This window comes from Kitasatospora saccharophila (assembly GCF_039529925.1).
Lineage (GTDB): Bacteria > Actinomycetota > Actinomycetes > Streptomycetales > Streptomycetaceae > Kitasatospora > Kitasatospora saccharophila.
Genome location: NZ_BAAANS010000066.1, coordinates 1 through 40,648, shown reverse-complemented (window position 1 = coordinate 40,648; position 40,648 = coordinate 1). Strand labels below are relative to the sequence as shown.

Annotated in this window: 29 protein-coding genes; 14 read left to right on the top strand and 15 right to left on the bottom strand. The window is 73.0% G+C overall.

The annotated features are described in order from the left end of the window. Positions 1 to 814: 814 nt before the first annotated feature. On the bottom strand, positions 815 to 3,088 hold the full coding sequence (locus tag ABD345_RS33470; protein WP_344557734.1) for a helix-hairpin-helix domain-containing protein: 2,274 nt from the start codon (positions 3,086 to 3,088) through the stop codon (positions 815 to 817). A gap of 31 nt (positions 3,089 to 3,119) precedes the next feature. Beyond that, positions 3,120 to 4,097 carry an aldo/keto reductase gene (locus ABD345_RS33465; protein WP_344557732.1) on the bottom strand — a complete coding sequence of 326 codons (978 nt, stop codon included), beginning with the start codon at positions 4,095 to 4,097 and terminating at the stop codon, positions 3,120 to 3,122. Positions 4,098 to 4,370: 273 nt separating this feature from the next. On the opposite strand from ABD345_RS33465, the gene ABD345_RS33460 reads away from it, so the two are divergent. Further along, the gene (locus ABD345_RS33460; RefSeq protein WP_344557730.1) at positions 4,371 to 5,417 is read left to right on the top strand and encodes an LLM class F420-dependent oxidoreductase; all 1,047 of its coding nucleotides are present in this window, start codon (positions 4,371 to 4,373) and stop codon (positions 5,415 to 5,417) included. 30 nt (positions 5,418 to 5,447) lie between these two features. On the opposite strand, the gene ABD345_RS33455 is transcribed toward ABD345_RS33460, so the two are convergent. From ABD345_RS33455 to ABD345_RS33410, 10 genes are all read right to left on the bottom strand, one after another. Next, positions 5,448 to 6,728, bottom strand: a complete 1,281-nt coding sequence (locus ABD345_RS33455; protein WP_344557728.1) for a cation:proton antiporter — start codon at positions 6,726 to 6,728, stop codon at positions 5,448 to 5,450. A 159-nt stretch (positions 6,729 to 6,887) separates the two neighbouring features. Then, on the bottom strand, positions 6,888 to 7,427 hold the full coding sequence (locus ABD345_RS33450; RefSeq protein ID WP_344557726.1) for an RBBP9/YdeN family alpha/beta hydrolase: 540 nt from the start codon (positions 7,425 to 7,427) through the stop codon (positions 6,888 to 6,890). A gap of 2 nt (positions 7,428 to 7,429) precedes the next feature. Continuing rightward, positions 7,430 to 9,157: a chloramphenicol-biosynthetic FADH2-dependent halogenase CmlS gene (cmlS, locus tag ABD345_RS33445; protein ID WP_380275606.1), complete on the bottom strand. Its 1,728-nt coding sequence runs from the start codon at positions 9,155 to 9,157 to the stop codon at positions 7,430 to 7,432. Positions 9,158 to 9,220: 63 nt separating this feature from the next. Beyond that, on the bottom strand, positions 9,221 to 9,844 hold the full coding sequence (locus ABD345_RS33440; RefSeq protein ID WP_344557724.1) for a DapH/DapD/GlmU-related protein: 624 nt from the start codon (positions 9,842 to 9,844) through the stop codon (positions 9,221 to 9,223). Beyond that, positions 9,841 to 11,262 (bottom strand): long-chain fatty acid--CoA ligase, encoded by a 1,422-nt coding sequence (locus ABD345_RS33435; protein WP_344557722.1) that lies wholly within the window; start codon positions 11,260 to 11,262, stop codon positions 9,841 to 9,843. The genes ABD345_RS33440 and ABD345_RS33435 overlap by 4 nt, the downstream gene beginning before the upstream one ends. A gap of 1 nt (position 11,263) precedes the next feature. Then, positions 11,264 to 11,962 (bottom strand): SDR family NAD(P)-dependent oxidoreductase, encoded by a 699-nt coding sequence (locus tag ABD345_RS33430; RefSeq protein ID WP_344557720.1) that lies wholly within the window; start codon positions 11,960 to 11,962, stop codon positions 11,264 to 11,266. 31 nt (positions 11,963 to 11,993) lie between these two features. Further along, positions 11,994 to 12,320 (bottom strand): hypothetical protein, encoded by a 327-nt coding sequence (locus tag ABD345_RS33425; protein ID WP_344557718.1) that lies wholly within the window; start codon positions 12,318 to 12,320, stop codon positions 11,994 to 11,996. A gap of 62 nt (positions 12,321 to 12,382) precedes the next feature. After that, positions 12,383 to 13,684: an MFS transporter gene (locus ABD345_RS33420; protein WP_344557716.1), complete on the bottom strand. Its 1,302-nt coding sequence runs from the start codon at positions 13,682 to 13,684 to the stop codon at positions 12,383 to 12,385. Next, positions 13,681 to 16,164, bottom strand: coding sequence for an ATP-grasp domain-containing protein (locus ABD345_RS33415; protein WP_344557714.1), 2,484 nt, complete (start codon positions 16,162 to 16,164; stop codon positions 13,681 to 13,683). Before ABD345_RS33415 ends, ABD345_RS33420 begins: the two co-directional genes overlap by 4 nt. A 183-nt stretch (positions 16,165 to 16,347) precedes the next feature. Beyond that, positions 16,348 to 17,637 carry a condensation domain-containing protein gene (locus ABD345_RS33410; protein WP_344557712.1) on the bottom strand — a complete coding sequence of 430 codons (1,290 nt, stop codon included), beginning with the start codon at positions 17,635 to 17,637 and terminating at the stop codon, positions 16,348 to 16,350. Between the two features lie 1,014 nt (positions 17,638 to 18,651). Between ABD345_RS33410 and ABD345_RS33405 the strand changes: the two genes are divergently transcribed. Next, on the top strand, positions 18,652 to 19,830 hold the full coding sequence (locus tag ABD345_RS33405; protein WP_344557708.1) for an ALF repeat-containing protein: 1,179 nt from the start codon (positions 18,652 to 18,654) through the stop codon (positions 19,828 to 19,830). 324 nt (positions 19,831 to 20,154) lie between these two features. Further along, positions 20,155 to 21,456 carry an ALF repeat-containing protein gene (locus ABD345_RS33400; RefSeq protein WP_344557705.1) on the top strand — a complete coding sequence of 434 codons (1,302 nt, stop codon included), beginning with the start codon at positions 20,155 to 20,157 and terminating at the stop codon, positions 21,454 to 21,456. 90 nt (positions 21,457 to 21,546) lie between these two features. Here the strand turns inward: ABD345_RS33400 and corA are convergent, their stop codons facing one another. Beyond that, positions 21,547 to 22,536 (bottom strand): magnesium/cobalt transporter CorA, encoded by a 990-nt coding sequence (gene corA, locus ABD345_RS33395; RefSeq protein ID WP_344557703.1) that lies wholly within the window; start codon positions 22,534 to 22,536, stop codon positions 21,547 to 21,549. Positions 22,537 to 22,600: 64 nt separating this feature from the next. On the opposite strand from corA, the gene ABD345_RS33390 reads away from it, so the two are divergent. From ABD345_RS33390 to mshC, 4 genes are all read left to right on the top strand, one after another. Next, positions 22,601 to 23,302, top strand: a complete 702-nt coding sequence (locus ABD345_RS33390; RefSeq protein ID WP_344557701.1) for a histidine phosphatase family protein — start codon at positions 22,601 to 22,603, stop codon at positions 23,300 to 23,302. Positions 23,303 to 23,426: 124 nt separating this feature from the next. After that, positions 23,427 to 23,990, top strand: a complete 564-nt coding sequence (locus tag ABD345_RS33385; protein WP_344557699.1) for a DUF3090 domain-containing protein — start codon at positions 23,427 to 23,429, stop codon at positions 23,988 to 23,990. A 29-nt stretch (positions 23,991 to 24,019) separates the two neighbouring features. Next, positions 24,020 to 24,856 carry an SCO1664 family protein gene (locus tag ABD345_RS33380; protein WP_380275611.1) on the top strand — a complete coding sequence of 279 codons (837 nt, stop codon included), beginning with the start codon at positions 24,020 to 24,022 and terminating at the stop codon, positions 24,854 to 24,856. Positions 24,857 to 24,945: 89 nt separating this feature from the next. Next, positions 24,946 to 26,175, top strand: coding sequence for a cysteine--1-D-myo-inosityl 2-amino-2-deoxy-alpha-D-glucopyranoside ligase (mshC, locus tag ABD345_RS33375; RefSeq protein ID WP_344557697.1), 1,230 nt, complete (start codon positions 24,946 to 24,948; stop codon positions 26,173 to 26,175). A gap of 167 nt (positions 26,176 to 26,342) precedes the next feature. Here mshC and ABD345_RS33370 read toward each other — a convergent pair whose 3' ends face one another. After that, positions 26,343 to 27,257: a PAC2 family protein gene (locus ABD345_RS33370; RefSeq protein ID WP_344557695.1), complete on the bottom strand. Its 915-nt coding sequence runs from the start codon at positions 27,255 to 27,257 to the stop codon at positions 26,343 to 26,345. A gap of 256 nt (positions 27,258 to 27,513) precedes the next feature. Here ABD345_RS33370 and adhP point away from each other — a divergent pair, with 256 nt between their 5' ends. The 3 genes from adhP (at position 27,514) to ABD345_RS33355 (ending at position 34,180) form a co-directional block, all read left to right on the top strand. Beyond that, the gene (gene adhP / locus ABD345_RS33365; RefSeq protein WP_344557693.1) at positions 27,514 to 28,527 is read left to right on the top strand and encodes an alcohol dehydrogenase AdhP; all 1,014 of its coding nucleotides are present in this window, start codon (positions 27,514 to 27,516) and stop codon (positions 28,525 to 28,527) included. 124 nt (positions 28,528 to 28,651) lie between these two features. Beyond that, positions 28,652 to 29,665 carry a LacI family DNA-binding transcriptional regulator gene (locus ABD345_RS33360; RefSeq protein WP_344557691.1) on the top strand — a complete coding sequence of 338 codons (1,014 nt, stop codon included), beginning with the start codon at positions 28,652 to 28,654 and terminating at the stop codon, positions 29,663 to 29,665. Positions 29,666 to 29,878: 213 nt separating this feature from the next. Beyond that, a complete protein-coding gene (locus tag ABD345_RS33355) occupies positions 29,879 to 34,180 on the top strand; it encodes a discoidin domain-containing protein (protein ID WP_344557689.1) in 4,302 nt (1,433 codons plus the stop codon). Positions 34,181 to 34,244: 64 nt separating this feature from the next. Here ABD345_RS33355 and ABD345_RS33350 read toward each other — a convergent pair whose 3' ends face one another. Continuing rightward, entirely contained in the window at positions 34,245 to 35,258 is a 1,014-nt protein-coding gene (locus tag ABD345_RS33350) for a LacI family DNA-binding transcriptional regulator (protein WP_344557687.1), read from the bottom strand. A gap of 237 nt (positions 35,259 to 35,495) precedes the next feature. On the opposite strand from ABD345_RS33350, the gene ABD345_RS33345 reads away from it, so the two are divergent. From ABD345_RS33345 to ABD345_RS33330, 4 genes are all read left to right on the top strand, one after another. Next, complete coding sequence (locus ABD345_RS33345) at positions 35,496 to 36,923, top strand: ABC transporter substrate-binding protein (protein ID WP_344557685.1); 1,428 nt, start codon at positions 35,496 to 35,498, stop codon at positions 36,921 to 36,923. 75 nt (positions 36,924 to 36,998) lie between these two features. Next, a complete protein-coding gene (locus tag ABD345_RS33340; RefSeq protein ID WP_344557683.1) occupies positions 36,999 to 37,946 on the top strand; it encodes a carbohydrate ABC transporter permease in 948 nt (315 codons plus the stop codon). 2 nt (positions 37,947 to 37,948) lie between these two features. Beyond that, a complete protein-coding gene (locus ABD345_RS33335) occupies positions 37,949 to 38,839 on the top strand; it encodes a carbohydrate ABC transporter permease (protein WP_344557681.1) in 891 nt (296 codons plus the stop codon). Between the two features lie 51 nt (positions 38,840 to 38,890). Beyond that, positions 38,891 to 40,459 carry a glycoside hydrolase family 13 protein gene (locus tag ABD345_RS33330; RefSeq protein WP_344557679.1) on the top strand — a complete coding sequence of 523 codons (1,569 nt, stop codon included), beginning with the start codon at positions 38,891 to 38,893 and terminating at the stop codon, positions 40,457 to 40,459. The last annotated feature ends 189 nt before the right edge of the window (positions 40,460 to 40,648 follow it).

The following is a 40,648-nucleotide window of genomic DNA, read 5'->3' as shown; positions in this document are numbered from 1 at the left end:
GACGACGAGATCGACGAGCTCTGGCCCGCCCCGCCGCCGCCCGCCCCGGCCGGGGGCCCGCGTCCGGCCCCGCCGCGCCCCGCACCCGCCCCGAGCCGCCCGCGGCCGCCCAGCACCGCCCGGATCCGCTGGGGACCGCCGGGGGCCCGCCCGTACGGCCGTCCCGCCCCGAGACCCCGCCGCGCCTCGCGCCCGCCCCGGCGCGCGCCGGGCGCGCCCGGCGGGAGCCCGACGGGTCCACGGGGTCTTCTGAGAGGGCGGAAGATCCCCGGGAATGCGGGGCCGAGGTGATTCGGATCCGCCCGTCCGGAACCTCCCCCCACCGTTTTCCGGCGCTTTCCGCCGCGCTTCCGCGGCCTTCCGCGCTCCTGCCGCTGCCGCGGCCCTCCCGGCCCACCGCCCGTTTTCCCTGCTTGTCACTCGGCGGTCAAATTACGGCGTGAGCTGGATCACTTCGAACAATTCCCGCCCGAACAAGTCCGCATTCGACTACCGTTCGGACAGCAACGGAGTCGCATTCAGGTGCTCCGGCTCGGGGGAGCGGAGCGCCGCAATGCGGTCGCCGATGTGGCCGTACGTCGCACGGGGGACTGCTGCCGGTCCACGGCGGGCGAGGGACGAAAAGCGCTTCGACGCTGAGGCGCCAGGGGGATTGCGGCGGCTCTCCTCCACCCGAGCCCGCCGAACGGCTGGCCCGGCAGCAGCGTGTACGTGTGCCGCGGGTGCGGCGGAGGGCGAGTCCCGCCACCGCACCCGCGGCCCAACCAGCCACAGCCACCCACCGCCGGCCGGACGGCAACGGCCGCCCCGCGGGCTACTGCGCGGTGAGCACCGACCGCAGCCGGGTGGTGCGGTCCTGCGCGGGCCGCTCCGCGACCGCCTGGTGCAGCGCCGGACCGACCGCGTGCACCACCGACAGGTGCCGTTCGGCGCGGCCGAACGCCGAGTACACCCACTGCCTGGTCAGCTGGCCGGACGCCTCCGGCGGCAGCACCACGACCACCGCGGGCCAGCGCCGCCCGACCGCCTGGTGGGCCGTCACCGCCCAGCCGTGGCGCAGCTTCCCGGCCTGCGCCGGGGTCAGCGTGAGCCGGCCGCCGTCGGCCAGTTCCACGTGCAGGCCGCTCGCGTCGCCGTCCAGCACCCGGCCGGGCAGGTTGACGCCCAGCGCGGGGGAGTGCACCACCCGGTCGCCCGGGTCGAAGCCGCCGAACCGGCCGGGGCCGGGGTTCAGCCGGGCCTTGGCGGCCGCGTTCAGCACCCGGGTGCCGGCCGGGCCGCCGTGGCCCGGGGTCAGCAGCACCGTCTGCTCGGACGGGACGGACAGCGCGCGCGGGATCGAGTCGGTGAGCAGTTGGACGGCCCGGTGCACGGCCTCGCCGCCGTCCCGCACGGTGAGGATCACCACCTCCTTGTCCGGGGCGTCCACCGGCTGGAGCTCGCCGACGCCGACCCCGGAGACCAGCTCGCCGATCGGCCCGAAGTCCGGGGTCAGCGACGACACCACCGGGCACGGCTTGGCGGCCAGCAGGTCGGCGAAGAAGCGGCCCGGGCCGGCCGACCACAGGCCGCCCGGATCCCCGGAGAGCACCAGCCGGGCGCCGTCGGCGAGCGCCTCCAGCAGCGTCGCCGCGGTCTCCACGTCCAGCAGCGGGGCGTCCAGCACCACCAGGACGTCCAGTTCGAGGGTGCCGTCCACCGCGCGCGGCACGTCCGCGCCGTACAGCAGGTCGTTCAGGGTGCCGATCCGCCCGGCGGTGGGGGAGCCGGCCGGCAGCAGCGCCGCCAGCGCGTCCCGGCCCTGGCCGGTCCAGGTGGCGGCCCAGGTCCGCAGGCCGAGGGCGGCGGTGGCGTGCAGCAGCGCGGCCGGTTCGGCCCGGGCCGCCTCGCCGCCGGTGTGCAGCACCAGGCCGGAGTCGGCCACGGCCCGGAGCAGCGCCTGCGCGGAGCGCGAGGGCGCCGCCGCGGCAGCCTCCTCCCAGGCGGCCGGACCGGGCCGGACGGGCTCCCCGGCCACGCCCTCCGCGGCCACGCCCCCGTCCGGCGTCCCCGCCGCCTCCGTCTCGGTCTCCGCCTCTCCCCCGGTCTCCCCGTCCGCCTCCCGCGCGGCGGCGTCCCCGCCGGGCGCGAAGGTGGACAGCAGCCGGACCAGGCCCTCGCCGAGGCTCTCCTCGGCCAGCGCCAGGCGCTCCAGGGCCAGCATGGTGCGGACGGGCGGCTCCTCGTCCTCGTCGTGGCTGCCGGGCGGCAGCGGCAGCTCCTCCTGGAACGGCATCACCCGCCCGTCCTCCAGCACCGCGCCCAGCGCGCCCTCCGGGTCCGGCACCCGCTGGGCGCGCAGCGCCTCGGCGACCTCGCCGAGCTCCTGCGCCGAGTGCCCGCGCAGCGCGGCCTGCTCCAGCAGCCAGGTCACCAGGGCCTGGGCGCGGCGCGGGTCGTCCGGCCGGGCGGCGGGGCCGAGCAGGCCCTTCGCGAAGCCGTCGGCGTGCTCGGGGCGGACCCCGGGCAGCGCGAGCACCGCCCACGGGTCCGCCCGCAACTGCTCGGCCGCGCCCTCGCCGAGCGCGGCCAGCGCGGTGGGCGCGAGGTCGGCGGGCGCGCCGCCCGCCGCCAGCGCCTCGGTGACGGCGGCCAGCGCGGCCGCCCGCTGCGCGTCGTCGAGCGGCGCCTCGGACCGCGCGGCGGCCGGACGGCGGACCGGGCGTTCGGCGGGAGCGGGCCCGGGTGCGGACGCGGACGCGGACGTGGGAGCGGACTGTTCGGCCGGCTCGCCGTCCGCGCTTCCGGCCGGCTCCGGCTCCTCGGCCGACTCCGGCTCGGCCTCCGGCTCCTCGGAAGGCGCGTCCGCCACCTCGCGCGGCGGCGGGGGCGGGGCGACGATGTCGTTCGCGTTGATCGCGCCGATCGCCTTGGCGAGCTCGGCCACCTTGGCGGCCCGCTGTTCGGCGGTGAGCGACGCGCCGGCCGGCCGCTCAGCGGTGCCGCTCTCCTGGCCGGCCGGGGCAGCCGGGGCGCCCTCCCCGCCGGTCGTCGGGGCAGCCGTCGGCTCGGCCTGGCTCTCGGCCGGGCGCTCCTCGGGGGTGGTCATCGCGGGAAGGCTCCTTCGACGGGCGGGACGGCTACAGCTCCGTCCAGCCCTGGTCCGGGTAGCGGTGCACCGGGGCCGACACGTCGTCCAGCGCAGCGCGGATCTCACCCGGAAGCGTAAGGGCCTCGACCGACAGTGAGGACTGCAGTTGGGCGGCGGTGCGGGCGCCCAGCAGGGTGGCGGACACGCCGGGGCGGTCGCGGACCCAGGCGAGCGCCACCTTGAGCGGGGTGGAGGCGAGCCCGTCGGCGGCGGTGGCCAGCGCGTCCACGATCCGCCGGGAGGTCTCGCCCAGGTAGGGCTGCACCGATCCGGTGGGGTGCGGGGAGGCGCCGCGCGACTCGGGCGGCACGCCGTGCCGGTACTTGCCGGTCAGCACGCCCCGGCCGAGCGGCGAGCAGGCCAGCAGGCCGACCCCGGCGTCCAGCGCGGCGGGCAGCGCCTCGCGCTCGATGCCGCGCTGGAGCAGCGAGTACTCCAGCTGGACGGAGGCCAGCGGGGTGCCGCCGGGCGCCGCGTGCTGCCGGGCCGCGGACTTGGCCAGCTGCCAGCCGCTGTACTGGCAGACCCCGACGTACCGGGCCCGGCCGGAAGCGACCGCCAGGTCGAGCGCGTGCAGGGTCTCCTCGGTGGGGGTGGCCGGGTCGTGCGCGTGCACCTGCCACAGGTCGACGTGGTCGGTGTTCAGGCGGCGCAGCGAGGCGTCCAGGGCGGTCAGCAGGTGGCCGCGGGAGGTGTCGTGGCGGTGCGATCCGGGCAGCGCGCCGGCCTTGGTGGCGATCACCAGCTCGGAGCGCGGCACCAGGCCGTCGGTCAGCCGGGACAGCAGGTACTCGGCGCCGCCGTCGGCGTACACGTCGGCGGTGTCGACCAGGGTGCCGCCCGCGTCGACGAACGCCTTCAACTGCTCGGCGGCCTCGTGCTCGTCGGTGTCCCGGCCCCAGGTGAGGGTGCCCAGGCCGAGCCGGGAGACCCGCAGGCCGGTGCGGCCGAGCCGTCGCTGTTCCATCGCGCCCTCCGTCAAGCCGGCTGCGCCAAGTGGCGATGGTGCGGCAAGTAGTGATGGTGCAGGTCGGGGGCGGTGCCCCCGGGGTGCCGCGGGGGTGGCTGCCCCCACGTGCTGTGAGGGTAGCGGCGAAACCCCCCGGGGCCGGGGATCACCCGCGCGCCGCGCCGCCGCGCGCGCCGGGGCTGTGACCCGCACCACCCTTACCGGTCAGTAGCATGACGTCCGGCAGGCGACTACGCTCACCCGCACCACCCGACTGGAAGGCTTGGGCACATGCGACTCGGGATCAACCTCGGTTACTGGGGACTCGGCCTGGACGCCGACAACATCGCGGTCGCCCAGGAGGCCGACCGCCTGGGCTACTCGGTCTGCTGGGCCGCCGAGGCGTACGGCTCGGACGCCGCCACCGTGCTCTCCTACGTGGCGGCGAAGACCGAGCGGATCGACGTCGGCTCGGCGATCTTCCAGATCCCGGCCCGCACCCCCGCGATGACCGCGATGACCGCCGCCACCCTGGACACCCTCTCCGGCGGCCGCTTCCGGCTCGGCCTCGGCGTCTCCGGCCCGCAGGTCTCCGAGGGCTGGTACGGCGTCAAGTTCGACAAGCCGCTGGCCCGCACCCGCGAGTACGTGGAGATCATCCGCAAGGCGATGTCCCGCGAGCGCCTGGTGCACGACGGCCCGAACTGGACGCTCCCGCTGCCCGGCGGCCCCGGCAAGCCGCTCAAGCTCACCGTCCACCCGGTCCGCGAGCGCGTCCCGCTGTACATCGCCTCGATGGGCCCGAAGAACCTCGAACTCACCGGCGAGATCGCCGACGGCTGGCTCGGCCTGTTCTTCGCCCCCGAGCACGCCGCCCTCTCCGTCGACGCCCTCGCCGCGGGCCGGGCCCGGGCGGGGCTCACCCTCGACGGCTTCGACCTCTGCCCCACCGTCAACATCGCCGTCGGCGACGACGTCCGGGCCGCCGCCGACACCCTGCGCGACTACACCGCCCTCTACCTCGGCGGCATGGGCAGCAAGGAGAAGAACTTCTACAGCCAACTCGCCCGCCGGATGGGCTTCGAGCAGGCCGCCGACGAGGTGCAGACCCACTACCTCGCCCGCGACAAGGCCGCCGCCGCGGCCGCCGTCCCGCACGAGTTCATCGACGCCACCGCCCTGCTCGGCGACACCGCCCGGATCGCCGACCGCATGCAGGCGTACGCCGCCGCGGGCGTCAGCACCCTCACCCTCGCCCCGGCCGGGTGGACCCTGGACGAGCGGATCGCCGCCCTGCGCACCGGCGTGGAGGCCCTGGAGCGGGCCGGGCTCGCCTGACCCGGCGGCCCGGCCCGGCCGGTGGCCGGCTCAGCCGGCCGCGGCCTCCAGGAGTTCGGGTTCGGCCTCGGCCGGCTGGGCGGGCTTGCGGGTGACGGCCCTGATGACGGGGGCGGCGAGGGCGGTGGTGACCAGGGCCATCAGCACCATCGAGGAGTAGAGCGGGACGGTGAGCAGCCCGAGGTTCAGGCCGATGCTGAGCAGGACGAGTTCGGTCACGCCCCGGGTGTTCATCAGCGCGCCGATCACGGTGGCGTCGCGCCAGTTCGTGCCGGTGGCCCGGGCGGACAGCGTGACGGCGCCGAGCTTGCCGACGCAGGCCACCAGGATGATCAGGCCGGCCTGGGCGAAGCCGCCGAGGGAGAGGGTGGTGAGGTCGACGGAGAGGCCGGTGACCACGAAGAAGACCGGCATCAGCAGGCGGCTGACCGACTCGAACGGGGCGTGCACGGCGCGCTGGAGCAGGCTCTGCTCGGGCCGGGGCATCGCGGTGCCGAAGATGAACGCGCCGAAGATCGCGTCGATGCCGATGTGCGCGGTGGTGTAGGCGGAGAGGAAGACGCCGGCGGCGACCAGCGGCGCGGCGTACGGCAGGTGCCGGGAGCGCATCCGGGCCGCGGCGGCGGCCAGCAGCGGGCGGACCAGGCCGAACAGGACGGCGAGGTAGAGCGCGGACCAGCCCATCACGCCGAGGAAGCCGCCGGCGCCGCCGGTGTTGGTGAGGGCGACCACGACGGCGAGCATGCACCAGGCGAGCAGGTCGTCGGCGGCGGCCAGGCCGAGCGAGAGGTTGCCGACGCGGGTGCCGCGCAGGCCCTGGTCCGCGACGATGCGGGCCAGCACGGGCAGGGCGGTGATGGACATCGCGAGGCCGAAGAAGAGCGCGAACCCGGTGTCGGAGACCGGGCGGCCGCTGGTGCTGAGGAGCGGGTGCTCCAGGGTGCCGGCGAGCAGGAAGCCGAGCAGCAGGGGGACGGTCAGCGAGGTCGCCCAGATCGTCCCGGCGGAGCCGAGCCGGCTCCGGACGAAGCGGGTGTCGAACTCCCAGCCGATGCCGAACATGAAGAGCAGCAGGCCGACCTGGGCGACCATGCTCAGGTAGGGGCGGGCTTCGGGCGGGAAGAGGTGGGCGGGCAGGTTCCCGGGGAGCAGCCCGAGCAGGCTGGGGCCGAGGCAGATGCCCGCGGCCATCTCGCCGACCACGGCGGGCTGGCCGAAGCGGCGGCAGAGCATGGTGACGCCCACGCCGACGGCGAGGGCGAGGGCGAGACCGCTGAGCGCGGTGACGGAGATCGACTGGGCGGCGGACACGGGGTTCTCCAACCTGCCGTGGGCGTGGGGAGCGGCACGCGGGGAGCGGCGCGCGGGAGCGGGTAACGCGGAGCTGGTAACGCGGAGCTGGGCATGCTGCGGCGGGCCCCGGCGGTGGGCCGGGGGCCGCCGTTCTCACGGGTGCGGCGGGCGGGCGGGTCAGCCGCCGAGCAGCTGGTCGAGCAGGGCCCGGCCCTCGGGCCAGTCGCCGAGGCCCGACTCGGCGTTGATGTGGCCCCGGTGGCCGACGTCGACCAGTTCGGCGCCGAAGAGCTCGGCGTCGGCGGCCGCGTGCTCCGGGGAGCCGTACGGGTCGTCCTGGCTGCTGACCACGAGCGAGCGGAACGGCAGCCGGCCGTGCCGGGCCGAGTCGAAGCCGGTGGCCTGGGTGGGGAACTCGGGGCCGTCGACGTCGGGGACGGCGACCAGCAGCGCGGCGGTGACGTCCTCGTCCCGGTGCTCGGCGGCCCATTCGGCCACCAGCGTGCAGCCGAGGCTGTGCGCGACCAGGACCTTGGGGCCCGGGACGGCGCGCAGGGCGGCGTCGAGTTCCGCGACCCAGGTGTCCCGCTCGGGCTCGTCCCAGGAGGTGTGCTCGACCCAGACGGCGCCGTCGGTCCGGTCGCGCCAGAGCGACTGCCAGTGCTCGGGGCCGGAGTTGCCGATCCCGGCGATGAAGACGTGGGTGGGAGTGCTCATGGTCAGACCTCGTACTCGACGCCGACGCCGTCGAAGCGCAGGCGGTCCTGGACGACGACCCGCTCGTCGTTCTTGTCGTAGCCGGTCAGCAGGCCGGCCTCCATCAGCCGGATCACGATCTGCGAGCTGATCTCCTGCTTGCCGGTGTCGTTGAGCTGCTTGATCAGGCTCTTGTACCCGACGGTCTCCTTGGTGACCAGCTGGAAGATCTCCCGGTGCACCTCCTCCAGCGGGAACTTGATCATGTCCAGGCCGTCCTCGTTGGCGAGGACCTCCTTGCGCTCCAGCCGGAAGGAGTGCGGCTCGACCTTGTAGTAGGGCTTGAGCAGCACCTCCTCGCCGGTCCAGGCGAGCCGGGTGATCCGGTTGAGCTGCTTGGTGAGCGCGCCGATCCACTGCACCCGGGCCGGGTTGAGCTCGTCGTCGGAGAACTCCGAGCTGAGCTCGTTGCGCTGGTGCCGGCCGATGGCGATCATCGTGGCGGCGCGGTCGCGGAAGTCGGCCACCGACCCGGTGGAGTTGGCGGCGCCGCCCTCGACCAGGCGCTCGAACCACTTCTTGCGGCTGAGCCGCTCGTCGTCGGACTCGGTGATCCGGCGCTTGAGCCAGAACTCGGACTCCGGCTCGGTGTAGGAGGCGAAGGTGTAGAACGAGGCCAGGAACTCGTGGTACTGCTCGTAGGTCTCGCGGTAGCTGCGGTTGTACCAGGCGTGGACGGCCTCGGCCTCCTCCGGGTCGCCGGTGATCCGGTCGATCGCGGAGGCGGCGCTGACCGCGGACTGGGTGGCCAGGTGCACGCCCTGGGAGAACAGCGGGTCGGTGAAGCAGGCGGCGTCGCCGACCAGGAAGTAGCGGCCGGCCGAGACGTGCTCGGAGTCGTACGACCAGTCGTGGACGATCCGGGTCTCGTCGATCGTCTCGGCGTCGCCCAGCAGGGCGACCGCGCGGGTGGCCTTGGCCAGCGTCTGGCGGTAGAACGCGTCCGGGCCGAGTTCCTTGACCTCGGCGGCCTTGGAGCGGTCGACCACGATGCCGACGCTCAGCACGTCGTCCTTGAGCGGGATGACCCAGACCCAGCCGTCCTCGAAGGTGATCGAGTAGGTGGTGCCCTTGAGGCCGCCCTCGAACGGGTCCTTGCGCTTGAAGTAGTTCCAGACCGCGAAGTTCTTGTAGAACTCGTCGTAGCGGCGCACGCCGAGCTGGCGGGCCAGCGGGCTGCCCGCGCCGCCCGCGTCGATCACGAAGTCGTACTCCGCGGTGCGGGTGCCCCCGCCCTCGCCCTCGCCGTCGCGGATCGTCAGGGTGACCCGGTCGGCGGCGGAGACGTCCACCTTGGCGACGGCGGTGCCCTCGTGGACGGAGACGCCGCGCTCGCGGACCTCGTCCAGCAGCAGCTGGTCGAACTCCTCGCGCTTGACCTGGATGGCGTGGTCGAAGATCCACGGGGCGGTGCGGGCGGTGGCGAAGGAGAAGGTCCAGGGGGCCTGGTCCTGGCCCCACAGGAAGGTCGCGGAGGGCTTCTTCACGAAGTTCCGCTCGTCGATCTTCTCCTGGAGGCCGAGCCGGTTGAGGATCGACAGGGTGCCCGGCAGGAAGGACTCGCCGACCCGGTAGCGCGGGAAGCGGCCCTTCTCGAACACCTCGACGTCGTGGCCCAGCTTCTGGAGGCTCAGCGCCGCCACGCAGCCGCCGGGGCCTGCTCCGATGACGGCGACCTTGGCTCGGTTCATGGTGGGGTGGTGCCTTTCTGTGGGGTGGTTCGGGAGGGGTTCCTGACCTGGGGCGGTGGCCGCTCAGGGCAGCGGGAGCGCCTTGACGCGGCTCGCCGTGAGGTGGCTGTGCCGGCTCGGTGCGTCCTCGAACAGCACCAGGCCGGCCTGGAACCGGCTCGCGCTGCCGACGGTCACCCCGGGGGCGACCGTGCAGCTCAGGCCGAAGAAGTTGTCGTCGCCGACGGTGACGCTGTTGCCGCAGTGGAAGTTGGGCGCGAGGAAGTTGTTGGCGCCGACGGTCGAGTGGTTGCCGATGCTGCAGTGGTTGTGGACGACCGTGTGCGCGCCGAGGACGACGCCCGCGCCGACGTGGCAGAACGGGCCCACCACCGTGCCGGGCCCGGTCAGCGCGGCCGGGTCGACCACCGAGGTCGGGTGCACGACGCTCTCGGCGACCAGCGCGTGCGCGTCCACGAAGCCGTCGATCAGCTCGCGCCGCCGCACCGGGTCGGCGGTGGCCAGCAGCACCCGGGTGCCCGGCTCCGGCCGGTACCCGTCGAACGGGACGCGCAGCCCGGCGGGGGCGTGCGCCTCCTCGTCCGGCAGGACGAGGTACCGCTCGACCGGCCCGAGGCCCGCCTCCCGCGCGTACCGGGCCAGCTCGACGGCGAACTTCCCGGCGCCGATCGCCAGCAGGCCGCTCACGGCAGGATCCGCTTCTTCTTGAACCGCTCGGAGACGGTGACGGCCTCGACCAGGTTGACCTTGGTCGGGATCTTGAACGGGTCGACCCGGCCGGTGAGGAACGCGACCACGTGCTTGCGCAGTTCGGCCCGGGTGGGCGTGCCCACCGGGATGACGTCCACGCAGACCGACTGGCCGGTGATCGCGTTGGGGCGGCCGTACACCGTGCAGTCGGCGACCATCGGGCTGGCCAGCAGCAGCGACTCCAACTCCAGCGGGAGGACCTTCTCGCCGCCGACGTTGATCACCTCCTTGGCCCGGCCCTTGATCTTCAGGTAGCCGTCCGCGTTCTCCTCCACCAGGTCGCCGGTGCGGAACCAGCCGTCCTCGGTGATCGAGTCGCTCGGGTAGTTGAGGTACCCCAGGAACTGCGTGCTGCTGCGGAGTTGGAGCTCCCCGTCGACGATCCGGTGCTCGACGCTCGGGTCCTCGATCCGGAAGAAGGTGCTGCGGGAGGACTCGCTGGTGGTGGTGGAGATGCCGGTCTCGCTGGTGCCGAAGGTCTGCAGCAGCCGGGCCGCCGGGAAGGCCGCGCCGACCCGGGCCAGCAGCTCCTCCGGCATCGGCTCGGTGCCGTAGCTGATCATGCGCAGGCTGCTCAGGTCGTACTTCTCGTGGAAGCCGGCGATCAGGATCAGGTTGAGGAAGGTCGGGCTGGTCGGCAGCAGCCGGATGCGGTGCTCCTGGATCAGCGCGCAGATCTCCTCCGGCGTGCGCTGCCGGGGCAGGATCGCGGTGCCGCCCAGGCGCAGCACGCCGAGCAGCGAGTTGATGCCGCCGATGTGGTCGAACAGCAGGAACATCAGGATCGGGGCGGGCCGCCCGGCCGTCCGGGGCCGCTTGCCGAGCTTCTCCAGCACCAGCGCGTCCAGGTCGTGCAGGATCGCCTTCGGCGCCCCGGTGCTGCCGCTGCTGAGCAGCACCAGGCCGGACGCGCCGCGCTCCACCAGGCCGGCGTAGCCCGCCGCCGGGGCGTCGGACACGCCGGCCACCGGCTCGATCGTGACCCCGTCCGCGCCGACCCGCAGCAGGTGGCGGGGGGAACAGGACTCGGTGACGGTGGCCAGGGTCGCCTCGGTGAGGGTGACCACCGGGACGGCCACGGCGCGGTGCAGGTGCAGCGCGAGCAGCGCGGCGATCGAGCGGAACGAGAAGTCGCCGTTCAGGATCACGGCCTGGTGCGGCCGCACCCCGGCGGCGTCCAGCTCCTTGAGCCGCAGCCGCACCTCGTCGGCGAGCTCGGCGTAGCCGTACCGCTCGTCGCCGTGCACGACGGCGGTGCGGTCGCCCAACTCGTCGAGCCGGTCGAGGAGTTCGGACCGGCCCGGGAGCCCGGGGAGGTCGTGCGGGTCGTGGGGTTCGGCTGTTTCGTACGTCACGTCAGTGCACTCCGCCAAGGAATAGTGTCTCGCCGGTGACGAACCGGGACTGCGGTGAGAGGAGGAACTCGACGGGCCCGACGACGTCGTCGGTGTCGCACATCCGCTTGATGGCCTGGCGCTGGACCAGGGCGTCGATCTTCTCGGCCGGCACCGTCCGGGTCAGGACGGTGCGCACCGGCGGCAGCCCGAGTCCGTTGACCCGGATGCCGAACTCGGCCAGCTCCTTGCTCATCACCCGGGTCAGCTGCTCGACGGCCGCCTTGCTGGCGGAGTAGAGCAGCTGGCCCTCCAGCGCCCACGGCACGGCGACCGTGGAGACGTTGAGGATCGCGGGGGACGGCTCGGTGCTCCGGCGGAGGAGTTTGACGGCCTCCCGGGAGCAGCTGAGGACGGCGAAGAAGTTGACGTCGAACAGGTGCCGGGCGGTCTCGTCGGGGGTGAGCATGAAGTGGTTCATGGTCGCCACCCCCGCGTTGTTGACCACCGCGTCGAGCGAGCCGTGGCTGGCCCGCAGCGAGCGGAACATCGCCTTGACCTGCTTGGGGTCGGTGAGGTCCGCCTCGTGGTGGGTGTACTCCGGGTGCTCGATGGTCGACGGCCGTCGGCTGCACCCCACGACCCGGTGACCGAGGTCGAGGAAGTGCCGGGCGAGGGCCTTGCCGATGCCGGTGCGGGTGCCCGTGATCAGGATGATCATGTCTGTGCTGTCGGCCGCGGGGCCGTCCGCCCTAGGCGCCCTGCCCGGCGAGCTCGCCCTCGCCGCGGGCCAGCGCCAGCTCCTCCTCGATGAAGTCGATCAGGCGGCGGCCGCTGCTGAACGGGCTGACCCGGCGGGAGACGGCCTTCGCCGAGGTGAGCGAGATCTCGACGTCGAACTCGTCCTCCAGCGCCTCCTCGACCAGCACCAGGAAGTTCACCAGGTGCATCGAGTCGAAGACTCCGGCGTCGCCGTACAGGCAGACCTCCCGCAGGTCCTCGGTCGGGATCTTCTCCTCGCGGCGTTCGTTCAACTCGTCGACGACGCCGACGAGCAGTTCGAGGAGCTGGTCCTCCATGGCGGTTCCTCTCAGATCGGTCAGGGCCTGCGCCCGGCGGGCGGCAGGGACGGGGGAGTGGCTCAGTGCTGGGCGGCGGGCTCGGCCGCCGGTCCGTCCGCGGGCTCGGCCGCGGACGCGTCCCGCTGCGGGAGTTCGGCCCGGGCCAGCCGGCCGCCGAGCACGCTCACCGCGGCGGCGGTGCCCAGGAACAGCACGGCGAGGGCCAGCAGCCCGGCGGTCTCCCGGGCGAGCAGCAGGCCGAGCAGGGCGGGGCCGACGATGCCCGCGGCCGAGGTGCCCAGGTTGAACACCGACAGGTACTCGGTGCGCCGCTCCTCGGGCGCGTGCCGGTACGACAGCTCCCAGCCGCCGGCGCCCTGGAGCAGCTCGCCGCAGGTGAGGACGGCGGTCGCGGCCACCAGCAGGCCGATGGTCAGCCAGCGGTCGGTGTGCATGGTGGCGATCAGCAGCAGGCTGAAGGCGGCCAGCGCGAGGCCGGCGTTGCGCAGCGCGCGGGTGCCGTCCCGGGTGCTCTTGACGTTCTTGGCGAACGGCACCTGGAGGACGATCGCCAGACCGGTGTTGACCGCGAACAGCGCGCTCAGGATGCCGACCGGGGCGTTGGTGGACTGCACGATCCACAGCGGCAGGCCGATGCCCAGCAGCACGGTGTGCAGGAACACCACCCCGTTGGCGGCCGTCAGGCCCAGGTAGCGGCGGTCGCGGCCGACCACCAGCAGCCCGGCGTGCCAGCGGGCCGGGGCCTTCTCGACCGGGGCGGCGGCGGGTTCGCCCCGGAGCAGGCCGAACACGCCCGCCGCGGACAGGCACAGCACGGCGCCGATCAGCAGCACGGCGCGCAGCATCCCGGTGCCGCCGACGGCGAGGAACGGCGTGGCGGCCAGCGCGCCCACCGACATGCCGACGTTGATGACGGAGCTGATCACGCCCAGGGTGCGGGTCCGGTCGGCCTCCCCGGCGACACCGTTCACCAGCAGCTGCACCATCGGGAAGACCGGGCCCTGCGAGATCGCGAACAGCGAGGCGAACAGCGTGAAGGTGTACACGTCGTGGGTGAAGGCCAGCGCCGCGAACCAGGTCGCCCGCCACACCTGGAGGAGGCGCAGCAGCCGCAGCGGCCCCCAGCGGTTGGCCAGCAGGCTGACCGGCACGGTGGTGAGGAAGCCCACCAGCCCGGCGATGGTCAGCCCGGTGCCGATCTGGGCGGTGCTCAGGCCGGCGCCCTTGAGGAAGTAGACGGTGCCGCCGGCCAGGTAGAGGCCGCTGCTGCTGGCGTACACGACCACGCCGGAGGCGATGATCCGGCCGCCCCGGCTGGGCAGCGTGTAGGTGCTCAGCAGCCTGCGCAGGACGCCGCTCACCGGCCCTCCTCGCGGCCGTCCGGGGCGGCGGGCAGCGGCTCGACCTCGGCGCGGACCAGGGTCTCGGCGCGGTCCAGGACCTCCCGGCACTCCTCGGGGGTCCCGCCGGTGGCGATCACGGCGGCCAGCCGCGGCACGATGCCGCGCGGCGGCAGCAGCAGCCGCGTCCCGGGCCCGGCCAGCGGCACGATCCGCTCGACGCCGGGCACGGCCGCGGCGGCGGCGGTGTCCAGGGCGCGGACGGTGCCGTCGTGCGCGGGGTAGAGGAAGCGCACCTCGGCGCAGCGGTCGTACGGCTGGGTGAGGTCGGGTTCCGCGCCGAGGGCGAGGTCCAGGGCGGCGGCGGTCAGGTCGACGCCGTTGGCGAGCCGGCCCAGCAGCGGGATGAAGTCGCCGCCGAGGCGGCCGTTCAGCTCGACCAGCCGCGGGCCGGCCGCGGTCAGCCGCACCTCGGCGTGGGTGACGCCGGTGGTGACGCCCAGCGCGCGGTGGGCGGCGGTGACCAGCTCGACCAGCTCCTCGGCCCACGGCTCGTGCCGCCAGGGCGCGGCGAGGTGGCCGACCTCCTCGAAGAACGGGACGTAGCCGAGGCGCTTGCGCACCACGTTCACCGGGCGGACCTCGCCGTCCCGGACCACCGAGTCCACGCTGACCTCGGGGCCGTCGAGGTACTCCTCCAGCACCAGGCCGTCCAGCGCGTCCAGGCCGGGGTAGGCGGCGTCGGAGGCGTGGTGGTAGAGCGCCCGCAGCCCGTCGGCGTCGGGGGCGACCACCACGCCGACGCTGCCGGCCAGCGAGCGCGGCTTCACCACGACGGGGTAGCCGATCGCCGCGGCGGCGGCCAGCGCCTCCTGCGGGCCGTGCACGTGGGCGTGGCCGACCCCGGCGACGCCCTCCTCCGCCAGCAGCCGGCGGGTGGCGAGCTTGTCGCGGCAGTTGCGGGCCGCCCCGGGCGACATGTGCGGCAGGCCCAGGCGGTGGGCGGCCTCGGCGGTGGCCTCCAGCAGCACCTCGTCCCAGGTGAACACGCCGACCCGGCCGGTCCGCCCGGCGGCGGCCGCGCCGATCGCCCGGACCAGCTCCTCGGGGGTGGTGGCGTCCACCTGCTGGTGGCCGGTCAGGTAGCGCTGCTGCCAGTCGGCGCCGGTGGCGGTGACCAGGGCCAGCTCGGCGCGGGCGGCGGCGGCCTCGAAGGCGTACTCGCGGTAGGCCCGGCCGCCGCTGCCGACCAGCACCACCAGGTCGGGCTCGGACGGGTCGACCGGCGCGCACCGGAAGTCGAAGGCGGCGACGGTGTGCTCCACCGCGGCCCGCACCTCGGCGCTGCTCGCGCCGCGGAAGCGGAACCGGGCGCCGGAGTGCTCGTAACCGGGCAGGTCGGCGAGCAACTGGCCGACCACGGGCACGCGTTCGGTGTACGGCCCGGCCTCCGTCCCGACCCGGCTCCCGGCGGCGGTCACCCGGCAGGGGCGGACGGCCGGGGTGGGCACCAGCAGCCAGCCGCCGCGCTCCCCGGCCGACGGGCCGCCGCCGGTGCGGGCCGCCTCCGGCAGCGGCGCGTCCAGCTGGACGGCGAAGGCGGCCGCCATCAGGTCGACGCCGTGCACCTCCCGCCACAGGAACGGGATCTCCGCGCCGCCCGGGCGGGCGCCGACCTCCAGCACCTGCAGCTCGGGGGCCTCCGGCGACCCGGAGAGGAACAGCTCCAGGTGGAACACCCAGGCGTTGTCCGACAGGGCGCGCGTCACCCGGTCGGTGAACTCGCCGATCACGGCCAGCAGTTCGGGGTCGTCCAGCTCGACCGAGCCGAGCGCCGTCCCCTCGGTGAACTCCAGGCAGGTGTTCAGGTAGCTCGATGCCCGCCAGGCTCCCAGCCCCGTCCCGGTGGCCACGCCGTCCACGTGCAGCACCTCGTGCGGCAGGTACGGCTGGACCAGCACCGGCACGTCCGGCGGGAAGGCGTAGGCGGCCAGTTCGGCCTCGCCGTCGAGCCGGGTGACGCCCGCGCTCGCCGTCCCGCGCACCGGCTTCACCAGCACCGGCCAGCCGTGCACGGCGGCGAAGGCGCGCACCGCGGCGTGGTCCGGCGCGGGCTCGGTCGCCGGGACGGGCACCCCGGCGGCGGCCAGCCGACGGGCCATCACCAGCTTGTCGCGGAACGGCGCCAGCCCCTCCGAGCGCTCGCCCGGGACGCCCAGCTCCTCGCGCAGTTCGGCCGCCATGTCCAGGTCGACCTCGTGCAGCGCCACCACCCGGGCGGGCGGGCCGAACTCCTCGACCAGCGCGGCCACGGCCTCCCGCACCGCCTTGCCGTCCTCGGTGCTGTCGACGATCCGCACCGCGGCCGCCCCGGCGGGCAGCGCCGGCGCGCCCCGGCGGGTCGTCACGTAGCTGACCCGGTGGGTGCGGTGGTCCAGGTAGGAACCGTAGTCCGCGTAACTGTCACTCCAGCGGTGGAGGACGACGAGGTGATCTGACACTTCCCCTCCCGGGGGAACGGCGGAGCTGGGACAGGGAAAAGGCGGTGGCGCGGAAAAGGAGCCGGGGACGGGACGGCCGGAAGCGGGATCCCCGGAATTCCGGTGCCGGAGGGCGCGCGCCGGAAAAGGGGGGCGCGGTGGAGCGGGAATCCGGTGGAAAAGGGACGCGGCGGGGCGGAAGTGCTATTCGGCTGAATCGACCGGTTCGGCGGGTTCGGCCGGGTTCGCGGCGGCCGAGACCAGGACGTCCTCCAGCGCGAGCAGGATCTCCGTCACCACCTTGAAGTCCGCCGAGGAGGAATTCTCCCGCAGGGTGCTGGTGAGGGCGTCGCCGTCCTGTACCTGCAGGTAGAGCGGGGCCCCGATGTTGCGCCCGCCGGTACCGGTCTCCATCGCGGAGTTCACCGGGGTCTGGTCCCGCTGGTAATCGCCGAGGTAATTGAAGAAGTAGCGGAAGAAACCGCTGACCGACCCGGCGAAGGAGCCGTTGACGGTGCCCTCGTAGCCGTTCTCCGCGCCCGCCAGCAGCGCGTCGTCGACGTTGTAGGCCGCGTGCTTGTACGAGCGGATCAGCTCCCAGTGGACGCGGGTGGCGAAGGCGCCGAACTCCTCGTCGGGGGTGGTCTGCACCAGCAGCGGGATGATCTGGTTCTGGGCGGCCACCAGGCCCTCCCAGCGCGGGTCGCTGCGGTTGTTCGCGTAGACCGCGACCAGCACCCGCTCCTCGCCGGTGTGCCGCGCCAGCGCCGCGCAGAAGGCCGCCAGCAGCACCGAGGGCGCCGAGACGCCCAGCCGCTCGGCGAGCGTGCGCACCGCCTCGCCGGCCGGCGCCGAACCGTGCCTGGCCCACCGGCTGGTGACGGCCTCCGGGGCCGCGTCCCGGGCCATCGGCGGGGCGTCGGCGAGCACCTGCCGCCAGTGCCGCAGCGCCGCCCGGCGGCGGTTGGCGCGGGCCTCGGACCACTGCTCGGCGGCCAGTTCGCGACAGCTCGGGGCCGCGCCGGGCAGCTCCCCGCCCGCCACCAGGACGCCGAACTCCTCGTGCAACTGGTTGATCGCCCAGGCGTCCACCGCGATGTGGTGGAAGCAGATCGCCAGCGCGGTCGGCACCCCCCGCTCGGTGACCAGCGCGGCCCGCCAGGGCCGGTCCGCCGTCGGGTCGAACGGGACCGCCGCCAGCTCCGCGGACACCTCCGCGGGCACCCCCTCGACCAGGTCGAGGTCGGCGGGCGCGGCCGGTTCGACCAGTTGGACGAGGCCGCCCTCCGCGGTCTCCGCGTACCGCGTGCGCAACGACTCGTGGCGCGCCTCCAGGCGCTCCAGGGCACGTCCGACCGCGTCCGGGTCGGTGCCCGGGGGGAGGGCCCAGGTCTGGGGGAGGTTGCAGGCGGTGGGCGGGATGTTCGCGATGGAACGCCAGAGCGAGAGCTGACCGAAAGTGGCTGGTCCACTGACAGCGGAAGAATTTTGCATGACAACGCACCTTGCAGTGAATAATTCTGCGCATTGGTGGAGCGAAGGAACGGGGCGCTTCGATGAGAAGATGCCAAGCACGCTTCGTTGCGTGAATCAGCCCGCGCCGGTAGTCAACGGATCGAGCGGCCGGCATCCGATCGGGATTGGCCGCGCCGGTAACCGGCGGATGCCCATTTATAGCAACGCGGGGCAGCGCCGGACAAGACTTTCGATCACACTCGGTGCACCACTGGTCCCTCCCGGCACCCTCCGGCGGAATGCGGGTACACGCAGCACCCTTTCCCCGCCTGGCGGCCCGGTCCGGACGGCCCGGCTCCCCGCCGGAAAGCGGCGCTCCGGCCCGGGCATGCCGGGAAGGTTCAACTTATGCGGTTTCCGCCGAACCGTTACGGTGCCGAGCGCCGCTCGGAAACCTCCCATTAACAAATGGGCGGTCCGGAGATCCGGTCCCTTTCCGCGACCGCGGTCCGGGGGCGCCCGGGCCGGTGACGGCCGCCCCGCCGGGCCGCTGACCAGCGCGGACGCCCCTCCCCGCGCCGCGGGCCCGCTCCCGCGGCACCCCGGCGGGACCCGGAACGGCACCGCCGCGGACCGTGCACGTTCCGTCCCACACCGGCCCAGCCCACGACACCTCGCCCATACGGCAGAAATGCCTCGATCCGCGTTCCGGTGAACACCCTCCGAACGCACGGGGCCGCGTCGGCGACCGGAAGGCGTTCGAGGGCGGCGGACCGGCGGCGACCGGCCGCTTCCTCGACGTCGAACCCCCCGGCGCCGGTCCGACCCGGGCCCGCGGCTCCTGCCGCCGACCCCGGGCCCGCCCGGGCCCGCCCGGGCCCGCTCGTGCGGGTCGGGAGCGGGGGCAGTGGCGGGGTCAGTGGTGGGCAAAGGACCGGGAAAGAAATCGCCGTGGCGGGTCGGAAGGTTCCGATACGATCTCCCGCGTCCGCCGCCGGTGAGCAGTCCCGGCGGAGCCGCTTCCCGCGCGTACTGCCTTCCCCGGGGGGAAACTTGAGCATCCGTCAAACGATCGCCGCCGCCGTCTTCGTCGCCGCCGTGGCCGCGCCCGCCGTTCTCGGCGCCGGCCAGGCGGTGGCCGACACCGGCCCGGTCGGCCAGTCCCAGCCGGACGTGTCCGCGCCGGACGCCGCACCCGCCGAGGCCACCCCGGCCCCGGCAGCCCCGTCCGCGCCGACTGCCCCGGCCGGTTCGGAGACCCCGGCCGCCCCGGCCGGTTCGGAGGCGTCGGAGACCCCGTCCGGGCCCGCCCAGCCCTCCCAGCCCGCCGCTCCCGCGCTCGACGAGGCCGCGCTGCGGGCCCGGCTGGACGCGCTGCTCGCCGAACCGGGCCACTCCGGCTACTACTACGAGGCGGTGGCGGCCGCGAAGGGCGGCACCGCCGAGGAGATCCGGCAGTTCCTCGACACCGGTCTGACGGAGATCCACTACAGCGACCGGCGGGTCCAGATCTCCCAGGCGATCCACCGGGCCGGGTCGGAGAGCCGGATCGGGCTGGCCGGCCGGAAGGCACTCGACGACGGCAGCCGGGCGGCGATCGACCACTTCCTCGACGTCGAGCTCCCGGCGCTCCTGCTCTCCGACGACCGGGTCAGGATCTCCCAGCTGGCCGACGAGCCGGGCATCGGCGCCCGGCTGCGCCAGGCGGCGCTGGACGCCCTGGAGGGCGGCGACGAGGCGGTCACCGCGTTCATCGAGCAGCTGCCCGAACTCCGCTTCCAGGACGACCTGTTGCGGGCCTCCCGGGCGATGTCCGACGGCGGCCCGGAGGTGCGGAAGGCCGCGGGCGCGGCGCTGGACGCGGGCACCCCCGAAGCCCTGCGCGCCTTCATCACCACCGGCCTCGCCGAGGCCCGGGCCAAGGACGCGGCCGCGTCCGGCGGCCAGCAGCAGGGCGGCCAGCAGGGCGGTGGCCAGCAGGGCGGCGGCACCGGGGTCACCCCGGTCTCCGACGAGGCCGCGGGCGCCCCGCAGACCGCGGGGAGCGGCACGACGGGCACCACCGCCACCGGCACCACGGCCACCACGGCCACCGGCACCACCACCGCCACCGGCCTGGCCTCGACCGGCACGGACGCCCCGGTCGGCGCGCTGACCGTCGGCGGCGCCACCGCGATCCTGCTCGGCGCGGGCACCCTGGTGGCCGCCCGCCGCCGGCAGCAGCAGTCCTGACGCACCGTCACCGACGGCCGTCCGCGCACCCGCCGGGCGGCCGTCCGCGCGTTCCGGAGGGACGGCCGCGGGTTCCGGGGGGATGGCCGGATCCGGCCCTTGACGAACCGTCCGGCCGGGCGGAACACGGCCGCGGGCCGCGGAGTTGACTGACCGGTAGTGGCCGGATCCGTTCTGACCTGCGACTCTTCCCGATCGCAAAGAGGGAGGAAAGATCTCGCTTTGCCGGGCGGGAAGGTTCCGATACGATCGCCCGGTTCGCCGCCTTGTGGGTTCGGTCCCGCGGCGGCTGTCGTCGTACGACTCGCTTCCCAGGGGGGAATCTTGAGCATCCGTCGCTCACTCGCCGCTGCCGTCTTCGTGGCCGCCGTCTCCGCGCCCACCGTTCTCGGCGCCACCCAGGCCGTGGCCGACACCGGCCCGGTCGGCCAGTCCCAGCCGGACGTGTCGACCCCGGACGCCGAGCCGACCGACGACGCGCCCAGCACTCCGGAGGCCACCCCGTCCGCGCCGCAGGCCAAGGCCGCGTTCGCCGCGGTCACCGCCGACGCCAGCGCCTCCGCGTCCTCCTCCGCCACCGGCGACCCGACCGGCGACCCCACGGGCGACCCGACCGGTGACCCCACGGGCGACCCGACGGGTGACCCCACGGGCGACCCGACCGGCACCCCGACAGGTGAGCCGACCGGCACTCCGACCGGTGAGCCGACCGGCGGCCCCACGGGCGAGCCGACCGGCGGCCCGACGGGCTCCCCGACCGGCGAGCCGACGCAGAGCGAGGAGGAGAAGCTGCGCGCCGACCTCGCGGCGGCGATCGCCGAGCTCGGCCACAGCGACGAGTACTACGCCGCGGCCCACGCCGCGGCCGCGGGCGACGTCGAGGCCGTCCGCCACTTCCTGGAGGTCGAGAAGGGCCAGATCGTCGCGAAGGAGGCCGCTCAGAAGGAGCTGGACCAGAAGCGCGCCCAGCTCCAGAAGATCATCGACAACCCCAACACCTCCGACGCGATCCGCGTGAAGGCCAAGGCCGTCCAGCAGGGCACCGACGCCGCCGCGATGGACGAGTTCATCGCCGTGGACTACCCGTCGATGGTGGCCGCCGAGAACCGCTCCGCGGTCCTGGCGATCCTCTCCACCCCGGGCATCGGCAACCACGTCCGGAACGCCGCGAACGCGGCCCTGGCCGGCAGCGACGCCGACGTGATCAACTTCCTGGACCACGTGCCGGACTACTTCCTGGCCGACCTGATCGACCTGGTCAGCCAGGCCGCCACCAACGGCGGCCCCGAGGTCCGCAAGGCCGCCCAGGCCGCGCTGGACCAGGGCGACCAGTACACCCTGCTCAACTTCCTCACCAGCGGCCTCGACGAGGCCCGCGCCCGGGACGCGGCGGCCGGCCAGTCGCAGGACGACGGCCTGGGCAACCCGAACGTGCCGACCCTGCCGAGCACCCCCAAGAGCGAGCTCACCGACGTCACGCTGGACGACGGCATCACCGCCGACGCCACCGAGCTGGCCTCGACCGGTACCGACGCCCCGATCGGCGGCCTGACCGTCGGCGGCGCCACCGCGATCCTGCTCGGTGCGGGCACCCTGGTGGTCGCCCGTCGCCGCCAGCAGTCCTGACGCACCGCGGAGGGCCGTCCGGCACCCGCCGGGCGGCCCTCCGCGCGTTCCCGGGCCGGTGAACGGGCCCGGGGGCGGGCGAGGAGCCGGCTACAGCCAGCCGGCCCGCTTGAACAGCCGGTGCAGGCCGACGCAGACGCCCGCCATCACGACCAGCACCGCGGGGTAGCCCCAGGGCTGGCGCAGCTCCGGCATGTGCTCGAAGTTCATCCCGTAGATGCCGGCGATCATCGTCGGCACCGCGGCCAGCGCGGCCCACGCCGAGATCTTCCGCATGTCGTCGTTCTGCTGCACGCTGACCTGCGCCAGGTTGGCGGACAGGATGTCGGACAGCAGCCGGTCCAGGCTCTCCACCACCTCGTTGACCTTGGCCAGGTGGTCCGCCACGTCCCGGAAGTACGGGCGCAGTTCGGCCGCGACGAACGGCACCTGCACGTCGGCGCCGACCCGGGTCAGCCGCAGCGCGGGCTCCATCAGCGGGAAGGTCGCCTTGCGGAAGCCGACCACCTGCCGCTTGAAGCCGTAGATCCGCTCGGCCGCGCCGCGCGAGCGCCCGGGGGAGAAGATCTGCTCCTCCAACTCGTCCAGGTCGGTCTGCAGTTCGGTGGCCACGTCGAGGTACTGGTCGACCACCAGGTCGCAGACCGCGTACAGCACGGCGGCCGGCCCGTGCGCGAGCAACTCGGGCTGCTCCTCCAGGGTGGCCCGCAGGTCCTTGAGCGGGCTCTCCGGGCCGTGCCGGACGGTCATCACGTACGAGTCGCCCAGGAAGATCATCAGCTCGCCGATCGAGACCGTCTCGTCCGACTGGTGGTACGCGGCGGTCTTCAGGACGGTGAACACCGAGTCCCGGTAGATGTCGACCTTCGGGCGCTGGTGCGCCGTCACCGCGTCCTCCACCGCCAGCGGGTGCAGGCCGAACTCCTCGGCGACGTGGTCGAACTCCGCCGTGGTGGGATCCGCCAGGCCGATCCACAGGAACCCGTCCCCGGCCGCGCGGACCTCCGCCAGGGCCTCCGAGAAGTCCTCGGGGCCCCGGGTGCGCTTGCCGTCCCGGTAGGTGCCGCAATCCACGATCATGACCGCCATTGTGACCGAACGGGCGGCCCGCGGGGAGGGGGTCCGACCCCGTACCCTTTCAGGTATGCCCACCCTGCTGCTCGTCCGCCACGGCCGTTCCACCGCCAACTCCGCCGGGATCCTCGCCGGATGGACCCCCGGAGTCGACCTGGACGACACCGGCCGGGCCCAGGCCGCCGCGCTGCCCGAGCGGCTCGCCGGGCTGCCGGTCGCCCGCCTGGTCAGCAGCCCGCTGGAGCGCTGCCGGCAGACCCTGGAGCCGCTGCTCGCCGCCCGCCCCGAACTGGCCGCCCCCGAGCTGGACGAGCGGCTCGGCGAGTGCCACTACGGCGAGTGGACCGGCCGCCCGCTGTCCGAGCTGGCCGGCGAGCCGCTCTGGCGCACCGTCCAGGACCACGCCTCGGCCGCCGCCTTCCCCGGCGGCGAGTCGCTGCGCGCGCTCAGCCACCGCACCGTCGACGCGGTCCGCGAGTGGAACGACAAGGTCGCCGTCGACCACGGGCCGGACGCGCTCTGGGCGGCCGCCACCCACGGCGACGTGATCAAGGCGATCGTCGCCGACGCCCTCGGCCTGCACCTCGACCACTTCCAGCGGATCTCGGTCGAGCCCTGCTCGGTCACCGCGATCCGCTACACCCCGCACCGCCCCTACCTGCTGCGCCTGGGCGACACCGGCTCGCTGGCCTCGCTGGCCCCGCGCCCGCAGGGGCACTCGGCCGGGGACGACGCGGTGGTCGGCGGCGAGACCGGCACCGCCACCGCCTGAACCCCGTCAAGGCGGCCAACTCTCCGGGCACGCACGGGAACCGACCGCCCCGTGTGCCGCGCCGGGTCGGTTTGGCCGTAGGGTGAGATCGAGAAGACCGCAACCCCCCTCCGGAGCGAGCAGCGTGTCCCGTCAGGTCCACTTCTTCGACCAGCCCGAGCGCTTCGTGGCGGGCACCGTCGGCCAGCCCGGCGCCCGCGCGTTCTACCTGCAGGCCTCCTCGCGCGGCCGGATCACCAGCGTCCTGCTGGAGAAGACCCAGGTCGCCGCGCTCGCCGAGCGCATCGAGGAGGTCCTCGACGAGGCGCTGCGGCGCAGCGGCGGCGAGGCCCCGATCCCGGCCGTCGCCCCCGCCGAGCTGCTCGACACCGCCCCGCTCGACCTGCCGCTGGAGCAGGAGTTCCGGGTCGGCACGATGGCGCTGGCCTGGGACGCCCGGGACGAGTGCCTGGTGGTCGAGGCGCAGGCGTTCGTCGAGGAGTCCGAGGAGGAGAACGAGGCCGAGGTCTTCGACGACGAGAACGGCCCCGACCTGCTGCGGGTGCGGCTCAGCGGCGCGATGGCCCGGGTGTTCGCCAAGCGCGCCCTGGACCTGGTCGCGGCCGGCCGCAAGCCCTGCCCGTTCTGCAACCTCCCGCTCGACCCGGAGGGCCACCTGTGCCCGCGCGCGAACGGCTACCGGCGCTGAACGAGGAAGCGGCGGGGGAGGGCGCACCGGTGGACGCCCCCGCCACCGACCCGGCCACCAGCGCCGCGCTGGCCGCCGACCCCGCCACCGCGCTCACCCTGCTGCGCGAGGGCGCCCTCGCCGTGCACGGCCGGGTCACCGACGCCTCCAACGCCGTCCTCTACTGCACGGTCGAGCTGGACGGCCTCACCGCCCCGTGCGTCTACAAGCCCGTCGCGGGGGAGCGCCCGCTGTGGGACTTCCCCGACGGCACCCTGGCCGGCCGGGAGACCGCCGCGCACGAGCTCTCCGCCGCCACCGGCTGGCACCTCGTCCCGCCCACCGTGCTGCGCGACGGCCCGGCCGGGCCCGGCATGGCGCAGCTGTGGATCGAGCCCGACCCGGACGCCCCCGAGCTGCTCGACCTGCAGCCGCTGGACGGCGTCCGGGAGGGCTGGCTGCCCGTGGTCCGGGCCGAGGTCGGCGGCGGCCGCCAGGCCTGGCTGGTGCACCGCGACGACGCCCGGCTGCGCCGCCTCGCCGTGCTGGACGCCCTCCTGAACAACGCCGACCGCAAGGGCGGCCACTGGCTGCCCGCCGCCGACGGCCGGATCTACGGCATCGACCACGGCGTCACCTTCCACACCGAGCCGAAGCTGCGCACCCTGCTCTGGGGCTGGGCCGAACAGCCGCTCACCGCCGAGGCGCTCGACGTCCTGGAGCGGCTCGCCGCGGCCCTGGAGGGCCCGCTGGGCGAGCGGCTGCGCCCGCACCTGACACCGGGTGAGCTGACGGCGCTGAAGGCCCGGACGGCCGCGCTGCGGGCCGCCGGGAGGCATCCGCTGCCGTCACGGGAGTGGCCTTCTATTCCCTGGCCGCCGGTCTGATACCGATCCGAAACCGAGGACGAATCGATTCAGGCCGATCGCGTCCGTAGGTTGGTCTTTCAAATGATCGCAAGGTTAGAGTCGGTCCCATGCATGCCTGGCCCGCCTCCGAGGTTCCCGCCCTGCCCGGTCAGGGGCTCCCCCTGCGCATTTACGACACCGCCACCAGCAGTGTCCGAGAAGTCGTGCCCACCGGCCCGACCGCCCGGCTCTACGCCTGCGGCATCACCCCCTACGACGCGACCCACCTGGGCCACGCAGCCACCTACAACACCTTCGACCTGGTCCAGCGGGTCTGGAAGGACGGCGGCCACGACGTCCTCTACGTCCAGAACGTCACCGACGTCGACGACCCGCTGCTGGAGCGCGCCGTCGCCACCGGCCAGGACTGGACCGAGCTCGCCGAGCGCGAGACCGCGCTGTTCCGCGAGGACATGACCGCGCTGCGGATGCTCCCGCCCGCGCACTACGTCGGCGCCGTCGAGTCCATCCCGTGGATCGTCCCGCTGGTGCAGCGCCTGCTCGCCTCCGGCGCCGCCTACGAGCTCGACGGCGACGTCTACTTCTCGGTCGAGTCCGACCCGCGCTTCGGCGAGGTCTCCGGCCTCACCCGCGAGCAGATGCTCCCGGTCTTCGCCGAGCGCGGCGGCGACCCCGAGCGCACCGGCAAGAAGAACCCGCTGGACGCGCTGCTCTGGCTCTCCGCCCGCCCCGGCGAGCCCGCCTGGGAGACCGAGCTCGGCCGCGGCCGCCCCGGCTGGCACATCGAGTGCGTGGCCATCGCGCTGGAGTTCCTCGGCATGGACTTCGACATCCAGGGCGGCGGCAGCGACCTGTCCTTCCCGCACCACGAGATGGGCGCCGCGCACGCCCAGGTCGCCCTCGGCGAGCACCCCTACGCCCGGGCCTACGTGCACGCGGGCATGGTCGGCCTGGACGGGCACAAGATGTCCAAGTCGCGCGGCAACCTGGTCTTCGTCTCGGCGCTGCGCCGCGACGGCGTCGACCCGGCCGCGATCCGGCTCGCCCTGCTCGCCCACCACTACCGCAGCGACTGGGAGTGGACCGCCGCGGACCTGGACACCGCCCTGGACCGCCTGGCCACCTGGCGCTCCGCGGTCTCCCGCCCCGACGGCCCGCCCGCCGAGGCCCTGCTCGCCGAGGTCCGCGCCGCCCTCGCCGACGACCTCGACGCCCCGGCCGCCCTGGCCGCCGTCGACCGCTGGGCCGCCACCGCCCGCACCGAGGGCGGCGAGGACACCGGCGCCCCGGGCCTGGTCTCCCGCACCGTCGACGCCCTGCTCGGCGTGGCCCTGTAACCCTGCGGGGCAGGGACGCGGTTTCTGCCGTCCCCTCAACCCCCGCGCCCCGCCAGGGGCGCGGGGAACCGCGCGAGCCACCACGCACTCACAGCAAGATCGGCCCCAGGAGAGCACCACCCTCCTGGGGCCGATCCACGCTGCGCGTCTCGCTGCGCGCGGAGCGCCTACTCCTCGTCCTCGTCCTTCGGCCGCTCGGTCGCATGACCGCCGGTGATCGGCTTCTCGCCCGTCGGCCCCTGATTGTCCCGCCGCCGCAGGTAGCGCTCGAACTCCCGGGCGATCGCGTCCCCGGAGGCTTCCGGCAGTTCCGCGGTGTCCTGCGCCTCCTCCAACTGCTGCACGTACTCCGCGACTTCGGAGTCCTCCGCGGCGAGCTGGTCGACCCCGAGCTGCCAGGCCCGGGCGTCGTCGGCCAGTTCGCCCGGCGGGATGCGCAGGTCCAGCAGGTCCTCGACCTTGTTGATCAGGGCGAGGGTGGCCTTCGGGTTGGGCGGCTGCGAGACGTAGTGCGGGACGGCGGCCCAGAAGGTCACCGCGGGGACGCCGGCGTGCGCGCAGGCCTCCTGGAGGACGCCCACGATGCCGGTGGGGCCCTCGTAGCGGCTCTCCTCCAGGTCGAGCGAGCGGGCCACCGTGGCGTCCGAGGTGACGCCGGAGACCGGGACGGGCCGGGTGTGCGGGGTGTCGCCGAGCAGCGCGCCCAGGATCACCACCAGTTCGACGCCCAGCTCGTGGGCGAAGCCCAGCAGTTCGTTGCAGTAGGAGCGCCAGCGCATGCTGGGCTCGATGCCGCGGACCAGCACCAGGTCCCGCGGCTTGGGTTCGGTGACCCGGACCACCGAGAGCCGGGTGGTGGGCCAGGTGATCCGGCGGACGCCGCCGTCGAGCCAGATGGTGGGCCGGTTGACCTGGAAGTCGTAGTAGTCCTCGGCGTCGAGCGCGGCGAACACCTTGCCGCCCCAGGTCTCGTCGAGGTGCCCGAGCGCTGCGGAGGCCGCGTCGCCGGCGTCGTTCCAGCCCTCGAAGGCGCAGATCATCACCGGGTCGATCAACTCGGGAAGGTCTTCCAGCTCGATCACCCGGCATCTCCCTCCGTCAGTGGTGGGGGCTCTGCCGCCCCCGTGGTCCCTTACTGCCCAGCCTACGGGCATTGAATGCCCCCGTGGGCCGGGTGAGGTGCCCAAGCGTAGTGGCGTCGGCCGACGGCCCGGCCGGGGCCGGTCGGGTCCGCCCCCACGGCGCGTCCGTTCGCGATTCGAACGCGGAACCAGCAGGCTGTTCCGGGGGATTCATCCACTTTTGTCAGCATCGTTCGGTCTGCGAGGAGAGAAGGACATGAAGGCAGCCGTCGTCCGGGACTTCACCAAGCCGCTGGAGATCGAGGAGCGCGAGGTGCCCGCCCCGCAGCCGCACCAGGTGCTGGTGCGGATCGAGTGCTCCGGCCTGTGCCACACCGACATCCACGCCGCGCACGGCGACTGGCCGGTCAAGCCGTCCCCGCCGTTCGTGCCCGGTCACGAGGGCGTCGGCATCGTGGAGGCGGCCGGGGCGGACGTCCGGCACGTCAAGGTCGGCGAGCGGGTGGCCATCCCGTGGCTGGCCGACGCCTGCGGCCGGTGCGACTACTGCGTGACCGGCTGGGAGACGCTCTGCCTCAGCCAGCACAACTCCGGCTACTCGGTGGACGGCGCCTACGCCCAGTACGCGCTGGCGCACGGCGACTACGTCGTCCCGGTGCCGGACGGCGTCGACCCGATGGACGCCGCCCCGCTGTCCTGCGCGGGCGTCACCACGTACAAGGCGGTCAAGCTCTCCGGCGCCCGGCCGGGCACCCGGGTGCTGATCTCCGGCATCGGCGGCCTCGGCCACCTGGCGCTGCAGTACGCGCGGATCTTCGGCGCCGAGACCGTCGCGGTCGACATCACCGACGACAAGCTGAAGCTGGCGAAGGAGCTCGGCGCCGACCACGTGATCGACGCCCGCACCCAGGACGTCGCGCACGAGGTGCAGAAGCTCGGCGGTGCGGACGCGGCGGTCTCGCTGGCCGTCTCCAACGCCTCCTTCCGGGCCGCCTACGACTCGCTGCGCCGCGGCGGCACGCTGGTCCTGGTCGCGCTGCCCGCCGGGGGCGAGCTGACCCTGCCGGTGTTCGACACGGTGCTCAACGGGACGAAGGTGGTCGGCTCGATCGTCGGCACCCGGGAGGACCTCGCGGAGGTGTTCCGGCTGCACCAGCTGGGCCGGACCACGGTGATCCGGGAGACCCGCAGGCTGGAGGACGTCAACGCCTGCTTCGAGGAGGTGCTGGCCGGCAAGGTCTCGGCCCGGCTGGTGTTCGACCTGCGCTGACCCGGCGGCGGTCGGCGGTCGGCGTGAGGACGGAAGACGGAGGGCGGAGGGCGGAACCGACCGGTTCCGTCCTCTTCTGCAAATCAACGCAAGCGGCTTGCGTTTTCTGTCGTACACTCAGCGCATGACACGACGACTTGCCGAGGTGGCGAAGAAGGTCGGGGTCAGCGAGGCGACCGTCAGCCGGGTGCTGAACGAGAAGCCCGGTGTCTCCGAAGCGACCAGGGCGGCCGTGCTCACCGCCCTCGACGTGCTCGGTTACGAGCGGCCCACCCAGTTGCGCGGGGAGCGCGCCCGGCTGATCGGGCTGGTCCTGCCGGAGCTGGGCAACCCGATCTTCCCGGCGTTCGCCGAGGCGGTGGGCGGCGCGCTGGCCGGCCAGGGCTTCACCCCGGTGCTGTGCACCCAGACCGCGGGCGGGGTCTCCGAGGCCGACTACGTCGACCTGCTGCTGGAGCAGCACGTCTCCGGCGTGGTCTTCTTCGGCGGCCTGTACGCGCAGGGGGACGCCCCGCACGACCACTACCAGCGGCTGGCCGAGCGCAGCCTGCCCACCGTGCTGCTGAACGCGGCGATCGAGCACCTGGACTTCCCCCGGGTGTCCTGCGACGACGCGGTGGCGGTCGAGCAGGCGTTCGGCCACCTGCGGCAGCTGGGGCACACCAAGATCGGCCTGGTGCTCGGCCCGCTGGACCACATGCCCTCGCAGCGCAAGCTGGCCGCGGCGCGGGCGGTGGTGGCCAAACTGGGCCTCGACCTGCCGGACCAGCACGTGGAGCGGGCGCTGTTCAGCCTGGAGGGCGGCCAGGCGGCCACCACCCGGCTGCTGCGCCAGGGCGTCACCGGCGTGGTCTGCGCGAGCGACCCGCTGGCGCTGGGCGCGGTCCGCGCGGTGCGCCGGGCCGGGCTCGCGGTGCCGGACGACGTGTCGGTGGTCGGGTACGACGACTCCTCGTTCATGATGTGCACCGACCCGCCGCTGACCACCGTCCGGCAGCCGATCGAGGCGATGGGCCGCGCGGTGGTGGACCTGCTGGTCGGTGAGATCGCCGGGGTCCGGGTCACCCACGACGAGCTGCTGTTCGAGCCGGAGCTGGTGGTGCGCGGATCGACCGCGCCGGCCCGCGAGCGGAGTTGAGGAAGGGCTGATCAGCAGCAGGTAGCGGGCCCCTGACGGGGCGCCACGACAGGACCGCCGAGCGGGCGGGCACTTCGGTGCCCGCCCGCTTTTCGTATGCGCACGCTTGCACCGATCCGTTGACATGCTCGTAGCGCCGCTGTAACTCTTGGCTGCCATCACGCAAAAGATGGACAGAAGATTGTCATCTTCTCGACCTTATGAAGGGACGTCATGAGATCGAAGCGCATAACCGCGAGGCTGACGGCGTCGTCGGCCACGCTGGGAATGCTCCTGCTCGCCGGGCCCCTCCTCCCGGCGGCACAGGCGGCCGGAGGCCCCAACCTGGCGCTCGGCAAGACCGTCACCGCCTCCAGCACCAACGGCACGTTCGCGGCGGCCAACGTCAACGACGGCAGCCAGGACAGCTACTGGGAGTCCAACGGCATCTCCTCCGCGCAGTGGGTCCAGGTGGACCTGGGCGCGGCGGCCTCCGTCGACACGGTGGTGCTGAAGGTCCCCTCCTCCTGGGGCGCCCGGACCGAGACGCTCAGCGTGCTCGGCTCCACCGACGGCAGCAACTTCTCCACCATCGCCTCCTCGGCGAACTACACCTTCGACCCGGCCTCCGGCGACAAGGTGACGATCTCCTTCGGAGCCACCAGCGCCCGCCACGTGCGGGTCAACGTCACCGCCAACACCGGCTGGCAGGCCGCCCAGATCTCCGAGTTCGAGGTCTACGGCGCCACCTCCGCGTCGGCGAACCTGCTGGCCGGGCGCACCTTCACGGCCGGCGGCACCTCGCAGAACTACGTGGCGGGCAACGTCGGCGACGGCAACCAGGCCACCTACTGGGAGAGCGCCAACAACGCCTTCCCGCAGTGGATCCAGGGCGACCTGGGCTCCGCCGTCCCGGTCAACAAGCTGGTGCTGAAGCTGCCGGCCGGCTGGGACAAGCGGACCGAGACGCTCAAGGTCCAGGGCTCCACCGACGGCAGCAACTTCACCGACCTGGTGGCCTCCGCCAACTACGTGTTCGACCCGGCGGCGGGCAACGCGGTGACCGTCAACCTGGCGACCACCACCACCCGCTACCTGCGGCTGACCTTCACCGCCAACACCGCCTGGCCGGCCGGCCAGCTCTCCGAGTTCGAGGCGTACGGCCCGACCTCCGGCGACACCCAGGCCCCCACCGCCCCGGCCAACCTGGCGTACACCTCGCCCGCCGCCGGCCAGGTCAAGCTGACCTGGGGCGCCGCCAGCGACAACACCGGCGTCACCGGCTACGACGTGTACGCCAACGGCGCGCTGCTCACCTCGGTGTCCGGCACCACCCTGACGTACACCGACAGCCGCTCCGACAGCGAGACGGTGTCGTACTACGTCAAGGCGAAGGACGCGGCGGGCAACCAGTCCGCGGCCTCCAACACCGTCACCCGCGCCGGCCAGTCCGGCGACACCCAGGCGCCCAGCGCCCCGGCCAACCTGGCGTACAGCTCGCCCGCCGCCGGGCAGGTCAAGCTGACCTGGGGCGCCGCCAGCGACAACACCGGCGTCACCGGCTACGACGTGTACGCCAACGGCGCGCTGCGCGGCAGCGTCAGCGGCACCACCCTGACGTACACCGACAGCCAGCCGGACACCGCGACCGTCTCGTACTACGTGAAGGCGAAGGACGCGGCGGGCAACGTCTCCGCGGCCTCCAACACGGTGGTGCGCACCGGCAGCGGCGGCGGCACCGGCACCAACCTGGCGGCGGGCAAGCCGATCTCGGCCTCCTCGTCGACCTTCACCTTCGTGGCGACCAACGCCAACGACAACGACACCTCCACCTACTGGGAGAGCGCGGCGGGCAGCTACCCGAGCACCCTCGCGGTGAAGCTGGGCGCGAACGCGACCACCAGCGCGGTGGTCGTCAAGCTGAACCCGGCCTCGGCGTGGGGCGCCCGCACCCAGACCATCGAGGTGGACGGCCGCGAGCAGAGCGCGAGCGGCTTCAGCACCCTCGTCCCGGCGCAGAGCTACAGCTTCGACCCGGCGAGCGGCAACACCGTCACCATCCCGGTGTCGGCGACCGTCGCCGACGTGCAGCTGAAGTTCACCACCAACTCCGGCTCCAGCGGCGGCCAGGCCGCCGAGTTCCAGGTGATCGGCGTCCCGGCCCCCAACCCGGACCTGACCGTCACCTCGGTGAGCAGCAACCCGGCCACCCCGGTGGAGACCGACACCCCGACCCTGTCGGCGGTGGTGAAGAACACCGGCACCAACGCCTCCGGTGCCACCTCGGTCAACTTCTACCTGGGCGCCACCAAGGTCGGCTCGGCCAACGTCGGTGCCCTCGCGGCCGGTGCCTCCACCACCGTGACCGCGCAGATCCCGGCGCAGAACGCGGGCAGCTACCAGCTGACCGCGAAGGTCGACGAGGACAACAAGGTCATCGAGCAGGACGAGACCAACAACTCGTTCACCGCCGCGAGCGCCTTGACGGTCAACCAGGTCGCCTCCTCCGACCTGGTCGCCGCCCCGTCGACCTGGTCGCCCTCCAACCCGGCCGACGGCAGCGCGGTGAACTTCACCGTCGCGGTCAAGAACCAGGGCACGGTGGCCAGTTCGTCCGGCAGCCACGGCATCACGGTCACCGTCGCGGACGCCACCACCGGCACCGTGCTGAAGACCCTGACCGGCGCGTACACCGGCACCCTGGCGCCCGGCGCCACCGGCAGCCCGGTCTCGCTGGGCAGCTGGACCGCCGCCAACGGCCGCTACACGATCAAGACGGTCATCGCCAACGACGGCAACGAGCTGCCGGTCAAGCAGGCCAACAACACCAGCACCCAGTCGCTCTACGTCGGCCGCGGCGCCAACATGCCGTTCGACAACTACGAGGCCGAGGACGGCGTGCTCGGCGGCGGCGCCCAGGTGGTCGGCCCCAACCGCACCATCGGCGACGTCGCGGGCGAGGCGTCCGGCCGCAAGGCCGTCACGCTGAACACCACCGGCTCCTCGGTGGAGTTCACCACCAAGTCCTCGACCAACACCCTGGTCACCCGGTTCTCCATCCCGGACGCGGCGGGCGGCGACGGCACCAGCGCCACCCTGAACGTCTACGTGGACGGAACCTTCCTCAAGTCGATCGACCTGACCTCCAAGTACGCCTGGCTGTACGGCTCGGAGACCAGCCCCGGCAACGGCCCGAGCGCCGGCAGCCCGCGGCACATCTACGACGAGGCCAACGTCCTGCTGGGCACCACCGTCCCGGCCGGTCACAAGATCAAGCTGCAGAAGGACTCGGCGAACACCTCGCAGTACGCGATCGACTTCGTCAGCCTGGAGCAGGCCACCCAGGTCGCCAACCCGGACCCGGCCAAGTACGTGGTCCCGACCGGCTTCGCGCACCAGGACGTGCAGGCGGCCCTGGACAAGGTCCGGATGGACACCACCGGCACCCTGGTCGGCGTCTACCTGCCCGCGGGCGACTACCAGACCGCCAGCAAGTTCCAGGTCTACGGCAAGCCGGTGAAGGTGGTCGGCGCCGGCCCGTGGTTCACCCGGTTCTACGCCCCGACCAGCCAGTCCAACACCGACGTCGGCTTCCGGGCCGAGGCCACCGCCAACGGCTCGACCTTCAGCGGGTTCGCCTACTTCGGCAACTACACCTCGCGGATCGACGGCCCGGGCAAGGTGTTCGACTTCTCCAACGTCGCGAACATCACGATCGACAACATCTGGACCGAGCACATGGTCTGCATGTACTGGGGTGCCAACACGGACTTCATGACGATCACCAACTCGCGGATCCGGGACACCTTCGCCGACGGCATCAACATGACCAACGGCTCCACCGACAACCTGGTCTCCAACAACGAGGCCCGGGCCACCGGTGACGACTCCTTCGCGCTGTTCTCCGCGATCGACGCGGGCGGCGCGGACGAGAAGAACAACGTCTTCCAGAACCTCACCTCGATCCTGACCTGGCGCGCGGCGGGCGTGGCGGTGTACGGCGGCTACGCCAACACCTTCCGCAACATCTACATCGCGGACACCCTCTGCTACTCGGGCATCACCATCTCCTCGCTGGACTTCGGCTACCCGATGAACGGCTTCGGGGCCTCGCCCACCACCAACCTGCAGAACATCTCGCTCGTGCGGGCCGGCGGCCACTTCTGGGGCCAGCAGGTCTTCCCGGCGATCTGGGTGTTCTCCGCCTCCAAGGTGTTCCAGGGCATCCGGGTGAGCGACGTGGACATCGTCGACCCGACCTACAGCGGCATCATGTTCCAGACCAACTACTCGGGCGGCCAGCCGCAGAACCCGATCACCGACACCGTCTTCACCAACGTGTCGATCAGCGGGGCGCAGAAGAGCGGTGACGCCCTCGACGCCAAGTCCGGGTACGGCATCTGGGCCAACGAGATGCCGGAGTCGGGCCAGGGCCCGGCGGTCGGCAACGTGACCTTCAACCACCTGACGCTGAGCAACAACTACAAGGACATCCAGAACACCACCTCGACCATGCACATCACGGTCAACCCGTAGCACCCCGCACGCGGGAAGGGCGGGCGCCCCGGGCGCCCGCCCTCTTCGTCGTGCCCGGGAGCGGTCAGGCGGGCCGCTGCGGGGCCGGGCCGGTGGAGCCCCGGACGACCAGCTCGGGCTCGAACAGCAGCTCGCCCGGGGCCGCCGGAGCGCCGTCGATCTGGCCGGCCAGCAGCGAGACCGCCGTCCGGCCGATCGCCTCGATCGGCTGCCGGACGGTGGTCAGCGGCGGCCGGGTGCAGTTGAGGAAGACCGAGTCGTCGAAGCCGATCACCGACAGGTCGCCGGGGACGTCCAGCCCGGCCCGCCGGGCGGCCCGCACCACCCCCAGGGCCAGCGGGTCGCTGGCGCAGACCACGCCGGTCACCCCGGCCTCCAGCAGCCGTTCGGCGGCGGCGTGGCCGCCCTCCAGGCCGAACATGGTGTGCGCCACCCACTCCGGGCGCGGCTCGCGGCCGCGCAGGGCGTACTGGCGGGTGAAGGCGGCGAGCTTGCGGCGGGACGGCACGTGGTCCTCGGGGCCCACCAGCAGCCCGATCCGGCGGTGCCCCAGGGTGTCCAGGTGGGCGAACGCCTGGGCCACCGCGACGGCGTCGTCGGTGGCGACCTGCGGGAAGCCCAGCTCCTCCACCGAGGCGTTCAGCAGCACCACCGGGACGCCGCGCTCGCGCAGTTGCGCGAAGTGCTCGTGCGAGGCGTCGGCCTGGGCGCAGTGCCCGCCGGCGAAGACCACCCCGGAGACGTGCTGGTCGAGCAGCGCGCCGACGTGGTTCGCCTCGCCCAGGCCCGCGGTGCGGGTGCACAGCAGCGGGGTGAAGCCGCGCTGGGCGAGCGCGCCGCCGACCACCTCGGCCAGCGCCGGGAAGATCGGGTTCTGCAGTTCGGGCAGCACCAGGCCGATCAGCCGGGCGCGTTCGCCGCGCAACTGGGTGGGCCGCTCGTAGCCGAGGACGTCCAGGGCGGTGAGGACGGCGAGCCGGGTGGCGGTGCTGACGCCGGGTCTGTCGTTCAGGACCCGGCTGACCGTGGCCTCACTGACTCCGACATGGTGCGCCACCACGGAGAGCTTGCTCTTCATGCGCAAAAGTAGAACAGAATCTAGCAAGAAGCGGCAAGGACGGCTGCAAGTACGCTGAGGTCGGGTTCTGTCCGGCTCGGGACGGCTGGCGGGGCGACCGCTGGCTGTCGATGCGCAGTCGTAACTTTTCACTTTCTCGTCAACCTCTTGCGTTGCGAGATTCAAGGACCTACGTTCCTCACACGTCGGTTTTCGTCCGGCCTCTCCCGAAACCTCTCCCACCCATGGGGTACACGCATGAAGCTGAACAGATCGAGCAGGATGGCCGCCGTCGCTCTCGCCGCGGGCATGCTGCTGAGCACCGCCGCGTGCAGCAGCGGTTCCTCCGGCGGCAAGACGGACGCCGCCGCCGGGGTGGCGGACGGCAAGCCGCTCGACCCGAACGCGACCGTCACCATCTCCATCGACTGCGCCCCGGGCGCGGACCAGGCGGCGGGCAAGGCCAACTACGCCGACGACCTGGCGCTGTTCAAGACGAAGTACCCGAACGTCACCATCAACGCCAAGCCGTACGTCGGCCAGTGCGAGGTTCCGGCCCAGCAGACCGCGCAGTACAAGGCGCACAACGAGACCGGCGCGTTCCACGCCTACTTCACCGACCGCGACGCCACCCTCAACTCCGGCGACGCCGAGGACATCACCAAGTACGTCAACGACGAGACGCTGCCCGGCTTCTCCTCGATGCTGCCGTCCGTCAAGGACAACATGACGGTCGACGGCAAGGTCTACGCGCTGCCGATCAACTACTACACCACCGGCCTGATCTACAACCGCGACCTGTTCAAGCAGGCCGGCCTCGACCCCGACAAGCCGCCGACCACCTGGGACGAGGTGCAGGCCGCCGCGAAGAAGATCGCCGCGCTCGGCAACGGCATCAGCGGCTACGAGGACTACTCCGGCGGCAACACCGGCGGCTGGCACTTCACCTCGGAGCTCTACAGCCTCGGCGGCAAGATGGTCACCGACGACGGCAAGAAGGCCGCGTTCAACTCGGCCGAGGGCAAGCAGGTCCTCAAGCGCCTGCACGACATGCGCTTCACCGACCAGAGCATCAGCGCCACCCCGGTCACCCAGTGGGCCGACGCCTTCCCGCCGCTGGCCACCGGCAAGGTCGGCATGTTCCTCGGCGCCCCCGACGTCGTCAAGCACCTGATCGAGGTCCTCGGCGCCGACGCCAAGGCGTACGGCATCGGCCCGATGCCCGGCGCCACCGGCCCCGGCAACAGCCTCGGCGGCGGCGACCTGTACTACATCAAGAAGGGCCAGACCCCGAACCAGATCAAGGCCGAGATCGCCTGGATCAACTTCCAGTACCAGACCCCGGACTCCGGCCAGTTCAACTTCGCCCGCTCCAAGACCCTCGCGGGCAGCAGCAAGGACCCGGTCGCGATCGCCGTCCCGCAGCCCTACTTCTGGTCCGCCGACTCGGCGCAGATCCAGGCCATCACCGAGTCGCTGAAGACCAACGGCAACCTGCCGCTGAGCAACTACGACCCGTACGTCAAGAACCCCACCAAGTCCATCACCGAGCCCCCGGCCGCGCAGCAGCTCTACAAGATCCTCGACACCGCGATGTCGGCCGCGATGACCGACCCCAACGCGAACCTCGACAGCGTGCTCGCCACCGCCGAGTCCCAGGCCAACCAGATCCTGGCCAACCAGTGACCCCGCGCCACCGGCCGGGCCGCGACCTCCCGCGGCCCGGCCGGTGGCCGGCCACCTGACGAGGAGTCACCACCCATGACCACCACGCTGACCCGCGGGCGCGCCGGCGCCGAAGCGGCCCGCACCCGCAACCGCGGCCGGACACCGGGCTCGCTGCGCCGGGCGCTCTCCCGCAACCTGCGGGCCCACGCCTTCCTGATCGGCGCGCTGCTCTGCTTCGCGTTGTTCACCTGGTACCCGATGGTCCGTGAGATCGTCATGTCGTTCCAGAAGGTCCGCTACGGCGAGACCCACTGGGTCGGGTTCGACAACTTCCGGCAGATCTTCGCCGACCCGGAGTTCTGGCCGGCCTGGAAGAACACCTTCGAGTTCACCGGCATCGCCCTCTTCTTCGGCTTCTTCGCACCGTTCGTCACCGCCCTGGTGGTCAACGAGTTCCGGCACGCCCAGGGCTACCTGCGCATCCTGGTCTACCTGCCCGTGATGCTGCCCCCGGTCGCGGGCATCCTGCTGTTCAAGTACTTCATGGACCCCGGCTACGGCCTGTTCAACCAGATCCTGCAGGCCCTGCACCTGCCCACCTCGTCCTGGCTGGCCTCGCCGGACACCGCGATGCTCTCCCTGGTCCTCGTCTCCACCTGGGCCAACATGGGCAGCGCCACCCTGGTCTACCTGGCCGCCCTGCAGAGCATCCCCGGCGAGCTCTACGAGGCCGCCGAACTCGACGGCGCCGGACTGCTGCGCCGGATCTGGCACGTCACCATCCCGCAGACCCGGCTGATCCTCTCGCTGATGCTGATGCTCCAGGTCGTGGCGACCATGCAGATGTTCACCGAGTCCTTCGTGCTCACCGGCGGCGGCCCGCAGGGCTCCACCACCACCGTGGTCTACATGCTCTACAACTACGCGTTCAATTTCGACAAGTTCAACACCGCGGCCGCGCTGGGCGTCGTCCTGCTGCTGGTACTGGGCGCCTTCTCCGCCGTCTACCTGTGGCTGGAGCGCCGGGGCGGGGAGGAGTGACGATGAGCAAGACCGTCCGAAGCAGCGCCACCCGCACCCTGATCTCCCCGGTCCGGCTGAACCAGCCGGGAGGCCGCCGCGCCTACTGGACCGTCCTGGTGCTGACCCTGGTCGTCGCCACCCTCGTCTTCGTCGGCCCGCTCTACTGGATGGCCACCGGCGGCTTCAAGTCCTCCCAGGAACTCGTCCAGACCCCGCCGACGATCATCCCCTCCCACCCCAGCACGCACGCCTTCACCGAGGCGTGGGACCGGCTCGGGATGGGCCAGCTGCTGCTGAACACCGTGGTCTACGCGGGCGGCGCCCTGCTGCTCCAGCTGACCTTCTGCGTCGCCGCCGCCTACTCGCTGTCCAAGCTGCGCCCGGTCCTCGGCAACGTGATCCTCGGCATGATGCTGGCCTCGATGATGATCCCGGCCGCCGCCCTGGTGATCCCGCAGTACCTGACGGTGCTCGACCTGCCGCTGGTGCACTGGAACCTGATGAACACCCCGTGGGTGATCTGGCTCCCCACCGTGGCCAACGCGTTCAACGTCTTCCTGCTCAAGCGGTTCTTCGACTCGATCCCGAACGAGCTGCTGGACGCCGCCGCCATCGACGGGGCCGGCCCGCTGCGCACCCTGTGGTCGGTGGTCCTGCCGCTGTCCCGGCCGATCCTCGGCGTGGTGTCGATCTTCGGCCTGGTCGCGGTCTGGAAGGACTTCCTGTGGCCGCTGATCACCGTGCCCGAGCACGAGACGCTCAACGTCGGCGTCAACACCGCGGCCACCTCCATGCCGCAGAACACCCTGATCGCCGGCCTGTTCCTGGCCTCGATCCCGACCATCGCCCTGTTCCTGGTCTTCCAGCGCAACATCATGGCCGGTCTCACCGCGGGTAGCCTCAAGGGCTGAGACCCGCCAGGCGACCCCGGTCCAACAACCTTCTGAAAGGAAACCCTGACCGTGTCAGAGCAATGGTGGCGGAACGCGGCGATCTACCAGGTGTACCCGCGCAGTTTCGCCGACGGCAACGGCGACGGCATCGGGGACCTCGCCGGAGTGCGCGCGAAGCTGACGTACCTCGCCGAACTCGGCGTGGACGCCATCTGGTTCAACCCCTGGTACCCGTCCCCGATGGCCGACGGCGGCTACGACGTCGCCGACTACCGCGGCGTCGAGCCGGTCTTCGGCACCCTGGAGGAGGCCGAACAGCTCATCGCGGACGCCTCGGACCTGGGCCTGCGGACGATCGTCGACATCGTCCCCAACCACGTCTCCGACCAGCACCCCTGGTTCCGGGCCGCCCTGGCCGCCGCCCCCGGCAGCCCCGAGCGCGACCTGTTCCACTTCCGCGAGGGACGCGGCGAGGACGGCGAACTCCCGCCCAACGACTGGAAGTCCGAGTTCGGCGGCTGCCCCTGGACCCGCCTCCCCGACGGCCAGTGGTACCTGCACCTGTTCGCCGCCGCCCAGCCCGACCTCAACTGGGCCCACCCCGCCGTCCGCGAGGAGCACCTGGAGATCCTCCGGTTCTGGTTCGACCGCGGCGCCGCGGGCGTCCGGATCGACTCGGCCGGCCTGCTCACCAAGGACCCCGACCTCGCCGACGTCGAACCCGGCCGCCCGCACCCCTACGTCGACCGCGACGACCTGCACGAGATCTACCGCAGCTGGCGCGCCGTCGCCGACTCCTACAGCCCGCCGCGCGTCCTGATCGGCGAGATCTGGGTCCCCGACGCCGAGCGCTTCGCCCGCTACCTGCGCCCGGACGAGATGCACACCGCGTTCAACTTCGACTTCCTGGCCCGGCCCTGGGACGCCGCCGCGCTGCGCGAGTCCATCGACACCACCCTCGCCGCGCACGCCCCCGTCGGCGCCCCCGCGACCTGGGTGCTCGCCAACCACGACATCACCCGCACCGTCACCCGCTACGGCCGCGAGGACACCCGCTTCCAGTTCGCCACCAAGTCCTTCGGCACCCCCACCGACCTCGACCTCGGCCGCCGCCGGGCCCGGGCCGCCGCCCTGCTCAGCATGGCGCTGCCCGGCGCGCTCTACCTCTACCAGGGCGAGGAACTGGGCCTGCCCGAGGTCGAGGACCTCCCGCTGGACACCCTCCAGGACCCGATGCACTTCCGCTCCGGCGGCACCGACCCCGGCCGCGACGGCTGCCGCGTCCCGCTCCCCTGGAGCGGCACCCACCCGCCCTACGGCTTCACCCGCGAGGGCAAGGACCCCTGGCTCCCGCAGCCCCTCGACTGGGCCCCGCTCACCGTCGAGGCCCAGAACGGCGACCCGGCCTCGATGCTCGCCCTCTACCGCGAGGGCATCCGCACCCGCCGCGAACTGCGCGGCGAGTTCGGCTGGCTCCCGGACGCCCCCGAGGGCGTCCTCGCCTTCCGCCGCGGCGACGTCCGCTGCCTGGTCAACCTCTCCGCCTCGCCGCTCCCGCTCGACGGCGAGATCCTCCTCGCCTCCGCCCCCCTCACGGACGGCCGGCTTCCCACCGACACGGCCGTCTGGCTCCGGTAGGGGAAGAGAGACAAGAGAGGGACAGGGGCGCGGGGAGACCTGCTGCGCGCCCCTGTCCTCGTACGCTCCGCGCGGCGGTCCTCCCCGCGAAGCTAGGGCGCGTATTTGGTCGTGATCAAGTGGCGATTCTGGTGAGGTCCTTGATCCAGATCATCGCGCCTCGAAGGTGGAGGCCGGCGAGGTAGCTCG

Coding starts and splice junctions, on each gene's coding strand:
- ABD345_RS33340 (WP_344557683.1), top strand. CDS start 36,999: ATGACCACCACGCTGACCCGCGGGCGCGCCGGCGCCGAAGCGGCCCGC.
- mshC (WP_344557697.1), top strand. CDS start 24,946: ATGCATGCCTGGCCCGCCTCCGAGGTTCCCGCCCTGCCCGGTCAGGGG.
- ABD345_RS33430 (WP_344557720.1), bottom strand. CDS start 11,962: ATGATCATCCTGATCACGGGCACCCGCACCGGCATCGGCAAGGCCCTC.
- ABD345_RS33470 (WP_344557734.1), bottom strand. CDS start 3,088: ATGACCACCCCCGAGGAGCGCCCGGCCGAGAGCCAGGCCGAGCCGACG.
- cmlS (WP_380275606.1), bottom strand. CDS start 9,157: ATGAACCGAGCCAAGGTCGCCGTCATCGGAGCAGGCCCCGGCGGCTGC.
- ABD345_RS33425 (WP_344557718.1), bottom strand. CDS start 12,320: ATGGAGGACCAGCTCCTCGAACTGCTCGTCGGCGTCGTCGACGAGTTG.
- ABD345_RS33350 (WP_344557687.1), bottom strand. CDS start 35,258: ATGAAGAGCAAGCTCTCCGTGGTGGCGCACCATGTCGGAGTCAGTGAG.
- ABD345_RS33465 (WP_344557732.1), bottom strand. CDS start 4,097: ATGGAACAGCGACGGCTCGGCCGCACCGGCCTGCGGGTCTCCCGGCTC.
- adhP (WP_344557693.1), top strand. CDS start 27,514: ATGAAGGCAGCCGTCGTCCGGGACTTCACCAAGCCGCTGGAGATCGAG.
- ABD345_RS33450 (WP_344557726.1), bottom strand. CDS start 7,427: ATGAGCACTCCCACCCACGTCTTCATCGCCGGGATCGGCAACTCCGGC.
- ABD345_RS33460 (WP_344557730.1), top strand. CDS start 4,371: ATGCGACTCGGGATCAACCTCGGTTACTGGGGACTCGGCCTGGACGCC.
- ABD345_RS33360 (WP_344557691.1), top strand. CDS start 28,652: ATGACACGACGACTTGCCGAGGTGGCGAAGAAGGTCGGGGTCAGCGAG.
- ABD345_RS33390 (WP_344557701.1), top strand. CDS start 22,601: ATGCCCACCCTGCTGCTCGTCCGCCACGGCCGTTCCACCGCCAACTCC.
- ABD345_RS33410 (WP_344557712.1), bottom strand. CDS start 17,637: ATGCAAAATTCTTCCGCTGTCAGTGGACCAGCCACTTTCGGTCAGCTC.
- ABD345_RS33335 (WP_344557681.1), top strand. CDS start 37,949: ATGAGCAAGACCGTCCGAAGCAGCGCCACCCGCACCCTGATCTCCCCG.
- corA (WP_344557703.1), bottom strand. CDS start 22,536: ATGATCGTGGATTGCGGCACCTACCGGGACGGCAAGCGCACCCGGGGC.
- ABD345_RS33345 (WP_344557685.1), top strand. CDS start 35,496: ATGAAGCTGAACAGATCGAGCAGGATGGCCGCCGTCGCTCTCGCCGCG.
- ABD345_RS33355 (WP_344557689.1), top strand. CDS start 29,879: ATGAGATCGAAGCGCATAACCGCGAGGCTGACGGCGTCGTCGGCCACG.